The 55,672-nt window shown below is 40.0% G+C and carries 58 protein-coding genes and 10 tRNA genes (2 of these 68 cut by a window edge); 48 read left to right on the top strand and 20 right to left on the bottom strand.

Going from position 1 to position 55,672, the window contains the following annotated elements; translation table 11 throughout:
- Together TSIB_RS01735 and TSIB_RS01740 are read left to right on the top strand one after the other, a co-directional pair.
- Positions 1-214 carry the 3' end of a cysteine synthase family protein gene (locus TSIB_RS01735; RefSeq protein WP_015848641.1) on the top strand. Its footprint begins 608 nt before the window's first position, so only the last 214 of its 822 coding nucleotides appear in the window; the start codon falls outside the window, past its left edge; the stop codon is at positions 212-214.
- Entirely contained in the window at positions 211-552 is a 342-nt protein-coding gene (locus TSIB_RS01740) for a hypothetical protein (protein WP_015848642.1), read from the top strand. Before TSIB_RS01735 ends, TSIB_RS01740 begins: the two co-directional genes overlap by 4 nt.
- Here the strand turns inward: TSIB_RS01740 and TSIB_RS01745 are convergent.
- Positions 518-1,453 carry a carbohydrate kinase family protein gene (locus TSIB_RS01745; protein WP_015848643.1) on the bottom strand — a complete coding sequence of 312 codons (936 nt, stop codon included), beginning with the start codon at positions 1,451-1,453 and terminating at the stop codon, positions 518-520. The genes TSIB_RS01740 and TSIB_RS01745 overlap by 35 nt on opposite strands.
- A gap of 222 nt (positions 1,454-1,675) precedes the next feature.
- Here TSIB_RS01745 and TSIB_RS01750 point away from each other — a divergent pair, with 222 nt between their 5' ends.
- The 11 genes from TSIB_RS01750 to TSIB_RS01800 all read left to right on the top strand — a co-directional run bounded on the left by TSIB_RS01750 (position 1,676) and on the right by TSIB_RS01800 (position 15,163).
- Positions 1,676-2,917, top strand: coding sequence for an ABC transporter substrate-binding protein (locus TSIB_RS01750; RefSeq protein ID WP_048160175.1), 1,242 nt, complete (start codon positions 1,676-1,678; stop codon positions 2,915-2,917).
- Between the two features lie 13 nt (positions 2,918-2,930).
- Positions 2,931-3,812 (top strand): carbohydrate ABC transporter permease, encoded by an 882-nt coding sequence (locus TSIB_RS01755; protein WP_015848645.1) that lies wholly within the window; start codon positions 2,931-2,933, stop codon positions 3,810-3,812.
- A 1-nt stretch (position 3,813) separates the two neighbouring features.
- The gene (locus TSIB_RS01760) at positions 3,814-4,659 is read left to right on the top strand and encodes a carbohydrate ABC transporter permease (RefSeq protein WP_015848646.1); all 846 of its coding nucleotides are present in this window, start codon (positions 3,814-3,816) and stop codon (positions 4,657-4,659) included.
- A gap of 14 nt (positions 4,660-4,673) precedes the next feature.
- Positions 4,674-5,912 (top strand): trehalose synthase, encoded by a 1,239-nt coding sequence (gene treT / locus TSIB_RS01765; RefSeq protein ID WP_048160771.1) that lies wholly within the window; start codon positions 4,674-4,676, stop codon positions 5,910-5,912.
- Positions 5,913-5,943: 31 nt separating this feature from the next.
- The gene (gene trmB / locus TSIB_RS01770) at positions 5,944-6,960 is read left to right on the top strand and encodes an HTH-type sugar-sensing transcriptional regulator TrmB (RefSeq protein ID WP_015848648.1); all 1,017 of its coding nucleotides are present in this window, start codon (positions 5,944-5,946) and stop codon (positions 6,958-6,960) included.
- A 5-nt stretch (positions 6,961-6,965) separates the two neighbouring features.
- A complete protein-coding gene (locus tag TSIB_RS01775; RefSeq protein WP_015848649.1) occupies positions 6,966-8,084 on the top strand; it encodes an ABC transporter ATP-binding protein in 1,119 nt (372 codons plus the stop codon).
- Between the two features lie 63 nt (positions 8,085-8,147).
- Positions 8,148-9,632, top strand: coding sequence for a fucose isomerase (locus TSIB_RS01780; protein WP_015848650.1), 1,485 nt, complete (start codon positions 8,148-8,150; stop codon positions 9,630-9,632).
- Between the two features lie 23 nt (positions 9,633-9,655).
- Positions 9,656-11,569: an amylo-alpha-1,6-glucosidase gene (locus TSIB_RS01785; protein ID WP_015848651.1), complete on the top strand. Its 1,914-nt coding sequence runs from the start codon at positions 9,656-9,658 to the stop codon at positions 11,567-11,569.
- Positions 11,550-12,509, top strand: a complete 960-nt coding sequence (locus TSIB_RS01790) for a glycoside hydrolase family 130 protein (protein WP_052293216.1) — start codon at positions 11,550-11,552, stop codon at positions 12,507-12,509. The genes TSIB_RS01785 and TSIB_RS01790 overlap by 20 nt, the downstream gene beginning before the upstream one ends.
- A 24-nt stretch (positions 12,510-12,533) precedes the next feature.
- Complete coding sequence (locus tag TSIB_RS01795) at positions 12,534-14,165, top strand: ABC transporter permease (RefSeq protein ID WP_015848653.1); 1,632 nt, start codon at positions 12,534-12,536, stop codon at positions 14,163-14,165.
- On the top strand, positions 14,159-15,163 hold the full coding sequence (locus TSIB_RS01800; protein ID WP_015848654.1) for an ABC transporter ATP-binding protein: 1,005 nt from the start codon (positions 14,159-14,161) through the stop codon (positions 15,161-15,163). Before TSIB_RS01795 ends, TSIB_RS01800 begins: the two co-directional genes overlap by 7 nt.
- A gap of 10 nt (positions 15,164-15,173) precedes the next feature.
- On the opposite strand, the gene TSIB_RS01805 is transcribed toward TSIB_RS01800, so the two are convergent.
- Complete coding sequence (locus tag TSIB_RS01805) at positions 15,174-16,238, bottom strand: thiamine ABC transporter substrate-binding protein (RefSeq protein ID WP_048160176.1); 1,065 nt, start codon at positions 16,236-16,238, stop codon at positions 15,174-15,176.
- A 117-nt stretch (positions 16,239-16,355) separates the two neighbouring features.
- Between TSIB_RS01805 and TSIB_RS01810 the strand changes: the two genes are divergently transcribed.
- Positions 16,356-16,433 (top strand) — tRNA-Gly (locus TSIB_RS01810).
- A 73-nt stretch (positions 16,434-16,506) separates the two neighbouring features.
- Positions 16,507-16,659 carry a hypothetical protein gene (locus TSIB_RS10270; RefSeq protein ID WP_228359820.1) on the top strand — a complete coding sequence of 51 codons (153 nt, stop codon included), beginning with the start codon at positions 16,507-16,509 and terminating at the stop codon, positions 16,657-16,659.
- Here the strand turns inward: TSIB_RS10270 and TSIB_RS01815 are convergent.
- Together TSIB_RS01815 and TSIB_RS01820 are read right to left on the bottom strand one after the other, a co-directional pair.
- Entirely contained in the window at positions 16,643-17,425 is a 783-nt protein-coding gene (locus tag TSIB_RS01815) for a BtpA/SgcQ family protein (RefSeq protein ID WP_015848656.1), read from the bottom strand. The genes TSIB_RS10270 and TSIB_RS01815 overlap by 17 nt on opposite strands.
- A 251-nt stretch (positions 17,426-17,676) precedes the next feature.
- On the bottom strand, positions 17,677-18,261 hold the full coding sequence (locus TSIB_RS01820) for an RNA ligase partner protein (protein ID WP_187146421.1): 585 nt from the start codon (positions 18,259-18,261) through the stop codon (positions 17,677-17,679).
- Between the two features lie 87 nt (positions 18,262-18,348).
- Here TSIB_RS01820 and TSIB_RS01825 point away from each other — a divergent pair, with 87 nt between their 5' ends.
- From TSIB_RS01825 to TSIB_RS01830, 3 genes are all read left to right on the top strand, one after another.
- The gene (locus TSIB_RS01825) at positions 18,349-19,545 is read left to right on the top strand and encodes a hypothetical protein (protein WP_048160177.1); all 1,197 of its coding nucleotides are present in this window, start codon (positions 18,349-18,351) and stop codon (positions 19,543-19,545) included.
- 65 nt (positions 19,546-19,610) lie between these two features.
- Positions 19,611-19,787 carry a hypothetical protein gene (locus tag TSIB_RS10140; protein WP_187146412.1) on the top strand — a complete coding sequence of 59 codons (177 nt, stop codon included), beginning with the start codon at positions 19,611-19,613 and terminating at the stop codon, positions 19,785-19,787.
- Positions 19,759-19,941, top strand: a complete 183-nt coding sequence (locus TSIB_RS01830) for a hypothetical protein (RefSeq protein WP_015848659.1) — start codon at positions 19,759-19,761, stop codon at positions 19,939-19,941. The genes TSIB_RS10140 and TSIB_RS01830 overlap by 29 nt, the downstream gene beginning before the upstream one ends.
- On the opposite strand, the gene TSIB_RS01835 is transcribed toward TSIB_RS01830, so the two are convergent.
- Genes TSIB_RS01835 through TSIB_RS01845 form a run of 3 tightly spaced genes read right to left on the bottom strand, consistent with a single transcriptional unit; the run spans position 19,931 to position 23,665 of the window.
- Positions 19,931-22,231: a TRAP transporter permease gene (locus tag TSIB_RS01835; RefSeq protein ID WP_015848660.1), complete on the bottom strand. Its 2,301-nt coding sequence runs from the start codon at positions 22,229-22,231 to the stop codon at positions 19,931-19,933. The two genes, TSIB_RS01830 and TSIB_RS01835, sit on opposite strands and share 11 nt — an antisense overlap.
- Position 22,232: 1 nt before the next feature.
- Entirely contained in the window at positions 22,233-22,682 is a 450-nt protein-coding gene (locus TSIB_RS01840) for a DUF1850 domain-containing protein (RefSeq protein WP_015848661.1), read from the bottom strand.
- A complete protein-coding gene (locus TSIB_RS01845) occupies positions 22,679-23,665 on the bottom strand; it encodes a TAXI family TRAP transporter solute-binding subunit (RefSeq protein ID WP_015848662.1) in 987 nt (328 codons plus the stop codon). Before TSIB_RS01845 ends, TSIB_RS01840 begins: the two co-directional genes overlap by 4 nt.
- 276 nt (positions 23,666-23,941) lie before the next feature.
- On the opposite strand from TSIB_RS01845, the gene TSIB_RS01850 reads away from it, so the two are divergent.
- The 8 genes from TSIB_RS01850 to rpl12p all read left to right on the top strand — a co-directional run bounded on the left by TSIB_RS01850 (position 23,942) and on the right by rpl12p (position 29,421).
- Entirely contained in the window at positions 23,942-24,763 is an 822-nt protein-coding gene (locus TSIB_RS01850; protein ID WP_048160179.1) for a D-aminoacyl-tRNA deacylase, read from the top strand.
- 130 nt (positions 24,764-24,893) lie between these two features.
- Entirely contained in the window at positions 24,894-26,015 is a 1,122-nt protein-coding gene (ftsZ, locus tag TSIB_RS01855; RefSeq protein WP_048160180.1) for a cell division protein FtsZ, read from the top strand.
- Positions 26,016-26,136: 121 nt separating this feature from the next.
- Positions 26,137-26,325 carry a protein translocase SEC61 complex subunit gamma gene (locus tag TSIB_RS01860; RefSeq protein WP_048160181.1) on the top strand — a complete coding sequence of 63 codons (189 nt, stop codon included), beginning with the start codon at positions 26,137-26,139 and terminating at the stop codon, positions 26,323-26,325.
- An 18-nt stretch (positions 26,326-26,343) separates the two neighbouring features.
- Positions 26,344-26,802 (top strand): transcription elongation factor Spt5, encoded by a 459-nt coding sequence (locus TSIB_RS01865; RefSeq protein ID WP_048160182.1) that lies wholly within the window; start codon positions 26,344-26,346, stop codon positions 26,800-26,802.
- Between the two features lie 13 nt (positions 26,803-26,815).
- Positions 26,816-27,307, top strand: coding sequence for a 50S ribosomal protein L11 (locus TSIB_RS01870; protein WP_048160183.1), 492 nt, complete (start codon positions 26,816-26,818; stop codon positions 27,305-27,307).
- A gap of 80 nt (positions 27,308-27,387) precedes the next feature.
- The gene (locus TSIB_RS01875) at positions 27,388-28,038 is read left to right on the top strand and encodes a 50S ribosomal protein L1 (RefSeq protein ID WP_048160184.1); all 651 of its coding nucleotides are present in this window, start codon (positions 27,388-27,390) and stop codon (positions 28,036-28,038) included.
- A gap of 5 nt (positions 28,039-28,043) precedes the next feature.
- Positions 28,044-29,060, top strand: coding sequence for a 50S ribosomal protein L10 (locus TSIB_RS01880; protein WP_015848670.1), 1,017 nt, complete (start codon positions 28,044-28,046; stop codon positions 29,058-29,060).
- A 46-nt stretch (positions 29,061-29,106) separates the two neighbouring features.
- A complete protein-coding gene (gene rpl12p, locus TSIB_RS01885) occupies positions 29,107-29,421 on the top strand; it encodes a 50S ribosomal protein P1 (RefSeq protein ID WP_015848671.1) in 315 nt (104 codons plus the stop codon).
- Positions 29,422-29,532: 111 nt separating this feature from the next.
- On the opposite strand, the gene dcd is transcribed toward rpl12p, so the two are convergent.
- Positions 29,533-30,003 carry a dCTP deaminase gene (dcd, locus tag TSIB_RS01890; RefSeq protein ID WP_015848672.1) on the bottom strand — a complete coding sequence of 157 codons (471 nt, stop codon included), beginning with the start codon at positions 30,001-30,003 and terminating at the stop codon, positions 29,533-29,535.
- Between the two features lie 47 nt (positions 30,004-30,050).
- On the opposite strand from dcd, the gene TSIB_RS01895 reads away from it, so the two are divergent.
- A tRNA-Arg gene (locus TSIB_RS01895) sits at positions 30,051-30,126 on the top strand.
- Positions 30,127-30,304: 178 nt separating this feature from the next.
- On the opposite strand, the gene TSIB_RS01900 is transcribed toward TSIB_RS01895, so the two are convergent.
- Positions 30,305-30,382: transfer RNA gene (locus TSIB_RS01900), tRNA-Ile, on the bottom strand.
- 8 nt (positions 30,383-30,390) lie between these two features.
- Positions 30,391-30,466, bottom strand: a tRNA-Asn gene (locus tag TSIB_RS01905).
- Between the two features lie 99 nt (positions 30,467-30,565).
- On the opposite strand from TSIB_RS01905, the gene TSIB_RS01910 reads away from it, so the two are divergent.
- The 10 genes from TSIB_RS01910 (at position 30,566) to TSIB_RS01955 (ending at position 40,419) form a co-directional block, all read left to right on the top strand.
- Positions 30,566-30,642 (top strand) — tRNA-Thr (locus TSIB_RS01910).
- An 11-nt stretch (positions 30,643-30,653) separates the two neighbouring features.
- A tRNA-Pro gene (locus tag TSIB_RS01915) sits at positions 30,654-30,731 on the top strand.
- 285 nt (positions 30,732-31,016) lie between these two features.
- Complete coding sequence (locus tag TSIB_RS01920; RefSeq protein ID WP_015848673.1) at positions 31,017-31,265, top strand: DNA-directed RNA polymerase subunit H; 249 nt, start codon at positions 31,017-31,019, stop codon at positions 31,263-31,265.
- A gap of 17 nt (positions 31,266-31,282) precedes the next feature.
- Positions 31,283-34,639, top strand: a complete 3,357-nt coding sequence (locus TSIB_RS01925) for a DNA-directed RNA polymerase subunit B (protein WP_015848674.1) — start codon at positions 31,283-31,285, stop codon at positions 34,637-34,639.
- 5 nt (positions 34,640-34,644) lie between these two features.
- Positions 34,645-37,362 (top strand): DNA-directed RNA polymerase subunit A', encoded by a 2,718-nt coding sequence (locus tag TSIB_RS01930; protein WP_015848675.1) that lies wholly within the window; start codon positions 34,645-34,647, stop codon positions 37,360-37,362.
- 5 nt (positions 37,363-37,367) lie between these two features.
- Positions 37,368-38,555, top strand: a complete 1,188-nt coding sequence (rpoA2, locus tag TSIB_RS01935; RefSeq protein WP_048160185.1) for a DNA-directed RNA polymerase subunit A'' — start codon at positions 37,368-37,370, stop codon at positions 38,553-38,555.
- A 14-nt stretch (positions 38,556-38,569) separates the two neighbouring features.
- The gene (locus TSIB_RS01940; RefSeq protein WP_015848677.1) at positions 38,570-38,872 is read left to right on the top strand and encodes a 50S ribosomal protein L30e; all 303 of its coding nucleotides are present in this window, start codon (positions 38,570-38,572) and stop codon (positions 38,870-38,872) included.
- A 2-nt stretch (positions 38,873-38,874) separates the two neighbouring features.
- Complete coding sequence (locus TSIB_RS01945) at positions 38,875-39,312, top strand: NusA-like transcription termination signal-binding factor (RefSeq protein ID WP_015848678.1); 438 nt, start codon at positions 38,875-38,877, stop codon at positions 39,310-39,312.
- Between the two features lie 10 nt (positions 39,313-39,322).
- Positions 39,323-39,766, top strand: a complete 444-nt coding sequence (locus TSIB_RS01950; RefSeq protein WP_015848679.1) for a 30S ribosomal protein S12 — start codon at positions 39,323-39,325, stop codon at positions 39,764-39,766.
- A gap of 5 nt (positions 39,767-39,771) precedes the next feature.
- Positions 39,772-40,419 (top strand): 30S ribosomal protein S7, encoded by a 648-nt coding sequence (locus tag TSIB_RS01955; protein WP_048160186.1) that lies wholly within the window; start codon positions 39,772-39,774, stop codon positions 40,417-40,419.
- 137 nt (positions 40,420-40,556) lie between these two features.
- Here TSIB_RS01955 and TSIB_RS01960 read toward each other — a convergent pair whose 3' ends face one another.
- From TSIB_RS01960 to TSIB_RS01975, 4 genes are all read right to left on the bottom strand, one after another.
- Positions 40,557-40,976 carry a hypothetical protein gene (locus tag TSIB_RS01960; RefSeq protein ID WP_015848682.1) on the bottom strand — a complete coding sequence of 140 codons (420 nt, stop codon included), beginning with the start codon at positions 40,974-40,976 and terminating at the stop codon, positions 40,557-40,559.
- A gap of 88 nt (positions 40,977-41,064) precedes the next feature.
- Positions 41,065-42,183, bottom strand: coding sequence for an alkaline phosphatase family protein (locus TSIB_RS01965; RefSeq protein WP_015848683.1), 1,119 nt, complete (start codon positions 42,181-42,183; stop codon positions 41,065-41,067).
- Between the two features lie 68 nt (positions 42,184-42,251).
- The gene (locus TSIB_RS10050; RefSeq protein ID WP_015848684.1) at positions 42,252-43,091 is read right to left on the bottom strand and encodes a DUF835 domain-containing protein; all 840 of its coding nucleotides are present in this window, start codon (positions 43,089-43,091) and stop codon (positions 42,252-42,254) included.
- 73 nt (positions 43,092-43,164) lie between these two features.
- The gene (locus tag TSIB_RS01975; RefSeq protein WP_048160786.1) at positions 43,165-44,394 is read right to left on the bottom strand and encodes an Nre family DNA repair protein; all 1,230 of its coding nucleotides are present in this window, start codon (positions 44,392-44,394) and stop codon (positions 43,165-43,167) included.
- Positions 44,395-44,488: 94 nt separating this feature from the next.
- Between TSIB_RS01975 and TSIB_RS01980 the strand changes: the two genes are divergently transcribed.
- Positions 44,489-44,575: transfer RNA gene (locus tag TSIB_RS01980), tRNA-Ser, on the top strand.
- Between the two features lie 21 nt (positions 44,576-44,596).
- A tRNA-Cys gene (locus tag TSIB_RS01985) sits at positions 44,597-44,671 on the top strand.
- Between the two features lie 2 nt (positions 44,672-44,673).
- Here the strand turns inward: TSIB_RS01985 and TSIB_RS01990 are convergent.
- Positions 44,674-45,720 carry a pyridoxal-phosphate dependent enzyme gene (locus TSIB_RS01990; protein WP_015848686.1) on the bottom strand — a complete coding sequence of 349 codons (1,047 nt, stop codon included), beginning with the start codon at positions 45,718-45,720 and terminating at the stop codon, positions 44,674-44,676.
- Between the two features lie 70 nt (positions 45,721-45,790).
- On the opposite strand from TSIB_RS01990, the gene udp reads away from it, so the two are divergent.
- A complete protein-coding gene (gene udp / locus TSIB_RS01995; protein ID WP_015848687.1) occupies positions 45,791-46,624 on the top strand; it encodes a uridine phosphorylase in 834 nt (277 codons plus the stop codon).
- Positions 46,625-46,634: 10 nt separating this feature from the next.
- Here udp and TSIB_RS02000 read toward each other — a convergent pair whose 3' ends face one another.
- Together TSIB_RS02000 and TSIB_RS02005 are read right to left on the bottom strand one after the other, a co-directional pair.
- Positions 46,635-47,333, bottom strand: a complete 699-nt coding sequence (locus TSIB_RS02000; RefSeq protein ID WP_015848688.1) for a DUF257 family protein — start codon at positions 47,331-47,333, stop codon at positions 46,635-46,637.
- A 295-nt stretch (positions 47,334-47,628) separates the two neighbouring features.
- Positions 47,629-47,716, bottom strand: a tRNA-Leu gene (locus tag TSIB_RS02005).
- A gap of 115 nt (positions 47,717-47,831) precedes the next feature.
- Here TSIB_RS02005 and TSIB_RS02010 point away from each other — a divergent pair.
- Positions 47,832-47,990, top strand: a complete 159-nt coding sequence (locus tag TSIB_RS02010; RefSeq protein ID WP_048160187.1) for a 50S ribosomal protein L40e — start codon at positions 47,832-47,834, stop codon at positions 47,988-47,990.
- 2 nt (positions 47,991-47,992) lie between these two features.
- On the opposite strand, the gene TSIB_RS02015 is transcribed toward TSIB_RS02010, so the two are convergent.
- Positions 47,993-48,316, bottom strand: a complete 324-nt coding sequence (locus TSIB_RS02015) for a PadR family transcriptional regulator (protein ID WP_015848690.1) — start codon at positions 48,314-48,316, stop codon at positions 47,993-47,995.
- A 155-nt stretch (positions 48,317-48,471) separates the two neighbouring features.
- On the opposite strand from TSIB_RS02015, the gene TSIB_RS02020 reads away from it, so the two are divergent.
- A complete protein-coding gene (locus tag TSIB_RS02020) occupies positions 48,472-48,771 on the top strand; it encodes an FUN14 domain-containing protein (RefSeq protein WP_015848691.1) in 300 nt (99 codons plus the stop codon).
- A gap of 24 nt (positions 48,772-48,795) precedes the next feature.
- Positions 48,796-50,118: a lipopolysaccharide biosynthesis protein gene (locus tag TSIB_RS02025; protein ID WP_015848692.1), complete on the top strand. Its 1,323-nt coding sequence runs from the start codon at positions 48,796-48,798 to the stop codon at positions 50,116-50,118.
- A gap of 31 nt (positions 50,119-50,149) precedes the next feature.
- Here the strand turns inward: TSIB_RS02025 and TSIB_RS02030 are convergent.
- A tRNA-Arg gene (locus TSIB_RS02030) sits at positions 50,150-50,227 on the bottom strand.
- A 64-nt stretch (positions 50,228-50,291) separates the two neighbouring features.
- On the opposite strand from TSIB_RS02030, the gene TSIB_RS02035 reads away from it, so the two are divergent.
- Complete coding sequence (locus TSIB_RS02035) at positions 50,292-51,362, top strand: aminopeptidase P family protein (protein ID WP_015848693.1); 1,071 nt, start codon at positions 50,292-50,294, stop codon at positions 51,360-51,362.
- Here TSIB_RS02035 and TSIB_RS02040 read toward each other — a convergent pair.
- Positions 51,348-52,877: an amidohydrolase gene (locus tag TSIB_RS02040; protein ID WP_228359821.1), complete on the bottom strand. Its 1,530-nt coding sequence runs from the start codon at positions 52,875-52,877 to the stop codon at positions 51,348-51,350. The genes TSIB_RS02035 and TSIB_RS02040 overlap by 15 nt on opposite strands.
- A 180-nt stretch (positions 52,878-53,057) precedes the next feature.
- Between TSIB_RS02040 and ftsY the strand changes: the two genes are divergently transcribed.
- The 4 genes in view from ftsY to TSIB_RS02060 are tightly spaced (at most 48 nt apart) and all read left to right on the top strand, a layout consistent with a single transcriptional unit that may run on beyond the window.
- Positions 53,058-53,960 (top strand): signal recognition particle-docking protein FtsY, encoded by a 903-nt coding sequence (ftsY, locus tag TSIB_RS02045; RefSeq protein WP_015848695.1) that lies wholly within the window; start codon positions 53,058-53,060, stop codon positions 53,958-53,960.
- 2 nt (positions 53,961-53,962) lie between these two features.
- A complete protein-coding gene (locus tag TSIB_RS02050) occupies positions 53,963-54,601 on the top strand; it encodes a MarC family protein (RefSeq protein ID WP_015848696.1) in 639 nt (212 codons plus the stop codon).
- A 48-nt stretch (positions 54,602-54,649) separates the two neighbouring features.
- Positions 54,650-55,432: a metal ABC transporter ATP-binding protein gene (locus TSIB_RS02055; protein WP_015848697.1), complete on the top strand. Its 783-nt coding sequence runs from the start codon at positions 54,650-54,652 to the stop codon at positions 55,430-55,432.
- Positions 55,429-55,672: the 5' end (the start) of a metal ABC transporter permease gene (locus TSIB_RS02060; protein WP_015848698.1), read on the top strand. Its footprint extends 578 nt past the window's final position; the window shows 244 of its 822 coding nt (coding positions 1-244); the start codon lies at positions 55,429-55,431; its stop codon lies beyond the right edge, outside the window. The genes TSIB_RS02055 and TSIB_RS02060 overlap by 4 nt, the downstream gene beginning before the upstream one ends.

A 55,672-nucleotide genomic window follows, 5' to 3' on the forward strand; every position in this document is an offset into this window, starting at 1 on the left:
CGAAGTAATTGAGATTACCCAAAGAGAAGCAATCGAAGGATCAATACAGGTAGCCAGAAAGGAAGGTCTTTTAATAGGCTTGAGTTCGGGCGCAGTAGTTAAGGCCTTTGAGAAAATCCACGATAAGTATCTTGGAACTACGGTTTTGATATTTCCCGACGATGGGTTTAAATACGTTGAAGTCTTTGAAAAATACTTGAGTGAGGTTCGATGAAACTAGCAGCGTACCTACTTTTCCTTCAATCGCTTTTTCTCTTATATTATTCTAGTGGAGCCGAGAATATTGAGCGATATATGTTGCTTGCATTTGCATTGTTAAATTTTCTTCTTGCTTGGGGGATATTCAGAGGGCAGAAGAGAGCTGTTAAGATAGCTGTAATATACAAAGGACTAGATTTTTTCTTTGCGATCTTGATGCTAATGGCAGGTTCGCTTCCCCAAGCTCTTAACGCTGGAATAGATTTATTGGTACTTCATGATTTGATCGGCTTATTCGGCCAGAAGGAAAAAGAAGAATCTAAGGAAGAAATTGAAACTTCCCATAATGTTTGAGCTCTTCTAAAGTGGGCACGCTCCAGGCTCCTCTTTTTGTTGTTGAGAGGGCAGCTACTAAATTTGAGAAACGTCCGATCTCTTCTAGCTCGTGTTTTGAAAATTCTAGTGTTTTTAACTTGTTCATGTAACTCAAAGAGGCCAAAAGGGCTGCCATATATGCATCTCCAGCTCCTGTTGTATCGGTGGGCTTTATCTTGTAAGAAGGAACTTCTACCTTTATTCCCCTGTGAATTATTGTGCTTCCTTTTGCACCTTTGGTTATTGCAATCAGTTTGAAATCAAAGTCATTTAGGTTGAATCCATTTTTTTGCAAATATTCCACCTCTTCGTCTCCTATTTTCACTATGTCTGCCAGTTTTAGAGCATGTTCTATATCTTTAAACATGGCATTTTCTCTTCCTTTCCAAAGATCAAGTCTTATGTTAACGTCGTAACTAATGGGAACCTTTCCTTTGGCCTTGTTTAGTATTTCAAATAATGTGGACCTACTGGGTTCTCTTGCGAAAAGAACACTACCAAAATGAATGAGAGTTGCACCCTCTATATCTACGTTCATATCTTCAGGCTTCATGTTGAAATAGGCCACTCCATCATAAAGTATGAATTCTGGTTTTGCACCTATTAACTGAACAAAAACTATTCCTGTGTGTTTTTCAATATCTTGAGAAATATACTTGATTTCTACACCCTCTCGTTCAAGAGCATTAATAAGGAATTCTCCAAAGGGGTCAGCCCCTATTTTACTTATCAAGGCACATTTGACCCCTAATCTTGCTAATCCAACGCTAACATTTGCTGGGGCTCCTCCAGGATGTTTTTCGAATTCTATGACATCTTTTAATGCTCCCTCCTCTTTCGCAATAAAATCTATTAAGACTTCTCCTATTGAAAATATCATGCTACTCCCCCTCTAGGATACTCATAAATGTTTAAAGTTTTTCTTTATTATACTTAAAGTAAATATCCCTTATCATGTATTTGGCTTTTTGAAGATGTCACTAAAAGGGGATTTTTAGCACCTTTTTGTAATTATAAGGAATGTACAACTCCAGATATGTACACATATGTGGACAGTAAGGTATATATACTTTTAGTATACATATTGTCTCGAGGTGTCTCTATGAAGGCGGGGAAAATGTTGTTTAGTTTTTTGTTGGTAGGAGTTTTGGCAGTAGCAGTTGTGGCAAGTGGGTGTATTGGTGGTGAAACTACCACTCAAACTACAACTTTGGAACAAATTACTTTGAAAGTAATAGGCCCGTGGTCTGGAGCTGAGCTTGATGCTTTCAATGAGGTTATCAAGGAATTTGAAGCTGAGCATCCGGATATAAAGATTGAATACAAGACCTATAGAGCAGAAGACCTTTCGACAATTTTACCATTGCAATTTGAGTCGGGAGATACTCCTGCAGACTTGATCTTCATGTGGGGATGGTTCATTGCAGACATGGGTACGAAAGGCCACGTAATGGAACTAGGCCAAATTATTAATCCAAATGAATATGTTCCTGGAATTTTAGACACAGTTACAGTTGATGGAAAAATCTATGGAGCACCATTTACTGCAGCAGCTAAGCCAGGTTTCTGGTATAGAAAGTCCTTCTTTGAAGAGCATGGTTTAACACCACCAGAAACATGGGATGAATTCGTGAAATTGCTTGAGCAAATAAAACAAATACCTGGAATAAAAGCACCAATAGTTAGTGGAGATAGCGTTGGATGGCCGCTCTCTGATGTAACTGAGCACTTTATTATGACCTTTGGTGGAGCAGAACTCCAACAGAAACTTATAAATGGCGAAGTTAAGTGGCAAGACCCGCAGGTGAGGAGCATATTTGAAGAAAGACTTGTACCACTTCTAGAGGCTGGATATTTCAGTGATCCGATTGAGTGGACGTCTGCTGTAGAGTTATGGTGGAAGGGAGAATACGCACTTTACTTCATGGGAACGTGGTTAACGGGTATGGTAGATGATCCCACTGACCTCGGACTAATATCACTTCCAGGAGTTAAGGCAATGGTTCTCGCCCCAGATTACTTTATGGTACCAAAGTACACAAGTCATCCAGATGAAGCATTAGAACTTGCCAAGTTTATAGCTACAGAAGGACAAAGGATTCACGTTGGTACTAGCTCTGGAAAACTTGCGACATGGAAGGAGGTTACAATGGATGATTACTGGGAGCCAATGAAGGATGTTGCCAAAGTTGTTGCTAACGTTGAGTCAGCACCAGATTTGGATGATAGTGTTGGAGGAGAATGGCAGAAGGCATTCTGGGATCAATTAAAACTTTTATGGGTACAACCAGATAGATTGGATGAGGTTTTGAAGACACTTGATGAAAAGTTCCCAAAAGAATGAAAGGGGGATCTTAATGAGAAAGTCTAAATTTTTGACTCCTCTCTTTTTTCTTTTACCAGCGTTGATTTTAATGGTTCCATTTGTCATATATCCTGTATTTAAGACTGTATATCTTAGTTTCTTTCTAGATGACAAGTTTGTGGGGTTAGAAAACTATAAAAATGTTCTTTTGAGCCCTGACATTGTAAACCTTGATAGATTTCCCAATAAGTCTCCTCCTTGGGGCGCCCTTATCCATAACGTAGTGTGGATAGCGATTCATCTTCCGGCTACTGTATTTTTGGGATTAGGAATTGCGCTTTTATTAAGGAGGAAAGAAATTAAAGGAGCCTCTATAATCAAGTCAATAATCTTCTTGGGCATGGTAATTCCAATGATTGTAGGGGGATTAATCATCCGCTTTCTTTTCGAAGAAGGCGCTGGTGTTATACCTGCTATATTTAAAGCATTAGGAATTGAAGGGTTAGCAATTACATGGACAGCATACCCAAAAACTGCTCTATTTGCAGCAATTTTGGGTTCAATTTGGATATGGACTGGGTTTAGCATGTTAATGTATTCGGCTGGATTAGCGTCAATACCCAAAGATTACTATGAAGCAGCATTGATAGATGGAGCTAATCGCTTTCAGATATTTAAAAACGTAACATGGCCTCTATTGAAACCAATAACAATTGTGGTTGTTGCAATGACCCTTCTATGGGATCTTAAGATATTTGACGTTGTTTATGTAGCCACGGGTGGTGGTCCTGGTGGTGCTTCAATGGTGCTTGCACTCCAAATGTGGGACTATTTCGCAAGGGCTCTTAACTACAATTATGCTGCAGTGGTGGCAGTTTTGTTGACCACATTAACACTTATCCCAGCTTTATGGTTAATTCGGAGGAGGGATTAAAATGAATATACCCAAGTATAAGCTTAAAGAATTCATAATTTCAAACAGTATTGCATGGGTTTTGGGCTTAATCTGGTTAATACCCTTTTTAGGAGTTTTAATGGCCTCAATAAGGCCTTATAGGGAAATAGTAAGCGGATGGTGGCATTTTAGTCCATTTACTATAACTCTAAAGAATTTTGTGGGTGCTTTTAACCATCCAATGTTTCCAATAAGTGAAGGTCTTAGAAATTCTTTGATAATAGCGATCCCTTCAACAATTACACCGCTCTTAGTAGCCGCATTGGCCGCTTATGCTTTTGCGAGATACAGTTTTCCAATAAAAAATTATCTCTTTGTTTTTATAGTTTTTTTAATGGCACTGCCTCAACAGATGACCATAGTGCCTCTATACTTTCTTTTAAGGAATTTCCATCTCTTGAATAAATTTCAAGGATTAATCCTTGTTCATTCTGCTTGGGGATTAGCTTGGATAATCTTTTTTATGAGGAATTACTTCTCAATGCTCCCTACAGATGTTGAAGAAGCTGCAAGGATAGATGGGGCATCTGATTTTAAGATTTTTTATAAAATAGTTCTTCCAATGGCACTTCCAGGATTGATATCTGCAGCAATACTTCAATTTACATGGGTTTGGAGCGACTTTTTCCTAGCCTTGGTTTTTCTGCAAAACCCAGAGAAATATGTGGCTACTCAGAGATTACCCCTTCTTAGAGGGCAATATTTTGTTGATTGGGGCATATTGACTGCTGCATCAATAATGGTGATGTTGGTTCCCTTGCTGGTTTATACATTATTCCAGAAATACTACATAAGTGGCATGATAGGATGGTCTACAGAGAAATGAAAGGAGGAATGAAAATGTATGAAGTGACGAAGTTTGGGGGAGAAGGAAAGAAATTAGGTGATTACGTAGGGATAATAGGTGAAGAAGGGTTAGATAGGGTTAAAGAGAAGGTGGAAAAACTTCAAGGGAAGAGCTTTGTCCATGTTAACTCCACCTCTTTTGGTGGAGGAGTAGCAGAGATTTTACATAATCTAGTTCCATTGATGAGGGATGTTGGACTTGACACAAGATGGTTTGTCATTGAGGGTGCAAATGAATTTTTTAATGTTACGAAAAGCTTCCATAATGCTCTTCAGGGAAACAAGGAGCTTGAATTAACTGAGGAAATGAAGAACCTCTATTTGAAAACCAACAAAAAGAATGCTGAAGATCTCGATCTAAGTGATTTTGACTACATTTTAATACACGATCCTCAACCAGCACCGTTAATAGAGTTTTATGAGAAAAAACAACCTTGGATTTGGAGGTGTCACATAGACTTAAGTGATCCAAACTTAGAATACTGGAAGTTTTTGAAGCAATTTGTGGCAAAATATGACAAGTACATCTTCCATATGGAAGAATACGTTCAAGAGGATCTTGATAAGAATAAAGTCGTCATAATGCCGCCATCAATCGATCCGCTGAGTGAAAAAAACATAGAACTGAGTAAAGCTGAAATATTAAAAATTCTAGAAAGATTTGATATTGACCCAGAGAGACCGATAATGACACAGGTAGCCCGTTTTGACCCATGGAAGGGGGTCTTTGATGTTATAGATGTTTACAGGAAAGTTAAAGAAAAAATACCTGACGTTCAGCTCTTGTTGGTTGGAGTAATGGCACATGATGATCCAGAGGGTTGGATTTACTTTGAAAAAACCTTAAGGAAACTTGGAGAGGACTATGATGTTAAAGTCCTCACAAATCTCACTGGAGTTCATGCAAGGGAAGTGAATGCTTTTCAAAGGGCCAGCGATGTGATTTTACAAATGTCTATTAAAGAAGGTTTTGGATTAACTGTTACAGAAGCAATGTGGAAAGAGAAACCAGTAATCGGGAGAGCTGTAGGTGGAATTAAACTGCAGATAATAGATGGGGAAACAGGTTTCCTTGTCAAAAATATAGAGGAAGCTGCTGAAAAGGCCATTTATCTAATAAAACATCCCGAAACAGTGAAAGATATGGGTAAAAAGGCAAAAGAGTGGGTCAAGGAGAATTTTATTATAACAAAACATTTAGAGAGGTATCTTGACTTACTAAATTCTTTTTAACTTCTTTTTCAATATTTTTTAGGTGACGGATATGGAGATGCATCCTGAAACCTTACACGCATTGAGTGAAATTGGATTTACGAAGTATGAGATCTTGACTTACTGGACACTTCTTGTTCATGGACCCAGCACTGCGAAGGAAATTTCTACTAAAAGCGGAATTCCATACAATAGGGTTTATGATACAATCTCATCACTTAAAATTAGGGGTTTTGTGACTGAAATTGATGGAACTCCTAGGGTTTATGCAGCATATTCCCCGAGGATAGCCTTTTTCAGGTTTAAAAAAGAACTTGAGAACACAATGGTGAAGCTAGAAAATGAGATTAAAAAGTTTAAACGCGAGGAACAGAGGCCGGCGATATGGAGGAGTCAAAGTTTTGAAGAGGCCCTTGAGATGTTTAGAGAAACTCTAAGGTCTGCAAGAAACGAGGTCATAGTAGTAACCCCCAGTGAGTTTTTTGAGGATATTCGAAGTGATTTATTGAAAACCCTTGAAAAAGGAGTGACAGTGTCTCTCTATATTGATAAGATACCCAATCTAGAGGAGTTTAGAGATGTGGGAAATCTCTTTGTAAGGCAGTTTTATAAACTAAATCACTTAATTGGAATGGCAGATGGTAAAGAGGTTATAAATATCCAAAACATAAGTTTCAGGCCAAACCTCCCCCCAAGTTTTAAAGCAACTTATCCAGAGGTGATATTTTCCCAATATAGCCTTATAATTGAGATTTTTAAGGAGTCCTCCTTGGAGAAAGAATATCTCATTAACCCACAGGATGTTAGATTTTTTGCAATGTTCCATGCTGCAGATTTTGTTAAGAGGCATATAGAGTCTATTCCAATAATGGCAGAATTGATCGGTAAAAACGTGAAAACTGGGGAGACAGAAACTATTTATGGTAATGTTGTTGGGTATACCCTGTCTTTTAGGGAGGCAATTAATAACATTCACTTAGAGACGGAAAATGGTGTAATAAAAGTTGGTGGTATCTTCGCTGTTATTGAAGATTATGAAAGCAAAGAAATAAAATTTATGTTGGGGTGAGGTGAATGGGAGAAGTAAAGCTCCTTGGAGTTTGGAAAAAATTTGAAGATGTTACAGCGGTTAAAGATATAACTCTGGAAGTCAAAGATGGAGAATTCATGATACTGCTTGGGCCTAGTGGATGTGGTAAAACTACAACTCTTAGAATGATTTCCGGTCTTGAAGAACCCACGAAGGGTCAGATTTACATTGGGGACAAACTCGTCGCTGACCCAGAGAAAGGAGTCTTCGTGCCACCAAAAGACAGGGATATTGCAATGGTCTTCCAGAGCTACGCTTTATACCCGCACATGACAGTTTATGATAACATTGCATTCCCACTCAAGCTGAGAAAAGTTCCCAAGCAGGAGATTGACAAAAGGGTCAGGGAAGTTGCTGAGCTGCTCGGCCTGAGCCAACTATTGAACAGAAAGCCGAGGGAGCTGAGCGGTGGACAGAGGCAGCGCGTAGCTCTCGGCAGAGCAATAGTGAGAAAACCCCAGGTCTTCCTCATGGACGAGCCGCTGAGCAACTTAGATGCAAAGCTTCGTGTTAAGATGCGTGCTGAACTCAAAAAACTCCAGAGGCAGCTCAGCGTGACGACGATTTATGTAACCCATGATCAAGTTGAAGCTATGACTATGGGCGACAAGATTGCTGTAATCAACCAGGGCGTCCTCCAGCAGGTTGGAACTCCGGAGGAAGTTTACGATAAACCGGCGAACACTTTTGTTGCGGGGTTCATTGGCTCGCCGCCGATGAACTTCATGGATGGCAGTGTAACAGAAGATGGCTTCGTGGACTTCGGCGAGTTCAGGCTTAAACTCCTTCCGGATCAGTTTGAAGTACTGAAGGAACAGGGTTATGTTGGGAGGGAGGTCATCTTTGGAATTCGCCCAGAGGACATCTACGATGCGATGTTCGCTCAGGTGAAGGTTCCGGGTGAAAACATGGTCAAGGCAATGGTGGAGATTGTAGAAAATCTCGGTGGAGAGAGGATTGTCTACTTGAGTACCGAGGACATTTCATTTATTGCGAAGTTTCCGCCAGAATCTAAAGTTAAAGAGGGCCAGAAAATTGAGGTTGTCTTTGATATGAAGAAAATCCACATCTTCGATAAAAACGCAAAAAAAGCGATATTCTGAGATTTTTTTCTTCCTTAAATTTTAAAAGGAATCCATGTTTATTTGGACATAAGGTGATGTGATATGCTTGCTGTTGTAACTTTTACAGACCCCCGAAAGACATCCTTATCTTTAGAAAGAGAAAAAGCTCTTCTTGAAAAACACAAAACGCTTATAAATGAGTTGAAGGCCTCTGGATTCACAGTCTTTGATGTGAATGGAGCCCTTAAAAAATATGACTCACTAAAAAACGGTGAAAACTTCGGTATTGATAGCAAAGAAGAAGTGAGAAGGGCCTCTAATCTTATAGGAGCACAGGATATTAGTGGAATTATTATTGGGTTGTGGCATTGGACAGAGAGTAATCTTGTAACACTATTAGCAAAAAAGGTCAACAAACCCTTACTCCTATATGCAGATGATGATCCCGCATGGGCTGGGACTACATGTATAACCTCTGTCGGTGCCTCTCTTTGGGAAAGTGCTGTGAATTATTATGCTTTATGTCATACAAGACTTAAAGGCGATATTGAAAAAGTAAAAGCTTGGGTAAGAGCAGTTGAGGCAGTATCAGAGCTCTCTAGAAAATCTTTACTCATTTGGGGGGCCCCTTATACTCTTGGAATGGAACATCTTATGGATGATCTACCACAGTTAAAGCGTTTTATTGGAGATTTTATCTTTTTAGATCAGTATCTTATAGTAAAAAGGGCCGATTGGATGCTTAGTGATGAGAAAAAGAGAGTTCGTATTGAAGAATTTTTCGACTGGCTCCATAAATACGCAACTATTAAATACGATGGTACCATGTTAACCCCAGAGGCCTTGAAGAGGCAGATAGGGATATATTTGGCAGCTAAAGACATATGGAGTGATCATGAGAATGAAACTGCTGCGGTTTCTATAAAATGCCAGCCAGAGTTGAGTGAAGTTTACGGTGTCACGGGTTGCTTGATTCCGGCTCTCTTCCCATTCAACAGGGATGTGAGGGGTGAAAAACCAATTATTCCAGCCACATGTGAAGGAGATATAAAAGGGACGATAAGTTCAGCGTTGCTCTTCTACTTAAGTGGAAAACCACCTCTCTTTGGAGACATTAAATATGTAGATGATGACCTTGTACTAATAGCCAATTGCGGGGCTTCTTCTCTTTACTACGCAAAACTTAGTGAGAATCCTGAAGAGAATCTAAGGGCCATCACAATTCAAGGCCAGTGTCAGGGAGCAGGTGGAGGGGCTTTGACCTATAGAACTCCTCCAACTACGCTAACCGTTGCAAGACTCATAAGAAAAGGTGGTGAGTATTACCTTCTTTATTTCCTTGCAGAAGGGGTTGAAATAGACGAAGAGATAGAGTCTAAACTAAAATGGGGAAGACAATGGCCACATACAGCTATTAAAAACCCCTTAGATAAAGAAAAGTTCCTAAATGCAATGGGCGCAAATCACCTATCAGCAGTTTCGGGGGATTTTAGGAGTGAAATAGAATTTTCTGCAAGGCTCTGGGGCATTAGAGCCATAGACTTGGAAAAAGAGCGTGAAATCGAAATTCTTTTGCATTCTATTTAATTCTTAATTTTAGAGGTGGGATCATGTCTGTGATCATTTCGTACAATGGAGCCTTCGTGGTCACAAGACAGAATGGAGACATGAAGGATAATTATGATGGTTTCTATATACTTGACACTCGCTTTCTGAAAGGGGTGAAGCTCAGGCTGAATAAAGATGGAGTTCTCATAGGAAGTTCTCAAGACGGTCCAAGAAAGGCATACTCTCATTTCTCTATAGAAGATAAGGTGGTTCTGCTGAGAAAGCGGGAAATAAAAAATAACTGGGCATACAGGGAAGAGCTTCAATTCTATAACACATCAAATGGAAAAATAGATCTTAGGATCGAGTACGTTTTCAAGGTTCCAATTGAAGATATTTTTGAAGTTAGAAAGTTTGGTGGGCAGAGGATTAGGCGTAGAATCAAGAGCTCCCTTGGGAAAGAAGGTGAGTACTCCTACAGCGGAAAAGATAGAATCAAGAGGAACCTAAAAATCAAAACAAACATGAGAATTGAAAAAGGATTAGCGTTTGCTGAGATTACTCTGGAACCCTTTAAGAAAGAGATTCTTTATCTCGAATTCACCCCTCAAATCTCAAAAGAAGAGCTTGAGGTATTTTTGACAGAAAAGTCGCCAATTCTCTCAAATGTTGTTTCAACAAACTTGACTTGGCTTGATAGGACTTTTGAAGGAGCTATTGAGGACTTAACTGCTTTAACAGCATACACAAACTATGGAATGGTTCCGTTTGCTGGTATTCCTTATTATGCGTGTCCTTTTGGAAGAGACAGCATCATCACCTCTTGGTTCTTGCTTCCATATTATCCCCAGTATGCTGAGGGCACACTAAAATTCTTTGCTAAAATCCAAGGAAAGCAATTTAACCCTGTAAATGAAGAAGAGCCTGGGAAGATCCCTCACGAATTTAGATTTGGTGAGCTATCTCACTCAAGAAAAATGCCCTTTGCTCCTTATTATGGGACTGTGGATGCAACTCCCCTTTACGTTATTTTAGCCGCTGAATACCTCCGGTGGACGGGCGATAGGAATTTGATAGAGGAGCTTAAACCGAATCTGACTGCTGCTGTAGAATGGATTTTGAGACGGCTCAGGGAAGGAGGAGGATATATAAGGTATAAAGGAGGGTTCTTGGCCAATCAAGGATGGAAGGACTCAATAGAAGGTATTCCAACCGAAGATGGCACTCATACAAAGCCCCCCGTTGCTCTGGTGGAGGTGCAGGGATATGCTTATAAGGCCCTTGTAGATGCCGCTTCACTTGGTCTAACTTCATTGGATTCAAAAATGCTTGAAAAAGAGGCAAAGGCCTTAAAGAGACGCTTTAATAGGGATTTCTGGTGCAATGGCTTTTATGCACTTGCCTTGGATGGAGATAACGTTCCTTCCAAGGTGGTCTCCTCCAACATGGGACATCTTTTATTTACAAGGATAACTGAATATCAAAAAGAAATAGCAGAGAGATTGTTTGAGGAGGATATGTTCTCTGGGTGGGGTATTAGAACACTTAGCTCAAATGAAAAAGCTTACAATCCATTTAGCTATCACAATGGCAGCATATGGCCCCATGACAATGCAATTATAGCCCTTGGACTTGCATCAATTGGAGAAAAAGAGAAGGCAAAAACACTTTCAGAGGCGATATTCAAAGCTGCAAAGTTCCTTCCAAACTCTCAGCTTCCTGAACTCTACAGTGGGCTTGAAAGTGAATACCCGCTCTTATGTCCCAGGGCAAATGCCCCACAGGCCTGGAGCGCCGCAAGTGTATTTGCATTCCTCACGGCTTTACTGGGTTTAAGAGTGGAAAAAGAATTGGCACTTTCTCCACTATTGCCTGAAGACATTAGAGTTTCCGTGTTAATTAGGTTTAAAGGAAAGCCATACTTAATTGAAGCTCAAAACAGGGAGGTTGTTAGGTTTGAAGAGCAAAATATTTGAGAAAGTGCTCAAACTAGAGGGCAATAAAGCCGATGTAAAACCTCCAAAAAAGATCCCTCAACCCATTTTATCTCCATCAAGGGAAGGGTTTGATTCAAGGAATATTTACAATCCTGCAGTTGTTAAAGAGAAGGACAGAATAGTTATGCTTTACAGAGCGGAATCTAAAGATGATAATTTAACCGGTAGGATTGGACTTGCAATAAGCTACGATGGCATCAACTTCTTTAGACATCCAGAGCCGGTAATGGAGCCAGAATACCCCTGGGAAAGTGCTGGTGTCGAAGATCCGAGGGTAGTGAAGGTTGGTAAAACATATTATATGACGTACACAGGTTACGATGGCAAGACCGCAAGATTGTGTTTAGCTACATCAAAGAATCTCTTAACGTGGAAGAAGCATGGGCCAATATTTAAGGATTTCAAGTATGAGAAAAACAATATTGAAGGATGGACAAAAAGTGGATCAATCCTTCCTGAGAAGCTTAAAGATGGAGATTTTAGAGGTAAGTATATCATGTATTTTGGAGATTCTCACATTTGGATGGGAGTTTCAAAGGACTTGATAAACTGGGAATACATAGAAGAGCCAGTTCTTTCTCCTAGGAAAGAAAATTTTGATAATGTTTTAGTAGAACCAGGTCCGCCCTTAGTCTCTATGGATGAAAAAATACTCCTGATATACAATAGTGCTGGCAACGAAGAAGGAACACTAAAGTATAGAGTTGGAGCAGCGATCTTTAGTAAGGATGATCCAAGAGAGCTCATTGCACGAACTGAAAACCCAATAATGGTTCCAGAGCATGAATGGGAGTTCTATGGACATGTTAACAACGTCGTCTTTGTTGAAGGCATGGTAGAGCACGAGAACAAACTCTTCCTGTATTACGGTGGAGCTGACAGATATATCGGTCTGGCATACTGGACAACAGACTTATAAAATAATAAAACCCATTAAAAGTCGATGGGGATGAGGTTAAAGAATTTAAATGCCCTATTACCTTTGGTTTTTTTATTCCTGTTCTTTTACTTCCCCCTAATTAGCATATTAAAAGAAGGTCTGTGGGATAACGGGATTACGCTAAGATACATCCTTCGGGCTATCTCAAACAGCTACCATAGGAGGGTTATATTTTTCACATTTTGGCAAGCCTTGGCATCCACACTCTTGACACTCTTTCTTGGTTTTCCAGGAGCTTACATATTTGCAAAATATGAATTTCCAGGAAAAGGTATTCTAAAAGCCCTTCTAACTGTTCCTTTTGTGATGCCAAGTATTATGGTTGCTTTAGGATTTATTCTCCTTTTTGGCCGTGTGGGGATCATAACTCAGATTTTAGGGAGGGATTTAGGGATCCTTTACTCTTGGAAGGCCATAATTCTTGCTCATGCGTTTTACAATTTTCCTGTTGTTGTTCGAATGGTATCTTCACTTTGGCAACGCATAAATCCTCACTATGAGGAAGCTGCAATAAGCCTTGGGGCGAGAGGTTTCACACTTTTTAGAAAAGTAACTCTACCAATGCTCATGCCTGCTATTTTTGCTTCTTCTATGTTAACATTTGTTTTCTGTTTTCTGAGTTTTTCTGTCCCCCTTATTCTAGGTGGATACCAGTATGCTACTATAGAGGTAGATATTTTTACCTCCATAATGACACTCCTTGATTTTAAGACTGGCGCCGCACTGGCAATAATCCAAATTTTCTTAAGCCTTATTTTTATGTATCTCTACCTTAAAAGTTTGGACTTATATGCAAAAGCTGAGAAGCAAAAAGTGTTTAGAGAACCTGTTCATTTAACATTTAAAAAACTCATAAGTGCAAGAGGTTTGTTGATAATCTTTTATTCTCTTGTGGTTTTTCTATTTATATTATCCCCTCTCCTTGCTGTTATTTATCATTCTTTTACATATGGGGGTAGTTTCACACTCGAATGGTACAGAAGAGTTTTTTCTCCTGAATATAATCCTATATTTGGTGCAAACAGTATAACTGCAATTAGAAATTCTCTTTTGTTTGGTTTTTCTGCAGTAATTCTCTCAACGTTTTTGGCCCTGAGTATAGCGTACATTATGTATAGGTGGAGGTTTAAAGGGAAAAATTTCTTCGATGCTATTGTGATGCTCCCCCTAGCTTCTTCGGCAATTACACTTGGATTGGGATACATAAGAGCTTTCCATAAGCCCCCACTTGAGTTTCTTGGTACATGGTATTTGATAATCTTTGCCCACACAATAATAGCCTATCCATTTGTTCTAAGGTCTGTGTCTACTAGTCTGAAAAAAATAAATCCAAACTTAAAGGAAGCTGCAATGAGTCTGGGAGTCAATGAACTTGGTGCATTTCTAAAAGTTGAGCTTCCATTGGCATTTGGTGGGATAATTGTTGGAGCTATCTTTGCTTTTGCTATGAGCATAGCTGAACTTGGAGCCACATACATGATTTATAGGCCAGAATATACCACAATCACAATAGCAATTTATCGATTCTTAGGTTCTCGGCAATTGGGACCGGCTTCGGCAATGTCTGTACTCTTGATATTAGTTAGCACAATAGCTTTTATAGTCATCGAGAAAACGGGTGAAGAGATATGGTGAGGGTTAGGCTCGAAGGAATAAAGATGTCTTGGGAAGATTTTCAGCTTGATATTCCCCATTTAGAAGCAAAAGCAGGAGAGTTCTTGACTCTTCTTGGACCGAGTGGTTGTGGAAAAACCACAACGCTAAGAATAATCGTTGGCTTTGAAAGGCCAGACAAAGGGGCAGTCTACTTTGGTGAGAAGCTTATGAATCACGTTCCACCATACGAAAGGAATATTGGTATAGTTTTCCAAGATTATGCTTTGTTCCCCCATATGAATGTTTTTGATAACATAGCATTTGGGTTAAAGGTCAGGAAGATCCCTAGGAATGAAATAGAGAAAAGGGTGATCTGGGCACTTGAATTAGTAGGGTTAAAAGGCTTTGAAAAGAGATATCCAGAACAGCTTAGCGGAGGCCAACAACAAAGAGTGGCCTTGGCCAGGGCGCTGGTAATAGAACCCCAAGTTCTTCTTTTGGATGAACCTCTCTCAAATCTTGATGCAAAGATTCGTGAGAGACTTAGGGGTGAGATAAAGAGAATTCAGCGGGAACTTGGGATAACCACAATTTATGTTACCCATGATCAAGAAGAAGCAATGGCAATAAGTGATAGAATCGCTGTGATGAATATTGGAAAAGTTGAACAGATTGGAACTCCATTAGAACTCTACTATAATCCAAATACTGAGTTTGTAGCTCAGTTTCTTGGACTATCAAACATCTTAGAACTTAGAGCTGTAGAGGGAAAAGTGTGTCTTGGAGAACTTTGTTTCAACGTTGGAAGAGATGGAAAGGTGAAGATATTTTTTAGGCCTGAAAGTGTGTATATCGAAGAAGGAAAAACCGGTGAGATAGTGAGTTACGAGCTTTTGCCTGGTAGAATAAGATTTAGAATCGATATAGAGGGAACAATAATAATAGCAGAACGCTTTCTAAGTGAAATTCCATTCTCTATCAAAAATCTACCAAAAAGAGTGGGAGTAAGAGTAAAGCAGTTTTCAATAATTGGATAAAAGAAAAAGATCATGCACGAGCATTTATTATTTCTTCTGGACTTTTTCCTTCTACCATAAGTGCAGTCCACTCTTTGATCCAGCGTTCAAAGTTTTCTTTGATGTAAGTTGGTTCGAGAGTTAATGGCTTTATCTCATTTGGTTGCACTGCGTATTCAAAGACTTCTGGAAGTTTAATATTTGGATTCACTGGATACATCCACTGGTTAGTGGGAATTGCATCCTGGAACTCTTCAGTGAGCATAAATTCTATGAATTTCTTTGCTAACTCCTTGTTCTTTGCTCCTTTTATTATTCCCGCTCCTTCTATTTGCATGTAGTTGCCTTCTTCGAATGCTATGGCCTTTACATAAGTTATATTATCGTAATAGACTGTTGCAGCAGGAGAAGTTGCATAGCTAAGCACGAGAGGGAATTCACCGTTCATAAAAGCTGTCCAGGCCTCGGTCCATCCCTTAACTATGTGAACATCATTCTCCTTAAGCTTTTGCCAGTAGTAGAGATATCCTTCGTCACCATAAACTGCTATTGTCCATAGGAGAAACGCTGCACCAGGAGAACTTGTTCTTGGGTCTTCAATAACAAGTTTGCCTCTCCATTCTGGCTTTGTAAGATCTTCAAGACTCTTTGGTGGATTTTGTACCATATCTTCTCTGTAATTTATCGAGATATACCCGTAATCATAGGGGGTCAAGTGAAACGTTGAATCAAATATGAGACTTTCTGGAAAGAGGTTTATATTCTCTGGCTTGTAAGGCTCTAGCACTTCAGCTTCGATTGCCTTTGCCAAAAGACTGTTGTCTATCCCTATAACTAAATCGGCCCTTGGATTGTCCTTTTCCAGAATCAATCTGTTTAAAACTTCTCCTGCATCTCCAATAAGTTGTAGTTCGACTTTAACTCCATACTTTTCCTCGAATTTTGGAATTACTTCGCTTGCAAGATATTCAAAGCTGTCGTACGAGTAAATGATGAGTTTTTGCTCTTCTGTCTGGGTTGTTTGTGTTTGTTGATTGAGGCACCCAAGTGCTGTTGCCATAAGTACAAGGCTTAAAATAATTGCAAGCTTCTTCATCTCCTTCACCTAAAACTAATTTTTATATATACATAACTCTGTTCTGAATGTGATTTAAAAAGCTTCCCCATCGCAAACTTTATAAATCCAAATCCACTCATGTTAAAACAGCTACATGCGGTGGTAGTCTAGCCTGGTCTAGGACACCGGCCTTCCAAGCCGGTGACCCGGGTTCGAATCCCGGCCACCGCACCAAATCAATTTTTAGGTGGTTTCTGTTCTCCAAACTCTTAAATATAAGATGTTCAATTATCCATTGGTGGAGTTGATGTCCAATCTCACAAAAGAAAAACTTGCTGAACTTTTAAGGGAAGCTGAAAAAGCCCATGCTGAATATGAAAAGCGCCTTGGAAAAAGAGACGAAAACTGGCCTGAATGGTATGCAGAATATATAATAAAAAGGCTTAAAGGGACGCCTTAAGCTTTTCGGCTAAGTTTATTAGTTTTTTGGCCCGTTCTGGGTCAATATCATTGTTTGTTTTTCCATCTTTCTTAATCCATGTTCCCACTATAAACCCATCTGCATATTTCCATAGCTCTGGCAAGTTTTCGTAGGTTGTTCCAGAACCAACAAGAACTGGTACATTTGAGAGTTCTTTTGCCCGTTTGAGCTTTTTTAGATCGACTTCATTTCCTGTTCTTTTTCCGCTTATTATTACGGCATCGGCTAAGCCCCTTTCAATTGCATCACTCAAAGCCTCTTCAAAATCTCCAAAATGATGAGCATGTTTGACATGCACGTCTGCAAACACTTTGATTTTTGAGGGAAGAAGTTTTCTAAGTCTTGCGAGTTGGACTGCTATCCCTTCGATTACACCCTGATCCGTATATGCTACTCCGCTTAGGACATTTACCCTGATGAAATCAGCTTTAACAGTGTAGGCTATTGAATATGCCGCAATTGCATCGTTTCTGAGAACGTTTATACCAAGGGGGAGAGGTATTTCTTCCTTTATTGTTCTAGCAATGAGGGTCATAGAAGCAACGGTTATAGGTTCCACGGTTTTTGAAAAGGGTACATCATTGAAGTTCTCAATCATTATGGCGTCAAAGCCCGCCTCCTCAATCTTCTTTGCTTCACTAATAGCGTGTTCTACAACTCCATTAAAATTTCCATCGTAAAGATAAGAACCGGGGAGGGGTTTGAGATGAACCATCCCAATGAGAACTTTCTCCTCAAAATTCATGAAATCACCTGATCGTAAGTTAAGGTATTTGGTATAATAAACTTTATTCATTGAGCATCTTGGGAGTAATATAATTACCAATCCTGATTTTGCCTTTTGTTTCGGTTAAGTTTGACCTTCTTTTTTCAAGCCTCTTTCTTTAGGGCAGGGAGGAGCTCAGAAACATTGGGGCGTACTGAATGTTACGGGGGAAGAGTATGAAGAAAAAAAGAAAGAAACTTATAGAACAAATTTGATTCCTCCGAAAAAGTTCAGGCTTTTTCTATTAACTCATCTAGAACTTCCTTGAACCGAGCAGCATCGATCCATTTAATACCCATTTTCTGGGCCCATGTTAGAATACCAACATCTGCAGAGACTATTGTGGCGTCCAGTTCTTTGGCGAGTAATATAAGCTCAAAATCTTCTTTGCTATCAACTATTCCCTCTCTTAAGGCTTTTCTATAATTTCTCCGAAGTTTTTGTATTATTGCATTTACGTTCTGGCTATCCACTACACTCTCTCTCACGGCCTTCTCTGCAACCCTAAGACCCTTATCTATTCTTCTTCTAATATCCTCGATTAGCTCATAAACAACAAAAGCAGGTATTCTAATGTCGTGCACGTTGGGAGGTTTTTTGATTATATAAAGCTCTATATCTGGGGAGACTTCCTCTAATTCCACAAAATGGCTGACTTCCTTATAAATTCCAGGAGGCATATAAAATTCAACTCTCCCAAAAAGACGTTCAGCATATTCTAAAAAAATCTTCATAGCTTCTGTGGGATTGTCCCCAAATCTATTTCTGATCTCGGGGTTTACAAAAATACTTGTATCAAGGATAAAGCGAATCATTTTTATCACGCTCTATTATTATATCTTAGACCTTAAAACGATAACCTTAAATTCCATTTAGCTGTTAAGACTTTGGAGGTTATTAAAATGAAAGTAGGAGTGGTATTTGGAATTAGCGAAATAGCGAATCCAAAAGCATTCGAGAAGAAAGCTTCTGAGTTTCTGATGAGTCTTGCAAACGATTTTGAGATAGAAGGGGGGCTTTTTGTATCCTCAAAATCAGATACTAGGGAGGTGGACTTTAAAGAAGTGGATATTATCGTTCTTTACCCACTAACAGGAGGTACTGAAAATGCTCTCAAAGAGTTTGCTTATTATCGGAAACCAATAGTTCTTTTTGGAGATTCTTTTAATAATTCAATTGCTGCAGCAATAGAACTTAGGGAGTATTTTAGGGATCTTCTAATACCAGCAGCGCTTGTGAAGAATTTTGACGAACTGAAAGCTGCAATTTTAGGGTATGATGACATGAAGGAGTTGTTTAATAAGGTTCTGAATACTAGATTAGGACTTATCGGGAGGATATCAACATGGCTAATAAACGAAAAATTCAATCTCCCATATGTTCACATTAGCTTAAAAAAATTCTATGAGTACTACGATGCTACAACTGAGGCTGAAGGTTGGAAAGCTGTAGAAGGTATAGTTACAAAAGCAATGGATATTAAAGAACCTCAAAGAGAAGATCTTGTTAAAACTGGCAGGATGTATGTAGCCTTAAAGAAAATAATCCAAGATTACAAATTGGATGGATTTGCCATAGGTTGCTTTGAAATGCTTAACAAGCTTAATGCAACTCCTTGTTTGGCATTAGCAATGTTGAATGCAGAGGGAATTCCAGCCGCATGTGAAGGGGAGCTAAATTCTCTATTGGGAATGCTTATAGTGAGAAGATTCTTTGACAAACCAGCTTTTATGGGTAACATAGCGGATTATGGAGAGAATCATATAATCTTGGCTCACTGTACTGCCCCATTAATTGCTAACTATATTTTAAGATCACACTTTGAAAGTGGAAAAGGTGTAGGAGTTGCTGTAAGCCTTCCAAAGGGAAGGGCTTCTTTATTAAAAATCAGAGGAAGAAAAGCTGTAGTTGCGGGAGTTGAGGTGATAGAGCAAGAAAGGAGTGAATATCGGTGCAGAACTCAAATGAAGCTTAAAATTGAGGAAGCAGAGGACTTCATAGATGGAACTCTTGGAAATCACCATCTTTTGGTTTATGCAGATAGTGAAGAACTTGCTGATTTATTAAGCGAGCTTGGTTTCGAGGTGATGCTTTACTAACTATCTTTTCTTTTAACTAAACATTTATTAAGTTCTTTGATAGTTACTTTAACATGGTGGTTAATATGAATGAGCAAGAGAAGAAAATGTTAACGTATATCTTGGATAAATTGGTGGAGTTTATTGTGATAACTTTGGGTGTTGCTGTTGGGTTTATCATTGCTTCGGGATTTGTAGCAAGGCAGATAGCTCATGCACTCGGGGGGATGAAAAATGAAAAGAAATGCTCAGGCAGCTATTGAATATTTGATGATGATAGCTATTGTGTTAATAATAATTTTTGTAGTGATTCAAATTGTTAGAAGGACAGTAATAAATGCGGCTCAAAACATCCAGAACTTAACTCAGACAATAGTTGAGGAATTACAAAAGGCAAAAGAAGGGATCAACCCCTAAGTTTTTCTCCAAATAACTTAAGCCCAACGACTCCCGCAACACCTAAACCTATTGGTATTATGTGGAGTGTGGCACTGGCAAGTCCTATTATGCCAATAATGACCCTAACCTCTTTTCTTAGGTTCTTTTGGAACCATCCAGTTAAGGAGATTGCTAGTAGGTACATTACCAAGAGAGTCGCTCCAAAGTTGTAAAGCACGTGAAGGGCTGTTAATAGTGTCCATTCTTGTACTGTTATTAGAAACATTTCAGGGTGTGTGAAATATATATACGGTCCTATATAACCAGCTAGTGCATATTTTACGGCATTCATTGCAGTTTTCCAGAAATCCCCCCCTGCTAAAGCAGAACCTGCATAAGAGGCCAAAGCAACTGGTGGGGTTACATCAGCGAGTATTCCAAAGTAAAATACGAAGAAGTGTGCGGCTAAGAGAGCTATTGGTGTTGTAAATCCAGGAACGGGGGAGCTGTATGATTGAAGACCCAAAACTGCATTGTATATTGCGGGGGCCGCTACAAGAGAAGTGATGATATAGTTTGCAGTTGTAGGAACTCCCATGCCCAATATTAGGCTAAATACCATTGTTAATAAGAGTAATAACCATAGATTTCCTGCTGTTAAATCTATAAGTCTGTATCCTAACTTTGTCACCAATCCAGTCATGGTTAGAACTCCTTGGATGAGTCCAGCACTTGCAGCTGCAAGCATTACACTTGTGCTTGTTTTTCCTGCATCAATCATAGACTCATAAGTGGCGGAGTACATTAGTTTGCCATCTTCACTTTTTGAGATATACCCCACTATTAGTGAGAACCCTATCCCCATTACACCGCTCATTAGGAGTATCTGCTCTTTTCTCATTCCCAAGTACTTTGTTAATGCTATAAAGAATATAAACAATAGAGTTATGTAAAATTTCTCATTAAACTCGACGAATTTTTTAGTAAAGCCAAGTGCCAACAAACCTAAAGTGAGTAATACAAGAAGTATTGTGACGGGGATTGCGACTTCTCTTCCTGTGAACATTAGCACGGTGCTCACTAATACTGTTGCAACATACAGGCCCTCATGTCCTTTAATGTTATCTTTAGATATCCAGGCGACCCAAATTGCTATTCCAAGGGATGAAATGGCTGATATGTGTGGTGGGATTCCCCATATTAAGGCCACAGTAATAACGGCAATTGGGAGCAGAATGTAGAGCTTTCTTATGAAGTATCTAAGCGGTGCAAATTTTTCTCTTGGCATTCCTTTTAATCCAAGGCGCTTTGTTTCTAAATCTATGAAAAGGTAAACTCCAGAATAATACACGAGAGCAGGAAGTACTGCAGCAATGATTAGCTTGTTATATGGAATTCCAAGGAATTCTGCCATAATAAATGCAGCTGCACCCATAATAGGGGGCATTAGCTGGCCGCCTGTAGAGGCCACAGGTTCAACGGCTCCAGCAACCTCCGGAGGATAACCTGCCCTTTTCATTAGGGGAATTGTAAATGTCCCTGTAGTTAAAACGTTGGCAACGCTTGATCCACTCACAGTTCCCATAAGGCCACTCGAAACGACTGCAGATTTAGCGGGACCTCCAGGACGAGCTCCAAAGAGGGATATCATGAACTCTGTTATGTAATCACTTATACCAATTTTTAGTAAGAACGCTCCAAAGAACACAAAAGCAAACACATAAATTGTCATCACAAAGAATGGGATCCCAAAGATCCCTTCATCAAAATACAGTTGCTGGGTAAAGCGAATCCAGTTAAATCCTATGTTGTTGATGCCATAAAGAAGGAAGACAACCACAACTAGTGGAAGCACCCAGCCGAGCACTCTTCTTGTAGCCTCAAGAACTAAGATTATTGCCATAAGACCGAACACTACGTCAGTCATGTAAACCTCAGCAAATTCTGCATATCTTTGGTATACGAAGAATAGATATAAGGCGGAAACAACTCCAAGAATTGCCAGTAGGTAGTCATACAGTGGAACTTTCTTTAAATATTTTTCTTTTTTTCTTATTGGATATAACAAGTACGTTATTAAGAGTATCATGGCAAGTACAAAGGCTTCTCCCTGCTTAGTTTGGAAGGTAGTTTTCAGTGGTCCAATTACAATACCCATTCTTGAAAAAAGGTCATATAGGGTGTAATTGAAATTGAATATGAACAGGATTTCATAGATACCAATTAATATTGCAGCCACCTTTATTATATTCTCAAGCGTTGGGGGGAGTGTCCTTGTTTTTTCTATCACAATTTTTTCAACTTTCTCAAATTTTCCTTCAATTTCCATTTTAGCACCTCCCGATGAGGGTGAGTATGATTGGGCACCTTTTTACTTTGAAATTAACAAGGATGTCTTCTGTTGGAGACAATATAATCTCTTCGTTCACAGCAATCTTTGCTTGGTTTGAAGAGATAAACCAAAAACTAAGAGATTTTCCTAGAGGGATGTTTACTTTCTTCACGTAATAACCATTCTCTGAGTATTGAATATCCTCGGGGAGTCCAGCTCCGAAGTCTTTCCACCACATTTCAGCAACATAGAGGCCAGTTTTATTCGCTTTGAGAATTTCTACTATTTTACTTCTTTGAACACTGTGTATGTACGTTATCTCTATCTCCTTCTCTCCGAGAATATCAGTATAAGAGTGGTTCTCATCAGTTATTACAAGGGTATTGACAGGAATTAAGAATATTATAAGAAAAAAGGGCAAAAAAAGAAATTTTCTCAAAAGCTTCACCCTTTAAGGTTCTCAGGTATGGTAAGGCCTTTTTCTTCGTAATACTTTATTGCTCCTGGGTGAAGTGGTATGCTCATACCATCTAAAGCTGTTTCGAGGCTTATAGCTTGAGCTTTTTGGTGAACTGCTCTGAGTTGGTCCACATTCTCGAAAAGTATCTTTGTCATTTGATAGACGGTGTCCTCTGGAAGATCAGCTCCTACAGCAAGCATTGCTTTAACAGCTATTGTTGGGGTATCTACATCAACCCCATTGTAGGTGTCTTTTGGAACTATCTGCCTAACATAGAATATATACCCTTCTTCTTTAAGCTTATTTAGTGTGTCATCAGGGATTGAAAGCACCCGGACAGGTGTTTGTACTGCAATTTGGTTAACAGATGGTGTTGGGATTCCAGAGACGATGACAGCTGCATCTACTTGACCAAGTTTGAGACTTTGTGAGGCTTCATTGAAATCTTGGTTGACTTTCTCAATGCTATCCCAAACGCCTGCTGCTCTGAGTACTTGTTCAGCAGCCACAGCAGTTCCACTTCCTGGAGCACCTATTGCCACTTTTTTACCTGCTAAGTCGCTAAGGGTTTTTATATCACTGTCTGCTCTTACGATGAATTGAACAGTTTCTGGATAAAGGGCTGCAACACCTCTAATATTCGTTATTGCTTGTCCTTCAAACATGTAAAGGCCTTTGTAGGCATAATAGGCTACATCGTTTTGGAGAATTCCTGCCTGAGCAGTCCCATCTCCAATTGCTTTTGCGTTTGCTACACTTGCACCGCTTGTAACTGCAGTAGCTGGAACTCCATTTTTACTTAGAATCTCGGCATATTTGGAACCTAAAGGGAAGTAAACTCCTCCGGTCCCTCCAGTATAGATTGTTATTTCTTGGGCTTGGGTTGTTGTTTGTGTTTCCTGTTGTGTACAACCAGAAATGACCAAACCAAGGGCCAATACCAATATCAAACCAATTGCTTTCCACTTCATTTTTTACATCTCCTTTTATGGGTTTGGTATATCCATTACTGTCGTATTTATTGTAGTCGTGTTTCATTATATATTTTTTGGTAATAAACTTTTACAAGATTGTAAATTATCAATTTTTGAGTATTATACTTTATAACTGAGAAATCTTCTATATTGATCTTGTATTATCAATAATAAGCACTTGGAGAGAATATCTTAAAAAACTCTGCAATTTTTATGTGAGGTATGAACTTAAGGTTTTTATGCTGTGATTCAATGTTTCCTAGGGGAGAAACTATGAAAGTTATAATGACCACAAAAGTTGATCTAGCCTCTATGAACATTAAACAGAAACTAATCGAAAACTTTGGTTTTATAGAATCTGAGAAACGGTTTGATGGTAACGAAGTATATCAGTTTAAGAATACTCTTATACTGACAACGGATAGAGAAATGATATACTACGATAATCTGGACAGGAAGATAACAAAACAATTGGGCATAATTCCTAAGATTATAATCTTCGCCTCAAGACACTCAAGCCAGCAAAAGCTTCCAGCTTTAACCACTCACGTTACAGGAAACTGGGGAAAAGCCATGTATGGAGGAAAGGATGAAAGCTTGGCTATTGTAGAGCCAATAGCAATGAAACTCGCTCTTTTGAAACTAAATGAACTTAATGACTTAAATTGGACTGTTTGTTACGAAGCTACCCATCATGGGCCTAGTGAGCTTGGTGTGCCTTCTCTTTTTATAGAAATTGGTTCCAGTGAAGAGGAGTGGAAAAATGAGCAAGCTGGGGAAATAGTAGCAGAGACTATTTTTTATGTAATTAATAATTACACTAAGATTCACAACTTTAAAACAGTAATTGGTATTGGTGGCGGTCATTATGCCCCAAAACAAACCAAAGCTGCTTTAAACTCGGAACTTGCATTTTCTCACATAGTGGCAAAATATGCACATCCCATTTCAAAGGAAATGCTTCTTAAAGCTATAAACAGAACCTCGGGAAGAGTACATGGAATTTATGTGGATTGGAAGGGCAGTAAAGGCGAGACCAAACAGATGGCAAGGAATATTGCAGAAGAGTTGGATTTGGAGTTTATTAAAGACTAACAAAGAAGCGAAACGTTTAAAGGTTTGAAAGTACACATTTAAATATCAGTTGAACAAACTTAGCTAAGGTTTATATATGTAGAGAATGTGAAAAAACATTTAGAACTGTTATCAGGTGGAGGGTGAAAAAATGTTGAAATTGATTGAAAGTGCAATAGAAAGGACATCAGCAGAAGCAAACACTCCAGTTGAGGTTCAAACACCAGCTTCTGACATTGATGAAGAACTTAAGAAGATTTTGGAGCAAGTACAAGCAAAGATCTATGTTATTGGTGTTGGTGGCGCTGGCTGTAATACCATTAATAGGATGATGGAAGTTGGAATTCAAGGAGCAAAGGTGATTGCGGTTAATACTGATGCTCAAGATCTGTTGAAAATAAAAGCACATAAGAAGATTTTAATTGGTAAGGATCTCACAAGAGGTCTTGGTGCTGGAAATAACCCAAAAGTTGGTGAAGAAGCTGCTAAAGAAAGTGAAAGAGACATTAGAGATGCTCTTGAAGGAGCTGATATGGTATTTATTACTTGTGGTCTTGGTGGGGGTACTGGTACCGGTGGCGCCCCAATAGTTGCTGAGCTTGCAAAGAAAATGGGAGCGTTGACAGTTTCAGTAGTCACACTTCCATTCACTGTTGAGGGTATAAGGAGAATCAAGAATGCAGAGTATGGTCTCGAAAGACTTAGGAAAAACAGCGATACTGTAATTGTGATCCCCAATGATAAACTTATGGAAGTTGCTCCGAATTTACCAATTCAAATGGCATTTAAGGTTTCAGATGAGATTCTTGTGCAAGCTGTTAAAGGAATTACTGAACTCATCACTAGGCCAGGTCTCATTAACCTCGACTTTGCTGATGTAAGAGCAGTCATGAAAGACGGCGGCATTGCAATGATTGGTATTGGGGAAAGTGATAGTGAAAAGAGGGCATTAGAAGCCGCGAATCAAGCTTTAAACAGCCCACTTTTGGACGTGGATATTAGTGGAGCTAAGGGTGCGTTGATTAGTATTGCAGGAAATGACGTTAAGCTTGAAGAAGCCCAACAAATAATCGAACTCGTCACAAGCAAACTAGACCCAGAGGCGCAAGTTATTTGGGGAATTCAGCTAGATCCTGACCTCGAAAAGACAATAAGAGTCATGGTTGTTGTAACAGGAGTAAGCTCACCGTATGCTGTTGTCGAAGAAACCGAAGCGCCATATTCTCTTGAAGAAGAAAGAAAGGTCGTTAAGATAGATTTGACTGAGCTTTGAGGGACCTACTTTTTGCATTTATTTTTTGATAGATTTTTCCTAAGTCGTGTTTGTAGATAGAAGGATAACTTTTAAATACTTTAGGCATAGTCAACTCTGAAGGTTGTGAGGGGTGTTGAAAATGGCTGAGAGCTACATGGAAAAATTTAAAAGCTTTATATCTGAGTCCAAAAGGGTTTTCCTGGTAACAAAAAAACCAGGCTGGAAAGAATACAAGCTTGCTGCTAAAATAACCGGTATTGGAATAATTTTAATCGGTGTTATTGGAATGATTATTCGTGTTATTGGATCTTTGGTTCAAGGGACTTGAACTTGAGCGGTGGTAAAGATGAGTGAGAGCAAAATATTCGCAGTACGTGTAACAGTAGGCCAAGAGGAGAATACAGCCAAGCTTATTTACAGTAAGGCCAAAACTTACAGCTTACCCATTATGGCTATATTATCCCCTTCAAAAGTTAGGGGGTATATATTTGTTGAAGCAACGGAAAAAGCTGCTGTAGATGAAGTTATAAGAGGCATCAGGCATGCAAAAGGTACACTTCCTGGCCCAATATCTTTTATTGAAATAGAGCATTTCCTTGAAGAGAAGCCAGCTGTTAGTGGATTTGAGCCTGGAGACATTGTTGAATTAATTGCTGGTCCATTCAAGGGCGAGAAGGCCAAAGTAGTTAGAGTTGATGAGTCAAAAGACGAAATTGTGGTTGAACTGATTGGAGCAATAGTGCCAATCCCTGTAACTGTTAGGGGAGAATACGTTAGGCTTATAAGCAAACGCTCAGAGGAGTAGAGGGGTGAAGAGAATGACAAAGAAACAAATCGTTGAGGTGTTAGTTGAAGGTGGTAAGGCTACTCCTGGTCCTCCATTGGGTCCAGCCATTGGTCCATTAGGGTTAAATGTTAAACAAGTTGTTGACAGGATAAATGAAGCTACCAAGGATTTTACGGGAATGCAAGTTCCGGTTAAGATAATTGTTGACCCAGTAACAAGACAATTTGATGTGGAAGTAGGAACGCCACCAGTAAGTCAACTAATAAAGAAAGAACTTGGATTGGAAAAGGGTTCAAGTGAACCTACAAGAGCAATTGTTGGTAATCTAACAATGGAACAAGTAGTCAAAATTGCTAGAGCAAAGAAGCAACAAATGCTTGCAGCTGGTTTAAAAGCAGCTGCTAAGGAGGTTATCGGAACGGCTTTAAGCATGGGTGTCACTATTGAAGGCAAGGATCCAAGAGAAGTGCAGAAGGAAATTGATGAGGGAGTTTATGATGAAATATTTGCAAAGGAAGAGTGAGGGAAAAGTTTAAAAATCTCTCTTTTTACGAATTTTTGATTTTCCTTCCGGTTTAAATAAAAAAAGTGGAGGTCAGAAAGATGGCCTTTGATAGGCAAAAAATCGTGGAAGCGGTGAAGGAGGCAAAGGCCCGGGCTAAGCCGCGTAACTTCACACAGACCCTAGAGGTGGCAGTAAACCTCAAGGATATTGATCTTAAAAAACCTGAGAATAGGTTTAAGCTTGAGGTTGTTTTGCCACATGGTCGTGGGAAGGAACCAAAAATCGCGGTTATCGCTGATGGTGCCGTTGCCGAGGCGGCTAAAAAGCTCGGGTTAGGTGTTATTAGTGGTGAGGAATTAGAAGAATTGGGGAGCAATCCAAGGACTGCGAGAAAAATAGCAAAGAACTATGACTTTTTCATTGCGGCTGCCCCATTGATGCCAAAGATTGGTAGGTACTTAGGTAGGTACTTAGGTCCAAGGAATAAGATGCCTGTTGTAGTTCCACCAACAATAACGGATCTTACCTCCTTTGTTGAGAGACTTAAAAAGACAGTTAGAATACAGCTTAAGAACACTCCAGCAGTGCATGCTCCGGTTGGAACAGAATCCATGGAAGATGAAAAAATCGCTGAGAACGTTGAAACAGTGTTAAACGCAATAATAGGGAAGCTTGAGAGGGGAGAAAACCAAATCAAGTCAGCATACATCAAAACAACAATGGGTCCAGCTGTAAAAATAGAGGGGTGATATGAATGGCTCATGTTGCTGAGTGGAAGAAAAAGGAAGTAGAAGAACTTACCAAGCTTCTTCAAGATTATCCAGTAATAGCCCTAGTTGACGTAGCAGATGTTCCAGCATATCCTTTATCCAAAATGAGAGAGAGCCTTAGAGATAAGGCGGTTCTTAGAGTTTCAAGGAATACTCTCATTGAGCTCGCTCTCAAAAAAGCAGCACAAGAACTTAACGACTCAAATCTTGAAAAGCTTATCGAGCACATTCAAGGTGGAACAGGCATACTCGTTACTAAGATAAACCCATTTAAACTTTATAAGTTCCTTGAAGAGAGCAAAAAACCTGCCCCGGCAAAAGCAGGAGCCCCAGCCCCAAGAGATGTTGTAGTTCCAGCAGGACCAACACCATTATCCCCCGGACCTCTTGTTGGTGAGATGCAAGCGTTAGGAATTCCTGCAAGAATTGAGAAAGGTAAGGTATCAATACAAAAAGATACAGTTGTATTAAAGGCAGGCGAGATTATAACTCCCCAGCTGGCTAATATACTTAACCAGCTTGGGATTGAACCTCTTGAAGTGGGACTTAAGCTACTTGCTGCATACGAGCATGGAATCGTTTATACACCAGAAGTACTTGCAATCGATGAGGAACAATACATCAGCATGCTTCAACAGGCTTATATGCATGCATTCAACCTCTCCGTTAACGTAGCATATCCAACAAAACAAACAATTGAGGCAATTATTCAAAAGGCATTCCTTGGCGCAAAGAATGTTGCAGTAGAAGCGGGCTACATTACTAAGGAGAGTGCTGGAGACATACTTGGCAAAGCCTTCAGAATTGCATTGCTTATAGCTCAAGAATTACCAGAGGAGTTGCTTGATGAGAAAACCAAAGAGCTTTTAAACCAACAAGCACAAGTTATAGCGGCTCAGCCTCAGCCAGCTGAAGAGGCTGAGGAGAAGGTTGAAGAAGAGGAAGAAGAGGAGAAAGAGGAAGAAGAGGCTCTCGCTGGATTGGGAGCCTTATTTGGTTAATGTGTATCTAATAATGGAAAATAAAGATAACTTGGAGGTGTAAAAGATGGAGTATGTATATGCTGCTTTATTGTTACACGCCGCTGGTAAGGAGATAACTGAAGAAGGTATAAAGAGTGTCCTTCAGGCTGCTGGTGTGGAAGTTGATGAAGCAAGAGTGAAGGCTCTCGTTGCAGCCCTTGAAGGAGTTAATATTGAGGAAGTTATTGAAAAAGCTGCAATGCCCGTTGCAGTTGCAGCAACTCCAGCTGCAGCTCCTGCAGCTGAGGCTCCAGCAGAAGAAGCTCCAGCAGAGGAGGAAGAAGAGGAAGAGGAGAAGGAAGAAGAGGCTCTCGCTGGACTTGGTGCACTCTTCGGCTGAACTCCCTTCTATTTTCTCCTTTCACTTATATTTCTACGTAAAATCATTTTTGAAGTTTTTGTAGCATGTTAGTAGTATTAATCCACCTATGAAAACTGAAGAGAATAAAAATTATCTTATTTTTCTTTTTGAAAGCTTTAAGTGTTGACTGCCTTGGTAAATACCACGATAAGGGTTTTTCGAGGGTTCCTCAAGGCGATGGAATGCTATTTGCACGAATCGTTCTTCATAATGGAGAATTACTTCCTCTTCAGAACTATTAAAAAATGCCAAAGTGAGATTTCCATCCCATCCTGGATCAACCCAAGCAAAACTCCCTAAAAGGCCTTCTCTTGCAAATGTGCTCCTTAGCCTCATGTCGCCCATGACATCATCAGGGAGTTTCACCCTTTCTAGGGTTAGTATCAATGCATGGCCTTTGGGAGGGATAACCAATTTCCCTTCCTCCTCGACATTTATGAACTTCCCATTTACCATAGCTTCCTTTCCAACCCTTAGATCATAACCTGCTGGCTGAAGAGACTTTTCATTGAAAGGTTCAATAAGTATTTCCTTCCTAATTTTATGATCTGGTAGTATCATTTTATCACCGCAACTTTTATGTAGGCACCGTGTTATAACTTTTTTGAGGGCCCGTGGCCTAGGGGATTGGGCGTCGGCCTTCGGAGCCGAAGGTCCCGGGTTCGAATCCCGGCGGGCCCGCCATTTAGGTATACATAAGTAGAATAATCTCTTTAGGGCCCAGTGATGTACATAAAAGTCATCTTAATAGGATATTATTGACAATTCTTGGAAATTAAACTTACAAGCAATTACATGTTTTCAGGAGAATGTGATTATTGAGCATAACTAAAAAGAATGTATTTCTTTTTGAGTAAAGAAGTGGTGGGCCCGGGGGGCTTTGAACCCCCGACCACGCGGTTATGAGCCGCGCGCTCTGACCAGGCTGAGCTACGGGCCCACAAAGACTGGCGCCGCCGGCCCGACTTGAACGGGCGACCACCGGATTAACAGTCCGGCGCTCTACCAACTAAGCTACGGCGGCACGAACCCAATCATAGGGAGTATAAGCGGATTTATAAAGCTTACGGTATGTGTTTTAGCGAAAAGTTTATATACTAACTTAGGCCTTTCTTCATTCGGTGCCCCGGTAGCCTAGCCTGGTGGGGCGGCGGACTTGTAATCCGCAGGCCGCGGGTTCAAATCCCGCCCGGGGCTCCAGTGGTTGCAGTGGGGCCGTGGGGTAGCTTGGCCTATCCTGCGGGCTTTGGGAGCCCGTGACCCGAGTTCAAATCTCGGCGGCCCCACCATTCTCTCATAATGAGTAAGCTTGGGAACTCTACTCAGTAAATTTTATAACTTCGAAATTACAATGTTTCTGCGGAACATTGAGTATGAAGTTGAGTAGAGCCATGTCAATGTCGATATAAGTGCATCAATGAAATGTTAAGGCAGACGGAGGAGTTCTTAAACTTTACGCAAATAATATAAAGCCTCTCTCAGACTAAACTCTCGAAAAGCTTATATACTCTAATTAAAAGCTGGAGGTAGTGAGAGGGTGTACCTTCTAAAAATTTTAAAGGGGGCAATTCTCTGTGACGGCGAAAAAAAGCCTTACAATATTTGATCATGTGTTAGTTCCTGAGCATAGGGTACTTAGTAAAGAAGAGACGGAAGAATTACTGAAAAAATACAATATAAAGCCTTCCCAGTTGCCGCAGATCAAAACAAGTGATCCGGCAGTTCAAGCACTTGATGCTAAGCCTGGGGATATAATAGAAATAAAAAGAAAAAGCCCTACTGCGGGGGTTTATTACTATTATAGGATTGTTGTGGAAGATTGAAATTTTGAGGTGAGAATATGAGAGGTCCTACTATTGTTGAGGTTACTCCGGATGATCTTTGGCACATTATGAAGGCTTACTGGGATGAAAAAGGGCTTGTAAGACAGCACCTCGACTCCTACAATGCCTTTATTGAGCATGGAATGCAAGAAGTTATTAGCGAATTTGAAGGAGTAAAACCAGATATACCTGATTTTGAAGTCAAGTTTGGAAGAGTTAGACTTGGAGAACCAGAATTTCAAGAAGCTCATGGACAAAGAAAGCCTTTATATCCCATAGATGCTAGGATTAGGAATTTAACTTATTCTGCACCGGTCTTCTTGGGAATGATACCAGTAGTGAAGGGGATTGAACAAGAGCCAGTTGAGGTAAGAATTGGTGAATTGCCGGTAATGCTGAAATCCAAAATCTGTCGTCTTTACAACTTAAGTGATGAAGAACTTATAGCACATGGAGAGGATCCTAAAGATCCAGGAGGATATTTCATTATTAACGGTTCTGAAAGAGTTATTGTGTCTATTGAAGATTTAGCTCCAAACAGAACGCTTGTTGAGATCGACGAGAGACAAAATAGATACATAGCAAAATGTTTTTCATACAGACATGGTTATAGAGCTTTAATAACAGTGGAGAGGAGAAAAGACGGTTTACTTTATGTTTCAATTCCGAATGTACCAGGTGTTCTTAAATTTGTACACATTATGAGGGCTCTTGGTCTGGAGAGTGATAAGGAAATAGTTGATGCTGTGGGTAACAATCCTGAGGTTCAACAGGTTCTCTTTGACAATTTAGAGGATGCAAGTGATGTTCAAACTCAAGAGGAGGCTTTAGATTATATTGGAAAGAGAGCAATGCCTGGGCAGCCCAAAGAATATAGGCTTAGAAGGGCTCACTCAATAATTGATAACAATCTTCTCCCGCACATGGGGGTAAGTCCAGAGGACAGGATAAGGAAAGCATATTACCTTGGAATGATGGCACTTAAAGTAACTGAACTTTCTCTTGGACTGAGAGAGGAGGATGATAAAGATCATTATGCTAGTAAGAGGCTTAAACTTGCCGGAGATCTCTTGAAGGACCTTTTTAGAGTTGCATTCGGCCAGCTTGTAAAGGACATGCAATATCAACTAACTAAAACCTACCAAAGAAAGGGTGAGAAGTATACTTTCCAAGATATACAGAGGTTTGTGAGAAACTCTGTAAGGCCTGATGTACTAACTGAAAGAATCGAACATGCTCTCGCCACGGGGGCTTGGCCGGGAGGAAGAACTGGTGTTAGCCAGTTGCTTGATAGAACTAATTACATGTCTACGCTTTCCCACTTGAGAAGGGTCACTTCTCCACTAAGCAGAGAGCAACCTCATTTCGAGGCAAGAGATCTGCACGGTACTCATTGGGGAAGAATATGTCCAACTGAAACCCCAGAAGGACCTAACTGTGGACTGGTTAAGAACCTCTCGCTAATGTCTCAAATTACTACTGCTATTCCAGAAGAGGAAGTTTTTGCATATTTGGAAAGTCTTGGGATCGTGCACATTGAGGAAAGAAGACCAGAACCCGATGATTGGAGGGTTTATCTTAATGGAGTTCTTGTTGGGACATATAAAGATGGCGTAGAGTTAATTAATAAAATAAAAACCGATAGGAGAGAAGGGAGAATAAGTGAGGTTATAAATGTCGCGTACTATGAGGATGTTAGAGAGATTTACATCAACAGTGATGAGGGTAGAGTCAGGAGACCACTAATCATAGTTGAAAATGGTGTTCCAAAATTAACCAAAGATCATGTAGAGGCAATAAAGAAAGGGACACTTAAGTGGAGTGACTTGATAAGAATAGGTGTCATTGAGTACCTCGATGCTGAGGAAGAAGAGAACGCTTATGTGGCTACATGGCCCTGGGAAGTTACTGAAGAACACACACATTTGGAGATAATGCCTGCCACCATTTTAGGATTACCGGCGTCACTGGTCCCATATCCAGAACATAATGCTGCTCCAAGAAATACTTATGGAGCAGGTATGGCTAAGCAAAGCCTTGGCCTTGGTTGGGCCAACTTTAGGATAAGAGTAGACACTAGAGGGCATTTGATGCACTATCCTCAAGTCCCACTTGTTAACTCCAGGATCATGGAAGCGGTAGGATTTGAACAAAGACCTGCTGGTCAGAATTTTATTGTCGCAGTCTTGAGTTATAGTGGATATAACATGGAAGATGCCGTTATAATGAATAAGGCCTCAATTGAAAGAGGATTGGCAAGGTCAACATTCTTTAGAACTTATGAAGCTGAAGAAAAGAAGTATATGGGAGGACAAACAGATAAGTTTGAAATACCAGATCCTACTGTTAGAGGATTTTTGGGTGAGAAATATTATAGAAACCTTGATGAAGATGGAATAGCATTTCCAGAATCAAAAGTTCAAGGAAAAGATGTGTTAGTAGCAAGAACCTCTCCGCCTAGGTTCCTCGAGGAGCAAACCAGTTTAGGTGCTGGTATTTTGCAAGGTAGAAGAGAGACGAGCATCACTATGAGGCCCGGTGAAGAAGGTATTATCGACAAGATTATTATCACAGAAACAGGGGATGGTACAAAGCTTGTTAAGGTAACAGTTAGGGATCTTAGAATTCCAGAATTTGGGGATAAGTTTGCCTCAAGACATGGACAGAAGGGCGTTATTGGTCTTATAGTTCCTCAGGAAGACATGCCCTGGACAGAAAACGGAATAGTACCGGATCTTATAGTTAACCCTCATGGTATACCTTCACGTATGACTGTTGGACAGCTCATTGAGGCTATAGGTGGTAAAGTGGCATCACTTAAGGGAAGAAGAATAGATGGCACTGCATTCATTGGAGAGCCAGAAGAGAAGCTTAGAAAGGAACTTGAAGAGCTCGGGTTTAAGCATAGTGGAAGGGAAGTAATGTATGATGGAATCACAGGAAGGAAATTTGAGGCAGATATCTTCGTGGGTGTTATTTATTATCAGAGACTCCACCACATGGTAGCTGATAAGCTCCATGCACGTTCAAGAGGGCCTGTGCAAGTTCTCACAAAGCAGCCAACTGAAGGTAGAGCTAGGGAGGGAGGTCTAAGATTCGGTGAAATGGAGCGTGACGTATTAATAGGACATGGTGCCTCAATGTTATTAGTTGAAAGATTGCTAGAAGAGAGCGATAAGACAGAAGCATGGATATGTGAGAGTTGCGGTCATTTAGCAGTCGAAGATAAGCGTAGAGACAAAATTTATTGTCCAGTATGTGGAGAAGAGGAGAATATAAGCAAAGTAGAAATGAGTTATGCATTCAAGTTATTACTGGATGAGATAAAGGCCATGGGTATTAGACCATCATTAAAACTTAAGGAGAGGGTGTGATAGTCATGCACTCAATGAAAAAAGTTATTGGAAGTATTGAGTTTGGTGTGCTTTCCCCTCAAGAGATTAGAAAAATGAGTGCTGCGGAGATAACAGTCCCTGATACCTATTCAGAAGACGGTTATCCAATAGATGGGGGCCTAATGGACAGAAGATTAGGAGTTATAGATCCCAACCTTAGATGTGAGACATGTGGGGCCAATTATAAAGAGTGTCCTGGACATTTTGGTCATATAGAGCTTGCAAGACCAGTTATTCATGTTGGATTTGCTAAAACAATTTACAGAACATTGGAAAGTACTTGTAGAGAATGTGGAAGGATTAAGTTAACGGATGAAGAAATTGAAGACTATTTCGGTAAATTAAATATAAATGAGGCTAGAAAAAGTGAGATTGATGCGTTAATATCAGAGATACACAAAAAGGCAAAAGAAAGAATGGTATGTCCTCATTGCGGGGCTCCTCAATTTTCAATTAAATTTGAGAGACCAACAATATACTGGGAATTGAGGACTGATGAAGAAGGAAACGAATACAGGCACAGAATGATGCCAAGTGAGATAAGAGACAGGCTTGAGAAAATCCCAGATAAGGACTTACCCCTCTTAGGCCTTAATCCGGAAAATTCAAGACCCGAATGGATGGTTCTCACGGTTTTGCCCGTTCCTCCAGTTAGTGTAAGGCCTTCAATAACACTTGAGAGTGGTATAAGAGCTGAAGATGACCTTACTCATAAGCTTGTAGATATCATAAGAATTAATGCACGTTTGAAGCAAAACATCGAAGCTGGAGCTCCACAACTTATTATCGAAGATCTTTGGGATCTCCTTCAATATCACGTTACCACATACTTCGACAATGAGACTTCAGGTATTCCTCCAGCAAAGCACAAGAGTGGAAGGCCACTTAAAACCCTTGCCCAAAGACTTAAGGGTAAAGAGGGTAGATTCAGGAAAAACCTTAGTGGTAAACGTGTTAATTTCTCGGCCCGTACGGTAATTAGTCCTGACCCCATGATAAGCATAAATGAAGTAGGTGTTCCATTAATCGTTGCAATGGAACTTACAGTTCCAGAGAAAGTGACTGACTTCAATCTTGAAAAGCTCAGAAAAATGATCCTTAATGGTCCAGAAAAGTATCCAGGAGCTAATTATGTTATAGATCCACAAGGTAGAAGAATTCGTCTTATGGAGAGCAATCTAGAGACAATAGCTGACATGATTGACATTGGGTGGACAGTTGAAAGGCACCTTATGAATGGAGATGTTGTATTATTTAACAGACAACCATCTCTTCACAGAATGAGTATTATGGCTCATAGAGTTAGAGTAATGCCATATAAAACATTTAGGCTTAATTTGGCAGTTTGCCCGCCATATAACGCTGACTTTGATGGGGACGAAATGAATCTTCACGTTCCACAAACAGAAGAAGCTCAGGCAGAAGCCAGAATTTTAATGGAAGTCCAAAACCACATCTTATCTCCGAGATATGGTGGACCAATTATTGGTGGAATTCAGGATCATATATCAGGAGGGTACCTCCTGACTAGAGAGGGGGCATACTTCACCAAATATGAAGTGGAGCATATGTTAATGTTTGCAGGGGTTGAAGTAAAAGAACTTCCAAAGCCAGATAAAGTTGAGAATGGCATTGAGTATTGGAGTGGAAAGACCGTATTCTCACTTCTACTTCCTGAAAACTTGACGATATGGTACAGGAACAAGCTATGTGATGATCCTTCCCAATGTGAGCCTATTGAAAAACTTATTGAGGAGAAGCTAATCCCAAGTGAGAAAGAAGTTAAAAAAGTGGCCACAGATGGCTTTGTTTATATTTTAAAAGGTAAGTTATTAAGTGGTGCAATAGACAAAAAAGCTTACGGTAGAGAAGATGGGGAGCTACTTAATATTATAGTTAGAGAGTATGGTGTAGAAAGGGCCAGACAATTCCTTGATCAAGTAACAAAACTAGCAATATGGGTAATCACCCATAAGGGATTCACCACTGGAATAGATGATGAAGATCTTCCGGGCGAGGCCAAGGCTAGAATTAAAGAAATAATAATGGAAGCAGAGGGTAAAGTGCAAAGACTGATAGAAGCATATAAAAACGGAGAGCTGGAACCCCTGCCTGGTAAGACTTTGGAAGAAACTCTCGAAAGCAGAATAATGGCTGTTCTATCTGAAGCGAGAGATAATGCTGGTAAAGTTGCTGAGAGATATTTGGGTATGAACAACCATACAGTAATCATGGCCAAAACCGGGGCAAGAGGTAAAATCCTTAACATTACTCAAATGGCAGCCATACTTGGACAGCAGTCTATTAGAGGTAAGAGACTTTATAGAGGTTACAGGAGCAGGGTATTGAGTCACTTCAAAGCTGGTGACCTTGGTGCAAGGGCAAAAGGTTTCATCGTTAACTCATATAAGAGCGGTCTAACACCCCAAGAATACTTCTTCCATGCAATGGGTGGTAGAGAAGGTCTCGTTGATACTGCAGTTAGAACGGCTCAAAGCGGTTATATGCAGCGTAGACTTATAAATGCTCTACAAGACCTCAAAGTAGATTATGATGGAACTGTGAGAGATCCAACAGGAATTGTAGTTCAGTTCAGGTATGGTGAAGATGGTGTAGACCCAATGAAGAGTTGGGGTGGAAGAACGGTAAATATTGATAGAATTGTGACAAGAACATTGATAAAACTCAGGGAGAAGGGGTGATGATCATGGTATCACAGTCAACTATCAAGAAACTTGTAGAGGAGAAGGCATCTAGTTTGCCAGAAAGATTGAGAGAGGAATTGTTTGAGAGGTTGATACATTATAGCGGGAAATATAAACTAAAGAAAGCTGAGATAGAGGCAATAATTGACGAGGTAGTTCAAGAATATGAGCAAGCCTTGGTAGAACCGGGAGAAGCGGTGGGCACTGTAACAGCTCAGTCCATAGGCGAGCCCTCTACACAGATGACACTTAACACTTTCCACTATGCTGGTGTTGCGGAAATTAACGTTACTTTGGGTCTTCCCAGAATTATTGAAATAGTGGATGCTAGGAAAAACCCCTCAACACCAATTATGACAGTTCACTTGGATGAAGAACACAGGTACAACAGTGAAAAGGCCCTTGAGGTCGCAAAAAGAATAGAAGGGACTACTCTTGAAAGTTTAGCAAGGAGTATGACTCTAGATATACTTAACATGGAATTTGTAGTGGATATAGACCCAGAACGTCTCGAGAAAAGTGGCTTGACTATGGAAAAGATTCAAGCAAAAATTGAGCGGTCATTTAAGTCTGCTGAAATTGAAACAGAAGGAACTACTATAATAATTAGATTGAAGAAGGCTAAGAATGTTTCAACCCTTAGAAGGCTTGCCGATAAAGTTAAAAAGCATCGTTTAAAAGGACTCTCAGGCGTAGGGAAAACAGTTATCAGAAAGGAAGGAGATGAATACGTTATCTACACCGAAGGTTCAAACTTTAAGCAGGTACTTAAAGTTCCGGGTGTTGATCCCACGAGAACAAAAACAAACAATATTCATGAAATAGCTCAAGTGCTTGGTATCGAGGCTGCGAGAAATGCAATAATTGAAGAGATAGTTAACACAATGCAAGAACAAGGTCTTGAAGTTGATGTGAGACATATTATGCTCGTCGCTGATATGATGACCATTGATGGTGTTGTGAGACCCATTGGAAGGCATGGTATTGTGGGTACAAAAGCAAGTGTACTTGCAAGAGCAGCATTCGAGATTACAGTTCAACATTTACTCCAAGCTGCTGAAAGAGGAGAATTAGATCCTCTCAATGGAGTAGTGGAAAATGTTCTAATTGGTCAGCCCGTTCCAGTGGGGACGGGAATCGTTAGATTGGCAATGAAGTTACCGATTAAAAAAGCGGTGAAAGAAGAGTAGAGGAGGTGTAGGGAATGGATTTGGCATTTGAACTTAGAAAAGCTATTGAAACTGGAAAAGTGGTCATCGGGTCAAATGAAACCATGAGACTTGCTAGGACAGGTGAAGCTAAGCTTATAATCATGGCTAAGAATGCACCTAAAGAGGTTAAAGATGATATTAATTATTATGCAGGTCTCAGTAGCATACCTGTATACGAATTTGAGGGAACAAGTGTGGAGCTAGGAACTCTTTTGGGTAAACCATTCGTAATAGCATTAATGGCGATAGTAGAGCCAGGAGAAAGTAAAATACTCTCACTAGCTGGAGGTAAGTGAATATGCCACTAAAGCTAAATACAGATCAGATAAAGTACATAGCCCTATTCGAGAGTCTTACAGGAGCTACAGTACTTGACTGTTTGATTGATACAATAAAGAACAGACTAGTTATCGTAGTAAAGAATGGTGAAATGGGTTTGGCATTAGGAAAGAGAGGCAGCAATGTTAAGAGAGTACAGAGCATGATTGGCAAAGATATTGAATTGATAGAGCACTCAGAAAATCCCGAAGAATTCATTAAGAACATTTATAAAACAATGGGCGTAAGGGTTAAAAAAGTACATATAACTGAAAAGAAAAATGGGAAAAAGGTTGCCCTCCTAGATGTGAATCAGCGGGATAAACCGAGAGCCATAGGCAAAGGGGGGCAAAATATAAATCTCGTCAAAGAATTGATGGAGAGGCATCACGGAATTGAAGAAGTTGTAGTAATCTGAGGTGATGATCATGGCTGGAAAGAAAGCTCCTTATGGTGAATTTGCTGGAAGAAAGCTCAAACTTAAAAGAAAAAAGTTTAGATGGAGCGACATAACATACAAGAGAAGAGTGCTTAGGCTTAAAGAGAAGAGTGACCCACTTGAAGGTGCACCGCAAGCGAGAGGAATAGTGCTTGAGAAAATTGCAGTTGAAGCTAAACAGCCCAACTCAGGTATGAGAAAGGCCGTTAGAGTTCAGCTCATAAAAAATGGTAAAGTAATCACTGCCTTCACTCCTGGTGATGGTGCTATCAAGCATATTGATGAGCATGATGAAGTTCTCATCGAAGGAATTGGTGGTCCAAAGGGCGGATCTATGGGTGATATCCCAGGAATTAGATACAAGGTTGTCATTGTTAACAGAACTTCCCTCAAAGAAATAGTTAAGGGTAAGAAAGAAAAGCCAAGAAGGTGATGCTCATGGCCAAGTCATTAGAAGAGAGATTTTTTGTGCCTAAGGACCTCAAAGTCTTTGGAAGATGGAGTGTTGAAGAAGTAGTTGTTGAAGACCCATCTCTTAGACCTTATATTAACCTTGAACCAAGGATTCTTCCCCACAGTCATGGAAGATATGCAAAAAAGCAATTTGGTAAAACGAACATTCATATAGTTGAGAGGCTCATAAACAAGGTAATGAGAAGCGGTGCTTCAAGTTATAAAATTGGCGGGCACTTCATGAGAAGAGAGCACCGCTCATTAATGAGCAAAAAGATGAAAGCCTATGAAGTTGTAAAAGAGGCATTCAAGATAATAGAAAATAAAACAAAGCAAAACCCACTTCAAGTTCTCGTTAAGGCGATTGAAAACTCCTCCCCAAGGGAAGACACTACAAATATCATGTTTGGTGGAGTTAGATATCACTTGGCAGTAGATATTTCTCCAATGAGAAGGCTTGATGTCGCTTTAAGAAACATTGCCCTCGGTGCATCAGCGAAGTGCTATCGCAATAAGGTTAGCTATGCTGAAGCCTTGGCTGAAGAAATTATAGCTGCAGCTAACAAAGATACAAAGAGCTTCGCATACAGCAAGAAAGAAGAAATTGAGAGGATTGCACAATCCTCAAGGTGAGCTCTTTTATTTCTTTTTCAACTGCATATCAATTACGCTATCTCCTCTGTATCTTTTAAATCCCTCAGAGAACTCAATTTCGGCTTTTATGGTAATTAAAATCGCTTTTGTTCTTTCCAAGGGTATCACAATAAAGTCTAATCTTGTGCTCCTACTCTCTGAAAGCCGAGGTCGGGGATTTCTAATACAGCAGAATTTGGATCATCCTTACTCCTCTGCAATTTTAGAGGATTCCAAGGATATCCATCGGGAGTCTTTAAATAAACTTCCGCACTAACATTTGGTGTTATAACAAGCTTTAGGCTCCTAGTTTTCCATCCATCTCTATGCCACACATGAACTCGGAAAGAAATTACATCCTCTGAGTAATAGCCTCTCTCCATAAGGGAAAGAGTTGCAGCCCTTTCGCCTTTTGAATCATAAAAGTTGGAATGGACTTCATCAGGTTCTCTGACTTCTTCGTTTCTGAGACTTTCGACTGAAAGAGCCTTAACGCTCAATGCACAAACTACAAGCAATAGGATTATGGATATCGGCAGTTTAGAACTTTTCTTCATACCTATCCACCATTAAGTATTTTTATACTTTTGACGTATTTATGTGTTTTCATTGTTAGGTAGTAATGCTCGAGATTTTAGAAAAGCTTCATAGTAGGCTTTTTCCTATCATTTCCTTTGGCTTCTCCACGCCAAAGAACTTCAGTATTGTGGGAGCAATATCATAAAGAGTCGGATTTTCTAAGTTTGCTTTCTCAAAACCCCATAAAATAAGCGGAACCTTTATCACGGGCTTATTTAAAGACCCATGCATGCCTTTTACCCAGTGACTTGGGCCTTTTATTCCATCGCAAAACCTGTGGGAACAGAACCAGTAACCTTCTTTGGCAGAAACAATGAGCTCTCCACTGTTTGGAGTATTTAGGTGTGGTAAGTCCTCTCTGAAAAAGACGTACTTTACACCGGGAGCTCTTTTCAATATTGAATATACCTCCTCGGCTTCTGCGGGGTTTTTTAGATAAACGTGTACTCCTCCCCCAGATGAGACTCTAAGGGTCTCGATGCTATGTTTCTTGAGATAGTTTTTCAGGTTCACCCACGTGTGAACATTTTCCTGCCCGTGATCGGCAAATATTATAAACGCATACTCGTCCCTAAGTCTCTCCCACAAAACGTTTAGTGCTGTATCTACGGTTTCAACGGCTTTCATAGCTTCATCGCTCAAAGGTCCATAATCGTGTTGCATTCCATCAATCGAGCAGAGGTGGACTAAAAGCAAATCGGGTTTGCATTCTTCATAGAGATACAGAGCCGAATTCAAAACCCAGCGATCTTTTCTCCAGTCTCTCCCATATTCTCTATAAAGAGTATCATCATTGAAGAATGGTGGAAAGATTCTAACGTGGGTGCCGCTGAAGGGAGGCATTGTATAGCCACTAACAGAAGCGCTTCTTATTCCCCTTTCTCTGAGAATATCAACTACGGTTTTTGTCGTTATGATCTTGTGGGGATTAAAAGCAATTTCATAGTCGTAGAAATTTACCTTTCTATCAGATATTCTATCGTAATAACCGTTTTCCACAACGCCATGAATCCTCGGAGGAACCCCGGTAACTACGCTTGTATGAACTAAATCCGTAAGTGTGGGAAATATTGACTCAACAACTTCAAAAAATCCTTTCTCTACCAGCTCACTTAAAAACGGCATGTGTTTTAAATTGTAAACTCCACTACCATCGATGCTTATAAGCGCGAGTTTTCTCCTCATAAAGTAAGCTACGAAAAGTGGGTTAAAAAGTTTAACTTTGGTGGAGCTTGAAGTAGGTTGTATCTCTACTATTCCTTTTGGACAACTTCAATCTCTTCCAATTTTGGAAATTCTCTTAAAAGCAATGCATATTGTTTCTCTTCAAGGGCTTCTCTCTTTACTGGAATGACTGTTACGGTATCGGTAAGGGTGGAGTAATCTTTCAGAGATGTGAGGAACTTAAACACCGATTCAAAGCCATTCTCTATCATTAAGTACTCAAAACCATCAATTATGATGCTTTTTGGTCCTTTTTCTGATCTCATAAAAGAGATTAGTTCGTGTGCAAAGCGTTCAAGATTGTGTGGATGAATCGCGTCGGGGACTTCAACTTTTGCTAACCATATAACTGGAACTTCGACTCCTAGTTTTGATTTTAAGTCTTCAGGTTTTTGTCGTGTTATTATGATAGCTTTTCTTCCTTGTAGCAGAGTTTTGCATTTTTCGTAGAATCTTTTTTGCTCTGTTATATAAACTCCTGAGGGAATGATCTTAGCAAGTTTGCCAGGTAATGGTTGAACAATAGGTATAATTCTATATTTTTGAATTAAACTCCTAAACAGCTTTATCCAAGCATAGACTAGAATGATCCCAAAAATGTTTATCAGGAAATTAGCGATGCTATTTAATATCCTAGCAGTTTTTTCATCTACCTCAATGAGACCTGCTCTATCTAAGTTTAGGGGTAGAAAGAATAACTTTGATATAGCATAAATGGCGAAACTAATTATCAACAGGTCATAAAACCGAAGAATATGTTGTGGAGCTCTTTTCTTAAGTTCTCTACGAACTAAGAGGGCCAAAAATACGATAATAAACCGAAGAATTAAATTCCCAATTGCAGCGGCAGCCCCTATTAGATCAGCCATAGTCTATCCCTTCTTGGAAGACTCTCTAGCCGAATAAAGCAATTTTATATTAGGCTTTGGAAGTATATAAAGGTTATCTAAGTTTTAAGTAATAATCGAGGGTTCTCTGCTTTCTCAATTGTAGAATCCAGCTTTTTTCCAGATATTTCTCAAGCTTCAGCTCGAGTAACTTCTTGAGTTCATTAAGGGCTTCTTGGAGTGTGTTAAATCTTCCCACCGGGTTCCCCATGGCCTTTTTGACTCCAACCCTTATCTGCCATACCCCTACTGGGGCATAATACTTTGGGGTTACTTCTCTGAAGACTATTATTCTCGCTTGTCTTCTTCTCTGCCTGAGACTTTCAAGAACACTCAGTCTAGCCGCATAATAAGCCCCGGTAGTCTCTTCAGCGTAGCCTTTAATTCCGCGAAAGTCCTCATAATCGTGAATTACTTTCGGTTCATCACTTCCAAAAAGAGAACCCTTAAGCCATACTTCAAGGAGCTCAAAAGCATAAGTTTCAGGCATTAAAATAACTGCATATCTGTTGCCTAGGAATTCGTGAAAGTAAAGCTCAAATTCATTTATGGGTTCATAATGCAGAATTTCTTTCCTTAGCCTTTTACCTATTGTATCTTGCACCGCCGTGATGCTCCACCTTGTTGGAACGAGCTTTCTGTTGATTCCAAGAAGGCCAGCTGAGAGAAGCCTTATTATGTAATACTCATCAAAGCTCCAGTTATATAGACGCATAATGGCTGTTTCAGCTTTTAACTCGTCATTAACGATGTAGTCCGTTCTTTTTGGAATTTTTGGATTTTCAGTGAGTTCAAAGTCGAGGAGTTCGGCTTTTGGGCCCACAGGAGGTGCAAACTCACTTGGAAGAACTTTTAGAATGGGTCTCTTCTTAAGCAAAATTTCACTATCAACTGGCCTTACTGACATTGCTAGTTCTTGAACTTCACTTAAAATTCTTTCACTCTTTCTAACATTAACATCAGCTTTCATCTCTCCCATCACAAGTAGAGAACGGTAATACAGGATATCTTTAATTCTCTTGTTTTCCCATTTTAGAGGGCTATCGAGGTGGGAAGTGTTCCCCTCGATTGGTGGCACAAGAGGGCCAATTCGAACTTTGGGGTAACCATATTCTCCAACAAAGATGCTGGGGGGAGATGAACCGAAAATATCCCTGCGATTTATTCGCTCCTCTATGGTCTTAGCTACTCTAAATCGTTCGAGAATTGGACAGGTAGGTCGACCACACAGTAGTTTTCTCCCTTTGCAAATAGCACACAATTTTGAGTTAAAGAGCTCCATCAGTTTTAAATAGCGAGGAGGAGTATTTATATCTATCCTCAGCGTTGCCGTTTGCGAAAGATTTAAATACCCTCCCAAACTCCTTAATGTTGAACGTGCCGCGGTAGCCTAGCCTGGTATGGCGTCGGCCTGCTAAGCCGATGGGCGTGGTCCCTCCGGGGTTCAAATCCCCGCCGCGGCGCCAAAAAACTTCTTTGAGTAAAATGCCGGGATAGCCTAGAGGCGAGGCGGCGGACTGCAGATCCGCTTTACGGGGGTTCAAATCCCCCTCCCGGCTCCAGTTTAGAGGTTTTTTAGACCTGAGCCAGTGAGGGGTATTAGAACTTTTGAACCCGTTTCAAAGTATCCCTCTTCTAAAAGGGACTTGAATGCACCATAGGCCGTTGCAGATGTGGGTTCTACCAAAAACCCCATAGAAGTCAATTCTTTTAGGGCACTGCTTATCTCTTCATCGCCAACAGAAATACAAGTTCCTGCGGTCTCCTCTAGGATTTTGAGCATCTGTTCTTTTCGTGGTGGTTCTGGAATTGCTATTCCCTCTGCAAGTTTGCTCTCTTCATGACTTTTTTCACATAAGCTCTCGTAACCTTTTCCCTGAACAGCTATCATTTTGGGGATTTTGCTATTTCCAAGGATATGTAGCTCTTTAAATCCTTTGTAAAGGCCTAAAAATAGGCTTCCACTACCTACAGGAGTCATGGCATAATCTACATTTCCAATTTGTTCATAAACTTCATATGCGGCTACTTTTGTTCCTTCAATGAAATAGGGATTGTACCAGTGGGAGATATACAGGCCCTTCTCGAAGCTTACTGCTTTTTTATGTACTTCCATTCTTGAACCCTTTATTTCGTGGACTTCAGCTTCTAATCGCTTAAGAAGCTTTTTCTTTCCTTCACTTGTGTGATCTGGAATGAAGAGGTGAGCTTTTATCCCCTCGCTTTTTGTAAATAGAGCTAAGCTTAGGGCTGCATTTCCAGAGGAATCCAGAGTTACTTCATTTATTCCATTTTCTTTAAGTTTGGATATTGTTACGTAAGTTCCTCGGTCTTTAAAGGATCCACTTGGCATGAGGTACTCAAGTTTGAAGAAAACTTTAATCCCTTTTATTTCTCTTTCGACGGTTGGAGTTATTGGAAGCCTTAAATGTGGTAGAAATTCTTCCTTTACAGGAATGAAATGAAGGTATCGTCTCACGTCTAAGTATTCTCTCTTAAGTGAAGAGTCAAAATCACCTCCAAATTCTTCGACATAGTCCAAAACCCCTCCACAGTCACACATAATTTTGAAGCCTTTATGCATCTTTCCACATTTCTGGCATCTTAACATAATATCACCCTCTTGTTATATGGGTTTCTTTTATATAGGTCTTTTTCAAAATAATTGTGGGGGTGGCGACATGAAGAAGTTTATGCCTGCAGATAGACCTCAAACTGAAGAAAGGTATCAATATCATATAGCTTGTAAACCTGGAGATGTTGCGAGATATGTGCTCCTTCCAGGTGACCCAGAGAGGGTTCCTAGGATAAGTGCACTTTGGGATGAAGCAAAAGAAATAGCTTTTCATAGAGAGTACAGAACTCACACTGGAAAATACAAAGGGGTGCCGATAAGTGTTGTTTCAACAGGGATTGGAGGACCATCAGCAGCAATAGCTATTGAAGAACTTGCAGCTATAGGGGCTGATACTTTCATTAGGGTAGGTTCTACCGGTGCAATTCAACCCGGAATTGAAATTGGCGATTTGATAATAGCAAAGGCAGCTGTGAGGCTTGAAGGAACATCGAAGCAGTATGTAAGGGCCGAATATCCCGCAAGTGCAGACATTGAGGTCACTTTGGCATTGATTGAAGCTGCTGAAACTTTAGGAGTTAAGTATCATGTAGGAATAACTGCCTCTACTGATAGCTTCTATGTGGGACAAGCGAGACCTGGATTAGATGGTTACTTCCCAAGTTTTGCAAAGCACCTTATAGATGATCTAAGGCAGGCTAAAGTTACGAACTTCGAGATGGAAGCTGCAACACTGTACACTTTGGCGAACATTTATGGCCTCAGAGCTGGCTGTGTCTGTGCAGTCTTTGCGAATAGAATAACGAATGAGTTTGGAAAAGCTGGGGAAAAAGAAGCGACATTGGTTGCAAGTGAAGCTGTCAAAATCCTTCACGAATGGGACGAAGAGAAAGAGAAAAAAGGCAAAAAAGTCTGGTTCCCAAGTTTGAGGAAGCTTTAACCCTTCTTTTTTATTTAATTAAGGAATTCTGGAGTTCTTGAGCTTCAATACTAAATGTCTTTCCATAGTCCTCAAAGTCAATCGATTTTATTACTTGGAAGTGTATTTTCCTTTCCGATAGCAGCACAAGGAAGCTCCTGCTCGAATGTTCCCTGAACTCCTGAAGAATTTCTTCGTTTATAAGTGATGTGTTAATTAAAGTTACCAGTATCCTTTTTTCATTACCAAGGAAAGGTCGTATTATTGTTCCGAAAAACGTTTCTAGGGCCCTAGGATCATCTTCGTAAAGCTTTATAAGCTTCTCAATTCCAACAACAATTCTTATGCCAAACTCATTATCTTCTTCCCTTTGAAACTCTTTAAGAGCTTCCAGATACTGTTCTCTCCATATGGAAATCTCACTTTTTAGCTCTATTCTCTTGAGAATTTTGCCTGTTTTTATTATTCCACCGAATTTAATTACTGGTAAATTTTCTATAAAAGATGAGTCAATACCTGCAAGCTCAAGATGGGCTTTTAAAAGGTGAAGTTGGTCAAGTATGTCAACCAGAAGTACTTTCGTGTTTCTTTGCTTTCTCTGCTTTACATAGTTAATGATGGTGCAGAAGGTAAGGTGAATTGGCTCGGAAGAAGTATGCTCCACCAAGACATCTTCTCCCTTTCTTATTTTTTTAAGCTGATTAAAAATATCTCTCTCAAAAGTTTCCATGTTTCTCGCCCTCCTATGGATTTTGTCATATGAATATTCTAAAATTGAAATAGTTCATCCTATATGGGATACTCATGGGACTATAAAAAGTTTCTTACGAATATTTTTAGGTTATATATAGCATTACTTAAAATGCAAAACCTTTGCCAATATTAGGTAAATAAACTTCAACGAACACAGAAAAAAACACTCCTAATCAAAAGTCCAAAAGCTCCAAGAATGCCCTGCCGTGTTTTAGGCTTGTTGAGTTTACTTGTTTGAGATGCTCTAAAAAAGAAGGTTACTTCTAAAGGAATGGTGCGGGGGACGGGATTCGAACCCGCGTAGCCCTACGGCACCGGATCTTAAGTCCGGCCCCTTTGGCCAGGCTCGGGCACCCCCGCTCATAAGTGAAAGAGCGAGGTTTGATTAAAAAGCTTTCGGTACTAAAGATAAAAAGGTAAAGCTTAAAAAGAAATGTTTGTAAGTGAACACAGTCAAGATCATGGAGGGATTAAAATGGCGAGGTTTCCTGAAGCTGAGGCAAGAATATTTAGGAAGTATATATGTATGAGATGCGGTGCCACTAACCCTTGGAAAGCAGAGAAGTGTAGGAAGTGTGGTTACAAGGGATTAAGAGCAAAAGCCAAAGAACCTAGAGGAGGAGTTGGACGTTAGCTTCATTTGAGCTTTTCTAAAAGCTCTTCTATAAATTTTATTCCTTCTTCGAGGAGCTTTTCTCCCTTTTCAGTGAGTTTGTAATATTTTCTTGAGGGCCTTCCAGTCTCACTTTCTTGCCATTCTGAGGTGACATATCCGTCGTGTTCGAGCTTATAAAGTACAACATAGCTACTTACTGTGGCAGGTTCAAATCCAAAGTTTTCTCTAATTTTGTTTTTAAGTTCATAAGCATACATTGGTCGGTCTTTTAAAAGTCTAAGAATGTACATCCACAGGACTTCTTTTGTTATTTTTTCTTTTAATCTTTCCATAGGGGTTGTCATTTGTATCACCTTCAATGGTGCATATTATTTGAGTTTAAAACTTTTTAGTTGTATAAATATTTTAGCTTTCATAACATTTAAGCATTTTGTAATCAGCGAATCAAGACACAAAAGTATTTAATCCTAAGTTTCTAAAAAGTGAGTGGTGAAGCACCATGAATTTTGACTTTAGTGGAATAATGGGTGATATGAGTATTGGAGCCGTGGTGGGCTTTATAACTGGTTATGCACTTAAAAAGTTCATAAAAATAGTGCTCACATTAATAGGAGTTTATTTATTAAGTCTTTTTTGGCTTCAGCAAAAGGGAGTCATAACTATTAACACCGATGCACTCTTCAATCTTGCAGAAAGTGCGACTACATCAACTTTAACATTGGCAGATAAGGTAGTGGGGATTCTTCCAGGCACAGGGGCCTTTGTCGCTGGATTCTATCTTGGGTTCCGCAAAGGTTAAATCCTGCTTTATTTATTTTCTTTTATGAGCTATGAGAAGAAACTCATGGTGCGGCATTCTATAGCGAGTATAATTGCTCTTGCACTTTTCGGTGCTAGTAGGTTCATTTATAGCGCGGTTATTTCTCGGAGGTTTGGAGTAGAAGTGCTTGGTATAGCAAATTCTCTAATCTCTCAGGCCTTTTTGATTGCAATACCATTAAGCTTTTTTGCAGTTGCTTTGGGCAAGTATGCATCAGAGTTTTTGGCAAAGGGAGAGGATAGTAGAATAAGATCCATAGCCACATGGGGATTTTCATTTCCTTTTTTAGGGATACTTATAGGACCGTTTAATATTTATCTTGCTCTTTTGTCAACCCTGAGAGCATTTCAATTGACATTTAGAAGCTTTATTTATGGCCTCCACAGGGGAGAAGTATATGCTTATACAATGATCTTGGCGTTTTTCTTCTTTCTTGGCGGTTTCATATCTGAGAATTATTATCTTCCTTACATAGTCCTTCTCTTAACTATCTCGCTTTTTGCATTTTTTTATTTAGTTAAGAATGGGCTATTTGGAAGACCAAAAGCTAGAGATTTTAAGCTTCTTGTGAATTATTCTTCTTTTGCATTTCTTGGGACTCTTTCTGGAGTTTTTTTAGTCCAAGGCCCTTATTTTTTGAGTGAAAAACTGGCCAGCCCAAGGGTTGCTGGCATTGTCTCAGCCTCTCTTTCCTCAGCTTTTTTGCTTACTTATCTTCCTCAGGTTTTCCAATCAGCGGTAATGCCCCTTTATTCCTATAAATATGGGAAAGATGAAATGGATTATGTAAAAAGACTCGCCGAGAGTTCTACGAGAATCCTCTCATTTTTTGTGGCCATTATAGTTTTTATTCTCATTCTCTTGGGAAGAGAGATCCTTTCGATAATTTTTGGGTTTAACCTTGGTAATGAATTTTACTTGGCCCTTATGGCAATTGAAACATATATTGCCTATAATCCAAGCATAGTTGCCCTAAACTCAACAAAATACGTGAAATATGGGACTTTTGTGGCACTTTTTGGGGCGTTAGCTTCTTCTATTTTTTGGCTATTGTTGATAGCACCATTTGGAGAATATGGAGCTGTTGGAGGTTTGTTCTCTGGCTACTTAATTATACTTATTGGTACGGCACTTATTTCACGTAAAAAGCTTGGTGTTTCTTTTAATTCTTATTTTCCTTTTGCGACCGCTCTTTTATTCCAAAGTTTGATTTTTATGTCGAAGATAGCTGTTTTAGCCGGGTTCGGTGTATATTTAGTACTTAGGAGAAATGAGATACGGGAGTCTCTGGAAGTTTTTAAATCCCTCTGGATTGAAAGACAATAGAGGTTCTACATTGGAGAGTTCTTAGAAGTGGTGGCGCCCCGGCGGGGATTTGAACCCCGGACCTTGAGGTCCGCAGCCTCACGCCCTATCCAGACTAGGCCACCGGGGCATCCAAGGAAACTTTTGGAGGAGGCCTTATAAAATTTGCCTAACAATATTATTGAGGTGATCTAATGAACAGGCTCAATAAATTTTTGGGATACCTCGAGGAGTACAGTGGGGCATTAATAACTCCGGGAACAAACCTTTACTATCTAACCGGAATTTCTCCTCAGGCAACAGAAGAGAGGCTTTTCCTTTTGGTAATAAACAAAGGGGGTGAAAGCACTCTAATAGCACCCAAATTATATGAAAATGAAGTTGACTGGGAGAGCACAATATTCTGGAGTGATGAGGAAGATCCCTATAAGCTCCTTAAAAAAGTCCTGACGTTGTTAAACTTAACGAGTGGTAGAATTCTGGTGGAGGATACAATGAGGGCGAGCTTTCTGATTAACATTGAGAAGCTTTTGAGAAACTACGAGCTTGTCCCCCTAAGCAATGTTACTAGGGAAATGAGAATGAGAAAAGACGAAGAAGAAATAAAGTTGATGAAAAAAGCAGCTCAGATAGCGGATGAAGTTTTCTATGAGATGATAAGTAGAGGCCTGGATGGCAAAAGTGAGAAGCAGGTGGCACTGGAGATTGAGTTTTTGATTCGAGAAAAGGGCGATGGGATCTCATTTGCTCCTATAGTTGCAGCTGGTGAAAATGCAGCAAATCCTCACCATACTCCCAGTGAGAGGAAAATAAGACGTGGAGACATTGTGGTGCTCGACTTTGGAGCAAAATACAGAGGATACTGCTCAGATATAACACGAACCGTAGCAATTGGAGAGATTAATGAAAAACTCAGAGAGGTGTATGAAGTCGTTAGAGAGGCCCAAGAAAGGGCTTTTCAAACGGTTCGCGAGGGAATAAGGGCTAGGGAAGTTGATAGTGTAGCGAGAGAATACATATCGGCCAAAGGTTATGGAGAGTATTTCATTCATAGGACAGGCCACGGTTTGGGCCTGGATGTTCATGAAGAACCTTACATAGGCTCAAAAAATGAAAGGGTGCTCGAGAGGGGCATGACATTCACCATCGAACCCGGAATTTATATCTCCCAGCTTGGAGGAGTGAGGATAGAGGACGATGTTGTGGTAGAAGGGAAAAAAGGGAGAAGACTGACGAATGCAGAGAGAGAGTTAATAAAGCTTTGAACCTCCTACATACGCTTCCAGAACTTTTATATTTTTCAGTTCCCTTTCCTCCACCTCAAAGGGGTCTTTATCAACAATAATAAAGTCTGCGAGTTTCTCCTCTTCAAGTGTCCCGAGCTCATTTTCGGAATGCATTATGTACGCGGAGCCATAGATGTAAAGATGCAGGGCTTCTTCAAGAGATACGCACTCTTCTTCTGTGTATTTGTAGGTCTCAATGCCCTCGAATTTCCCCCTAGTTACCGCTGCATACACCGTCTCCCACGGGTTTACTACCTCTATTGGAGAGTCTGTCCCAAAGCCTATTGGAATGCCTTTTTTGAGCATGCTGTTAAATGGGTAAATCCACTTGGCCCTCTCTTTTCCAACTCTCTGCACGGCCCACCAGTCACTTATCACGAATCTCGGCTGCACCGAGACCACAACCCCAAGTTTTTTCATTCTCTCTATCTGATCCTCTCTGATAATTGAAGCATGCTCTATGCGGTATCTCTCTTCCCCAAATTTTTCATAAATGTCCAGCACCATGTCAATGGTTCTATCCCCTATTGCATGGACTGCCATTTGGAGACCTAGTTGTTGTGCTTCTTGAACGATTGTTTCTAGCTCTTCTTTGCTTATATTGGGATGGCCGCTTGTAGGAGCATCTTCATAGGGTTTAGAAAGCCATGCTGTTCGAGCTCCAAGGCTCCCATCAGCAAGAATCTTTATCCCCATGATCTTTACCCTCTTACTTCCAATATTTTTAGTAAGGCCAAGTTTTTTCAATTCCTCAAGAAGGGAGGGATTGAGGTATACAAACACCCTAATAGGGAGCTTTCCTTCGCTATCTAATTCCAAAAGTGCCCTAAGGCTTTTTTCGTTTACACTCACGAAGCCAATGCTTGTAACTCCTTGAGAGAGCGCAAACTTGGCTCCTTCTTCAATAAATTGTTTGTAGTCTTCAATCGTTAGATTTTGGTTGATTACATCTCTAACCCTCTCTAAAGCGTTTTCTTTTACTATTCCCCTTTCCAGATCTACGTCTTCCCCTTCCTCAAGCCCTATGAGCTCAATTGCCTTTGTGTTTAGAACCGCCGCATGGAAGCATGTACGAGACAGAAATACCGGCCGGTCTTTAATAACCTCATCTATGTCTTCCTTTGTTGGATATCGCCCCAAATCTTCTTGGTCCCATCCGAAGCCGAGAATCCATGTTGTCTTCACGCTTTCTGCATATTTTTTGAGCTTTTCCTTAAACTCATCGATACTAGTTGTTCCATTGAGATCCAACATGTGCAGAGACTGACCGAGGGAGTTTAGGTGCGTATGAGAATCTATAAACCCCGGCAAAATCGTTTTTCCTTGAAGGTCTATTATCTCTCCTCCAAGTTCTTTGACAATTTTGGTAGCTTTTTTGCTATCTCCAACATAGAGTATTTTCTCATGTGCTATTACAATTCCATCTGCAACTTTCTTTGGTTGAAAAGATGTGTAGATTTTTCCGTTGACAAAGGCATGGATCAATTTACTCACCCATAATTTTTTCATTATTTTATTTATATCATTGATGGTGGGGAAAAAGTCTTAAAGAGTGAGATTAATAATGAAATAACCGATGACGAGCGGTTTCGGAACTGAAGGGTGATGTGACCAGCTATCGCTGAGGCTCATATTTATAAATTCGGTCGGTAATCATAAGCCCGGTGAAGATAAATGTTCGGGAAACTTAAGGAAAAATTAAGCTTATTCGTTGATAAAGTTGCTCAGACTGAAATAAGCGAAAAGGACGTTGAGAATGCCCTTTGGGACCTTGAACTGGAACTCTTAGAGGCAGATGTTGCATTGGAAGTCGTAGATGAGCTCAAGGAGAGAATAAAGGAAAAGCTTGTGGGCCAAAAGGTTAAGATAGGTACTAACAAAAGGAATATTGTTGAAAACGCTGTTAGAGATGCTGTTTTGGAAGTTTTAACCCCTGAAAGGCATATAGATCTTTTGGAAATGATAAAGTCAAAGGAAGAAAAGCCATTTGTAATAGTTTTTGTAGGGTTCAATGGAGGCGGAAAAACAACTACAATAGCAAAACTGGCCAACTGGCTTAAGAAAAATGGTCTAAGTGTTGTTATAGCTGCAAGTGATACCTTTAGGGCCGGTGCAATAGAACAGGTGGAAGAACATGCAAAAAGAGTTGGAGTTAAGGTTATTAAGCATGGATATAAGTCGGATCCAGCTGCAGTAGCGTATGATTCCATAGAACATGCAAAGGCAAGAGGTATCGATGTAGTTTTAGTTGACACCGCTGGAAGAAATGAATTAAACAGAAACCTGATGGATGAAATGAAAAAAATAGCAAGAGTCACTAAGCCTGATCTTGTTATTTTTGTTGGAGATTCCCTCGCTGGAAATGCCATATTAGAGCAGGCAAGGCAGTTCAATGAGGCAGTTAAGATAGATGGAGTTATTTTAACAAAACTAGATGCAGATGCAAGAGGGGGAACAGCTCTAAGTGTAAGTCATGCTATTGGGGCTCCGATACTTTTTGTTGGGATTGGCCAAGGATATGATGATTTGATACCCTTTGATGAAAAATGGATACTGGAGAAGATCTTCGGTGAGTGATAATGGAGCTGCTTTTATTTTTTAGAACCTTTCTTTATGTGTTTGGAACTCTCTTTGCAGTGATGAACCCTATTGGGGCAGTTCCAGTGTTTTTATCTATTATTCAACACTGTAAATCCTATGAAGGAATGATAAGCCTAGCAAAGAGAACATCTGTGGCTGTTTTTGTGACTTTAACAGCTTTTGCACTTTTGGGTGAGTGGATATTCAAGTTTTTCGGTTCTACAATAGATGCATTTGCAATTGCAGGAGGAATTTTACTTTTCAGAATGGCCTTGGAGATGTTGAGTGGTAACTTATCAACTGTGAAGATAAGTCATGAGGAGGAAGAGGAAGCGGTAAATTTAAGCGAGATCGCTATAGTCCCCTTGGCAATCCCCTTGATATCTGGTCCCGGTTCAATAACTACCGTGATGATACACATGGCAAAAAATGCCAGCTATTTAGGGAAAGCAGCTGTAATGCTTGCTATTCTTATCACAAGCTTCCTAGTTTACGTAGTGCTTAGGTCAGCGGAAAAAGTGCAACAAAGGCTCGGTAAAGTTGGAATAAGGCTTATAACAAGAATGATGGGACTTATATTAGCTTCAATGGCTGTTCAGCTTGTAATCAATGGAATTAAAGGAGCTTTTGGACTCTAATCGCAAATTTTTTAAATTTTTTAGGTAGACCTAATTGAAGGTGAGAATTTGATAATTGCGGAAAACTTGACTATCTATTATGATAGGCAGAAAGCAGTCGAAAATGTAACATTTAAACTAGATAGTGATCAAACTCTTCTTTTACTTGGGCCTAATGGGGCAGGTAAGACTACTCTTTTAAGAGCAGTTGCAGGCCTTCATCAAAACTATAAAGGAACCCTTTTAGTCTTTGGAAAGCCTCCCATTGAGAGCAGGAATGTTATCTCCTACGTTCCCCAAAGTTATTCTTTGAATGAAAGAGTGCCCTTAACAGTAATTGAAGTAGTTGCTATGGGGGCATTATACAAAAGAGGTCTCATGCACTTTAATATCCCAAGAAATCTTTTAAGGGAGGCAACAGAGGCACTGGAGTTTGTAGGCCTTGGAAGTTTAAAAGATAAAAGGTTTTCAGAACTTAGTGGTGGTCAAAAGCAGAGAGTATTGCTTGCTAGGGCACTTATCTCTAAACCTAAGCTTCTCCTTCTGGATGAACCATTATCTGCCCTTGATCCCAGCGCGAGGGTAGAGGTGGTTTCGGTACTTGCGAAAATAAAGCAGGAGATAGGATTAGCAATGATCATAACAACACATGACCCAAATCCTCTAACAGAAATAGGGGATAAGATAATGCTCCTCAATAAGGAGTTGATAGCATTTGGTTCTCCAGAGGAAGTTCTCAGAGATGAAATAATTACCAAAGTTTATGGTTCACAATCCAAGGCTATTAAAGTGGGAAAAAGAATGTATTGCTTTATAGGTGATGTCCATCTGCACAGGGGGGAGAGAAAGTGATTCCAGAATATTTGTTTAGGGCCCTCCTGGGTGGTATAATGGTGAGCATTTTGTTAGGTATGCTAAGTCCTTTGATAAATATGCGGGGCTTAGCATTCTTAACGCATGCTACTTTTCACTCTCTTCTCTTTGGAGCAGTTTTGGGCATGATACTTGGGCTGATTTTTGAAAATTCCTCTTTAATACTTTGGGTAGCATTAGTAATAACAATATTCGTAGTTGCTTCAATAGCCTTTCTAG

This window comes from Thermococcus sibiricus MM 739, assembly GCF_000022545.1.
Lineage (GTDB): Archaea > Methanobacteriota_B > Thermococci > Thermococcales > Thermococcaceae > Thermococcus_A > Thermococcus_A sibiricus.

What these genes read in the sequence shown, in the direction of transcription:
- TSIB_RS01740 (WP_015848642.1), top strand. Translation starts at nt 211, where the DNA reads ATGAAACTAGCAGCGTACCTACTTTTCCTTCAATCGCTTTTTCTCTTA.
- TSIB_RS01745 (WP_015848643.1), bottom strand. Translation starts at nt 1,453, where the DNA reads ATGATATTTTCAATAGGAGAAGTCTTAATAGATTTTATTGCGAAAGAG.
- TSIB_RS01750 (WP_048160175.1), top strand. Translation starts at nt 1,676, where the DNA reads ATGAAGGCGGGGAAAATGTTGTTTAGTTTTTTGTTGGTAGGAGTTTTG.
- TSIB_RS01755 (WP_015848645.1), top strand. Translation starts at nt 2,931, where the DNA reads ATGAGAAAGTCTAAATTTTTGACTCCTCTCTTTTTTCTTTTACCAGCG.
- TSIB_RS01760 (WP_015848646.1), top strand. Translation starts at nt 3,814, where the DNA reads ATGAATATACCCAAGTATAAGCTTAAAGAATTCATAATTTCAAACAGT.
- treT (WP_048160771.1), top strand. Translation starts at nt 4,674, where the DNA reads ATGTATGAAGTGACGAAGTTTGGGGGAGAAGGAAAGAAATTAGGTGAT.
- trmB (WP_015848648.1), top strand. Translation starts at nt 5,944, where the DNA reads ATGGAGATGCATCCTGAAACCTTACACGCATTGAGTGAAATTGGATTT.
- TSIB_RS01775 (WP_015848649.1), top strand. Translation starts at nt 6,966, where the DNA reads ATGGGAGAAGTAAAGCTCCTTGGAGTTTGGAAAAAATTTGAAGATGTT.
- TSIB_RS01780 (WP_015848650.1), top strand. Translation starts at nt 8,148, where the DNA reads ATGCTTGCTGTTGTAACTTTTACAGACCCCCGAAAGACATCCTTATCT.
- TSIB_RS01785 (WP_015848651.1), top strand. Translation starts at nt 9,656, where the DNA reads ATGTCTGTGATCATTTCGTACAATGGAGCCTTCGTGGTCACAAGACAG.
- TSIB_RS01795 (WP_015848653.1), top strand. Translation starts at nt 12,534, where the DNA reads ATGGGGATGAGGTTAAAGAATTTAAATGCCCTATTACCTTTGGTTTTT.
- TSIB_RS01800 (WP_015848654.1), top strand. Translation starts at nt 14,159, where the DNA reads ATGGTGAGGGTTAGGCTCGAAGGAATAAAGATGTCTTGGGAAGATTTT.
- TSIB_RS01805 (WP_048160176.1), bottom strand. Translation starts at nt 16,238, where the DNA reads ATGAAGAAGCTTGCAATTATTTTAAGCCTTGTACTTATGGCAACAGCA.
- TSIB_RS10270 (WP_228359820.1), top strand. Translation starts at nt 16,507, where the DNA reads ATGTCCAATCTCACAAAAGAAAAACTTGCTGAACTTTTAAGGGAAGCT.
- TSIB_RS01815 (WP_015848656.1), bottom strand. Translation starts at nt 17,425, where the DNA reads ATGAATTTTGAGGAGAAAGTTCTCATTGGGATGGTTCATCTCAAACCC.
- TSIB_RS01820 (WP_187146421.1), bottom strand. Translation starts at nt 18,261, where the DNA reads ATGATTCGCTTTATCCTTGATACAAGTATTTTTGTAAACCCCGAGATC.
- TSIB_RS01825 (WP_048160177.1), top strand. Translation starts at nt 18,349, where the DNA reads ATGAAAGTAGGAGTGGTATTTGGAATTAGCGAAATAGCGAATCCAAAA.
- TSIB_RS10140 (WP_187146412.1), top strand. Translation starts at nt 19,611, where the DNA reads ATGAATGAGCAAGAGAAGAAAATGTTAACGTATATCTTGGATAAATTG.
- TSIB_RS01830 (WP_015848659.1), top strand. Translation starts at nt 19,759, where the DNA reads ATGAAAAGAAATGCTCAGGCAGCTATTGAATATTTGATGATGATAGCT.
- TSIB_RS01835 (WP_015848660.1), bottom strand. Translation starts at nt 22,231, where the DNA reads ATGGAAATTGAAGGAAAATTTGAGAAAGTTGAAAAAATTGTGATAGAA.
- TSIB_RS01845 (WP_015848662.1), bottom strand. Translation starts at nt 23,665, where the DNA reads ATGAAGTGGAAAGCAATTGGTTTGATATTGGTATTGGCCCTTGGTTTG.
- TSIB_RS01850 (WP_048160179.1), top strand. Translation starts at nt 23,942, where the DNA reads ATGAAAGTTATAATGACCACAAAAGTTGATCTAGCCTCTATGAACATT.
- ftsZ (WP_048160180.1), top strand. Translation starts at nt 24,894, where the DNA reads ATGTTGAAATTGATTGAAAGTGCAATAGAAAGGACATCAGCAGAAGCA.
- TSIB_RS01860 (WP_048160181.1), top strand. Translation starts at nt 26,137, where the DNA reads ATGGCTGAGAGCTACATGGAAAAATTTAAAAGCTTTATATCTGAGTCC.
- TSIB_RS01865 (WP_048160182.1), top strand. Translation starts at nt 26,344, where the DNA reads ATGAGTGAGAGCAAAATATTCGCAGTACGTGTAACAGTAGGCCAAGAG.
- TSIB_RS01870 (WP_048160183.1), top strand. Translation starts at nt 26,816, where the DNA reads ATGACAAAGAAACAAATCGTTGAGGTGTTAGTTGAAGGTGGTAAGGCT.
- TSIB_RS01875 (WP_048160184.1), top strand. Translation starts at nt 27,388, where the DNA reads ATGGCCTTTGATAGGCAAAAAATCGTGGAAGCGGTGAAGGAGGCAAAG.
- TSIB_RS01880 (WP_015848670.1), top strand. Translation starts at nt 28,044, where the DNA reads ATGGCTCATGTTGCTGAGTGGAAGAAAAAGGAAGTAGAAGAACTTACC.
- rpl12p (WP_015848671.1), top strand. Translation starts at nt 29,107, where the DNA reads ATGGAGTATGTATATGCTGCTTTATTGTTACACGCCGCTGGTAAGGAG.
- dcd (WP_015848672.1), bottom strand. Translation starts at nt 30,003, where the DNA reads ATGATACTACCAGATCATAAAATTAGGAAGGAAATACTTATTGAACCT.
- TSIB_RS01925 (WP_015848674.1), top strand. Translation starts at nt 31,283, where the DNA reads ATGAGAGGTCCTACTATTGTTGAGGTTACTCCGGATGATCTTTGGCAC.
- TSIB_RS01930 (WP_015848675.1), top strand. Translation starts at nt 34,645, where the DNA reads ATGCACTCAATGAAAAAAGTTATTGGAAGTATTGAGTTTGGTGTGCTT.
- rpoA2 (WP_048160185.1), top strand. Translation starts at nt 37,368, where the DNA reads ATGGTATCACAGTCAACTATCAAGAAACTTGTAGAGGAGAAGGCATCT.
- TSIB_RS01940 (WP_015848677.1), top strand. Translation starts at nt 38,570, where the DNA reads ATGGATTTGGCATTTGAACTTAGAAAAGCTATTGAAACTGGAAAAGTG.
- TSIB_RS01945 (WP_015848678.1), top strand. Translation starts at nt 38,875, where the DNA reads ATGCCACTAAAGCTAAATACAGATCAGATAAAGTACATAGCCCTATTC.
- TSIB_RS01950 (WP_015848679.1), top strand. Translation starts at nt 39,323, where the DNA reads ATGGCTGGAAAGAAAGCTCCTTATGGTGAATTTGCTGGAAGAAAGCTC.
- TSIB_RS01955 (WP_048160186.1), top strand. Translation starts at nt 39,772, where the DNA reads ATGGCCAAGTCATTAGAAGAGAGATTTTTTGTGCCTAAGGACCTCAAA.
- TSIB_RS01960 (WP_015848682.1), bottom strand. Translation starts at nt 40,976, where the DNA reads ATGAAGAAAAGTTCTAAACTGCCGATATCCATAATCCTATTGCTTGTA.
- TSIB_RS01965 (WP_015848683.1), bottom strand. Translation starts at nt 42,183, where the DNA reads ATGAGGAGAAAACTCGCGCTTATAAGCATCGATGGTAGTGGAGTTTAC.
- TSIB_RS10050 (WP_015848684.1), bottom strand. Translation starts at nt 43,091, where the DNA reads ATGGCTGATCTAATAGGGGCTGCCGCTGCAATTGGGAATTTAATTCTT.
- TSIB_RS01990 (WP_015848686.1), bottom strand. Translation starts at nt 45,720, where the DNA reads ATGTTAAGATGCCAGAAATGTGGAAAGATGCATAAAGGCTTCAAAATT.
- udp (WP_015848687.1), top strand. Translation starts at nt 45,791, where the DNA reads ATGAAGAAGTTTATGCCTGCAGATAGACCTCAAACTGAAGAAAGGTAT.
- TSIB_RS02000 (WP_015848688.1), bottom strand. Translation starts at nt 47,333, where the DNA reads ATGGAAACTTTTGAGAGAGATATTTTTAATCAGCTTAAAAAAATAAGA.
- TSIB_RS02010 (WP_048160187.1), top strand. Translation starts at nt 47,832, where the DNA reads ATGGCGAGGTTTCCTGAAGCTGAGGCAAGAATATTTAGGAAGTATATA.
- TSIB_RS02015 (WP_015848690.1), bottom strand. Translation starts at nt 48,316, where the DNA reads ATGACAACCCCTATGGAAAGATTAAAAGAAAAAATAACAAAAGAAGTC.
- TSIB_RS02020 (WP_015848691.1), top strand. Translation starts at nt 48,472, where the DNA reads ATGAATTTTGACTTTAGTGGAATAATGGGTGATATGAGTATTGGAGCC.
- TSIB_RS02025 (WP_015848692.1), top strand. Translation starts at nt 48,796, where the DNA reads ATGAGCTATGAGAAGAAACTCATGGTGCGGCATTCTATAGCGAGTATA.
- TSIB_RS02035 (WP_015848693.1), top strand. Translation starts at nt 50,292, where the DNA reads ATGAACAGGCTCAATAAATTTTTGGGATACCTCGAGGAGTACAGTGGG.
- ftsY (WP_015848695.1), top strand. Translation starts at nt 53,058, where the DNA reads ATGTTCGGGAAACTTAAGGAAAAATTAAGCTTATTCGTTGATAAAGTT.
- TSIB_RS02050 (WP_015848696.1), top strand. Translation starts at nt 53,963, where the DNA reads ATGGAGCTGCTTTTATTTTTTAGAACCTTTCTTTATGTGTTTGGAACT.